The 57406-nt window shown below is 45.8% G+C and carries 58 protein-coding genes and 2 tRNA genes (2 of these 60 cut by a window edge); 27 read left to right on the top strand and 33 right to left on the bottom strand.

Annotated elements, in window-relative coordinates; all coding sequences use genetic code 11:
• The 3 genes in view from ABQ275_RS22070 to ABQ275_RS22060 are tightly spaced (at most 15 nt apart) and all read left to right on the top strand, a layout consistent with a single transcriptional unit that may run on beyond the window.
• Positions 1 to 588, top strand: partial view of an aldo/keto reductase gene (locus ABQ275_RS22070; RefSeq protein ID WP_349315306.1) — the 3' portion only. 369 nt of this gene lie to the left of the window's left edge; 588 of the gene's 957 nt are visible here — the last part of the coding sequence; its start codon lies off the left edge, out of view; its stop codon occupies positions 586 to 588.
• 15 nt (positions 589 to 603) lie between these two features.
• The gene (locus ABQ275_RS22065; protein ID WP_349315305.1) at positions 604 to 1527 is read left to right on the top strand and encodes a Gfo/Idh/MocA family oxidoreductase; all 924 of its coding nucleotides are present in this window, start codon (positions 604 to 606) and stop codon (positions 1525 to 1527) included.
• Positions 1528 to 1529: 2 nt separating this feature from the next.
• Positions 1530 to 2306, top strand: coding sequence for an SDR family oxidoreductase (locus ABQ275_RS22060; protein WP_349315304.1), 777 nt, complete (start codon positions 1530 to 1532; stop codon positions 2304 to 2306).
• Positions 2307 to 2336: 30 nt separating this feature from the next.
• On the opposite strand, the gene ABQ275_RS22055 is transcribed toward ABQ275_RS22060, so the two are convergent.
• The 4 genes from ABQ275_RS22055 to ABQ275_RS22040 all read right to left on the bottom strand — a co-directional run bounded on the left by ABQ275_RS22055 (position 2337) and on the right by ABQ275_RS22040 (position 6819).
• Positions 2337 to 3203, bottom strand: coding sequence for an AraC family transcriptional regulator (locus tag ABQ275_RS22055; protein WP_349315303.1), 867 nt, complete (start codon positions 3201 to 3203; stop codon positions 2337 to 2339).
• 261 nt (positions 3204 to 3464) lie between these two features.
• The gene (locus ABQ275_RS22050) at positions 3465 to 4865 is read right to left on the bottom strand and encodes a hypothetical protein (RefSeq protein WP_349315302.1); all 1401 of its coding nucleotides are present in this window, start codon (positions 4863 to 4865) and stop codon (positions 3465 to 3467) included.
• Between the two features lie 52 nt (positions 4866 to 4917).
• Positions 4918 to 6330, bottom strand: a complete 1413-nt coding sequence (locus ABQ275_RS22045; RefSeq protein ID WP_349315301.1) for a hypothetical protein — start codon at positions 6328 to 6330, stop codon at positions 4918 to 4920.
• A gap of 159 nt (positions 6331 to 6489) precedes the next feature.
• On the bottom strand, positions 6490 to 6819 hold the full coding sequence (locus ABQ275_RS22040) for a hypothetical protein (RefSeq protein WP_349315300.1): 330 nt from the start codon (positions 6817 to 6819) through the stop codon (positions 6490 to 6492).
• Between the two features lie 428 nt (positions 6820 to 7247).
• Between ABQ275_RS22040 and ABQ275_RS22035 the strand changes: the two genes are divergently transcribed.
• From ABQ275_RS22035 to ABQ275_RS22010, 6 genes are all read left to right on the top strand, one after another.
• Complete coding sequence (locus ABQ275_RS22035) at positions 7248 to 7964, top strand: hypothetical protein (RefSeq protein ID WP_349315299.1); 717 nt, start codon at positions 7248 to 7250, stop codon at positions 7962 to 7964.
• Positions 7965 to 8484: 520 nt separating this feature from the next.
• The gene (locus ABQ275_RS22030; RefSeq protein ID WP_349315298.1) at positions 8485 to 9075 is read left to right on the top strand and encodes a tail fiber protein; all 591 of its coding nucleotides are present in this window, start codon (positions 8485 to 8487) and stop codon (positions 9073 to 9075) included.
• Between the two features lie 34 nt (positions 9076 to 9109).
• Entirely contained in the window at positions 9110 to 10279 is a 1170-nt protein-coding gene (locus ABQ275_RS22025) for an ABC transporter substrate-binding protein (RefSeq protein ID WP_349315297.1), read from the top strand.
• Between the two features lie 9 nt (positions 10280 to 10288).
• Complete coding sequence (locus ABQ275_RS22020; RefSeq protein WP_349315296.1) at positions 10289 to 11932, top strand: hypothetical protein; 1644 nt, start codon at positions 10289 to 10291, stop codon at positions 11930 to 11932.
• A complete protein-coding gene (locus ABQ275_RS22015; protein ID WP_349315295.1) occupies positions 11911 to 15420 on the top strand; it encodes an Ig-like domain-containing protein in 3510 nt (1169 codons plus the stop codon). The genes ABQ275_RS22020 and ABQ275_RS22015 overlap by 22 nt, the downstream gene beginning before the upstream one ends.
• Before the next feature lie 24 nt (positions 15421 to 15444).
• A complete protein-coding gene (locus ABQ275_RS22010; protein WP_349315294.1) occupies positions 15445 to 16386 on the top strand; it encodes a PorP/SprF family type IX secretion system membrane protein in 942 nt (313 codons plus the stop codon).
• 70 nt (positions 16387 to 16456) lie between these two features.
• Here ABQ275_RS22010 and ABQ275_RS22005 read toward each other — a convergent pair.
• The 14 genes from ABQ275_RS22005 to ABQ275_RS21940 all read right to left on the bottom strand — a co-directional run bounded on the left by ABQ275_RS22005 (position 16457) and on the right by ABQ275_RS21940 (position 28221).
• Positions 16457 to 16531, bottom strand: a tRNA-Arg gene (locus ABQ275_RS22005).
• 47 nt (positions 16532 to 16578) lie between these two features.
• Complete coding sequence (locus ABQ275_RS22000) at positions 16579 to 17145, bottom strand: MarC family protein (RefSeq protein WP_349315293.1); 567 nt, start codon at positions 17143 to 17145, stop codon at positions 16579 to 16581.
• A 200-nt stretch (positions 17146 to 17345) separates the two neighbouring features.
• Positions 17346 to 17561, bottom strand: coding sequence for a twin-arginine translocase TatA/TatE family subunit (locus tag ABQ275_RS21995; RefSeq protein WP_349315292.1), 216 nt, complete (start codon positions 17559 to 17561; stop codon positions 17346 to 17348).
• Between the two features lie 130 nt (positions 17562 to 17691).
• Positions 17692 to 18249, bottom strand: a complete 558-nt coding sequence (cobC, locus tag ABQ275_RS21990) for an alpha-ribazole phosphatase (protein ID WP_349315291.1) — start codon at positions 18247 to 18249, stop codon at positions 17692 to 17694.
• Positions 18234 to 19010, bottom strand: a complete 777-nt coding sequence (locus ABQ275_RS21985) for an adenosylcobinamide-GDP ribazoletransferase (RefSeq protein WP_349315290.1) — start codon at positions 19008 to 19010, stop codon at positions 18234 to 18236. The genes cobC and ABQ275_RS21985 overlap by 16 nt, the downstream gene beginning before the upstream one ends.
• Entirely contained in the window at positions 19007 to 20062 is a 1056-nt protein-coding gene (gene cobT, locus ABQ275_RS21980) for a nicotinate-nucleotide--dimethylbenzimidazole phosphoribosyltransferase (RefSeq protein ID WP_349315289.1), read from the bottom strand. The genes ABQ275_RS21985 and cobT overlap by 4 nt, the downstream gene beginning before the upstream one ends.
• On the bottom strand, positions 20059 to 20571 hold the full coding sequence (gene cobU / locus ABQ275_RS21975) for a bifunctional adenosylcobinamide kinase/adenosylcobinamide-phosphate guanylyltransferase (RefSeq protein WP_349315288.1): 513 nt from the start codon (positions 20569 to 20571) through the stop codon (positions 20059 to 20061). The genes cobT and cobU overlap by 4 nt, the downstream gene beginning before the upstream one ends.
• A gap of 18 nt (positions 20572 to 20589) precedes the next feature.
• The gene (locus tag ABQ275_RS21970) at positions 20590 to 21918 is read right to left on the bottom strand and encodes a DUF5074 domain-containing protein (RefSeq protein ID WP_349315287.1); all 1329 of its coding nucleotides are present in this window, start codon (positions 21916 to 21918) and stop codon (positions 20590 to 20592) included.
• A gap of 142 nt (positions 21919 to 22060) precedes the next feature.
• A complete protein-coding gene (locus ABQ275_RS21965; protein WP_349315286.1) occupies positions 22061 to 22654 on the bottom strand; it encodes a DUF6580 family putative transport protein in 594 nt (197 codons plus the stop codon).
• A gap of 17 nt (positions 22655 to 22671) precedes the next feature.
• Complete coding sequence (locus ABQ275_RS21960) at positions 22672 to 24615, bottom strand: TonB-dependent receptor domain-containing protein (protein ID WP_349315285.1); 1944 nt, start codon at positions 24613 to 24615, stop codon at positions 22672 to 22674.
• A gap of 12 nt (positions 24616 to 24627) precedes the next feature.
• A complete protein-coding gene (locus ABQ275_RS21955; protein WP_349315284.1) occupies positions 24628 to 25278 on the bottom strand; it encodes a hypothetical protein in 651 nt (216 codons plus the stop codon).
• 83 nt (positions 25279 to 25361) lie between these two features.
• Positions 25362 to 26246: a DMT family transporter gene (locus ABQ275_RS21950; RefSeq protein ID WP_349315283.1), complete on the bottom strand. Its 885-nt coding sequence runs from the start codon at positions 26244 to 26246 to the stop codon at positions 25362 to 25364.
• 6 nt (positions 26247 to 26252) lie between these two features.
• Positions 26253 to 27482, bottom strand: a complete 1230-nt coding sequence (locus ABQ275_RS21945; RefSeq protein ID WP_349315282.1) for an MFS transporter — start codon at positions 27480 to 27482, stop codon at positions 26253 to 26255.
• Positions 27483 to 27528: 46 nt separating this feature from the next.
• Positions 27529 to 28221: a FadR/GntR family transcriptional regulator gene (locus tag ABQ275_RS21940; protein ID WP_349315281.1), complete on the bottom strand. Its 693-nt coding sequence runs from the start codon at positions 28219 to 28221 to the stop codon at positions 27529 to 27531.
• 195 nt (positions 28222 to 28416) lie between these two features.
• Here ABQ275_RS21940 and ABQ275_RS21935 point away from each other — a divergent pair, with 195 nt between their 5' ends.
• The 6 genes from ABQ275_RS21935 to ABQ275_RS21910 all read left to right on the top strand — a co-directional run bounded on the left by ABQ275_RS21935 (position 28417) and on the right by ABQ275_RS21910 (position 34531).
• Positions 28417 to 29250 carry an AraC family transcriptional regulator gene (locus ABQ275_RS21935; RefSeq protein ID WP_349315280.1) on the top strand — a complete coding sequence of 278 codons (834 nt, stop codon included), beginning with the start codon at positions 28417 to 28419 and terminating at the stop codon, positions 29248 to 29250.
• A gap of 30 nt (positions 29251 to 29280) precedes the next feature.
• Complete coding sequence (locus tag ABQ275_RS21930; protein WP_349315279.1) at positions 29281 to 29742, top strand: DUF983 domain-containing protein; 462 nt, start codon at positions 29281 to 29283, stop codon at positions 29740 to 29742.
• Between the two features lie 289 nt (positions 29743 to 30031).
• Positions 30032 to 31309: a TolC family protein gene (locus ABQ275_RS21925; RefSeq protein WP_349315278.1), complete on the top strand. Its 1278-nt coding sequence runs from the start codon at positions 30032 to 30034 to the stop codon at positions 31307 to 31309.
• A gap of 12 nt (positions 31310 to 31321) precedes the next feature.
• Positions 31322 to 32551, top strand: a complete 1230-nt coding sequence (locus ABQ275_RS21920; RefSeq protein WP_349315277.1) for an efflux RND transporter periplasmic adaptor subunit — start codon at positions 31322 to 31324, stop codon at positions 32549 to 32551.
• Positions 32548 to 33297, top strand: coding sequence for an ABC transporter ATP-binding protein (locus ABQ275_RS21915; RefSeq protein ID WP_349315276.1), 750 nt, complete (start codon positions 32548 to 32550; stop codon positions 33295 to 33297). Before ABQ275_RS21920 ends, ABQ275_RS21915 begins: the two co-directional genes overlap by 4 nt.
• A 13-nt stretch (positions 33298 to 33310) precedes the next feature.
• Complete coding sequence (locus tag ABQ275_RS21910; protein ID WP_349315275.1) at positions 33311 to 34531, top strand: ABC transporter permease; 1221 nt, start codon at positions 33311 to 33313, stop codon at positions 34529 to 34531.
• Between the two features lie 66 nt (positions 34532 to 34597).
• Here ABQ275_RS21910 and ABQ275_RS21905 read toward each other — a convergent pair whose 3' ends face one another.
• Positions 34598 to 34900 carry a hypothetical protein gene (locus ABQ275_RS21905; RefSeq protein WP_349315274.1) on the bottom strand — a complete coding sequence of 101 codons (303 nt, stop codon included), beginning with the start codon at positions 34898 to 34900 and terminating at the stop codon, positions 34598 to 34600.
• A 207-nt stretch (positions 34901 to 35107) separates the two neighbouring features.
• On the opposite strand from ABQ275_RS21905, the gene ABQ275_RS21900 reads away from it, so the two are divergent.
• From ABQ275_RS21900 to ABQ275_RS21890, 3 genes are all read left to right on the top strand, one after another.
• A complete protein-coding gene (locus ABQ275_RS21900) occupies positions 35108 to 35683 on the top strand; it encodes a hypothetical protein (protein ID WP_349315273.1) in 576 nt (191 codons plus the stop codon).
• Positions 35684 to 35755: 72 nt separating this feature from the next.
• Positions 35756 to 36151: an AraC family transcriptional regulator ligand-binding domain-containing protein gene (locus ABQ275_RS21895; RefSeq protein ID WP_349315272.1), complete on the top strand. Its 396-nt coding sequence runs from the start codon at positions 35756 to 35758 to the stop codon at positions 36149 to 36151.
• Positions 36117 to 36296 carry an AraC family transcriptional regulator gene (locus ABQ275_RS21890; protein ID WP_349315271.1) on the top strand — a complete coding sequence of 60 codons (180 nt, stop codon included), beginning with the start codon at positions 36117 to 36119 and terminating at the stop codon, positions 36294 to 36296. The genes ABQ275_RS21895 and ABQ275_RS21890 overlap by 35 nt, the downstream gene beginning before the upstream one ends.
• Here the strand turns inward: ABQ275_RS21890 and ABQ275_RS21885 are convergent.
• Positions 36284 to 36871, bottom strand: coding sequence for an SMI1/KNR4 family protein (locus tag ABQ275_RS21885; RefSeq protein WP_349315270.1), 588 nt, complete (start codon positions 36869 to 36871; stop codon positions 36284 to 36286). The two genes, ABQ275_RS21890 and ABQ275_RS21885, sit on opposite strands and share 13 nt — an antisense overlap.
• 233 nt (positions 36872 to 37104) lie before the next feature.
• On the opposite strand from ABQ275_RS21885, the gene ABQ275_RS21880 reads away from it, so the two are divergent.
• Entirely contained in the window at positions 37105 to 37392 is a 288-nt protein-coding gene (locus ABQ275_RS21880; RefSeq protein WP_349315269.1) for a hypothetical protein, read from the top strand.
• A 120-nt stretch (positions 37393 to 37512) separates the two neighbouring features.
• Here the strand turns inward: ABQ275_RS21880 and ABQ275_RS21875 are convergent, their stop codons facing one another.
• Positions 37513 to 39120, bottom strand: a complete 1608-nt coding sequence (locus ABQ275_RS21875) for a Na+/H+ antiporter (RefSeq protein WP_349315268.1) — start codon at positions 39118 to 39120, stop codon at positions 37513 to 37515.
• Positions 39121 to 39199: 79 nt separating this feature from the next.
• On the bottom strand, positions 39200 to 40042 hold the full coding sequence (locus ABQ275_RS21870; protein ID WP_349315267.1) for a DeoR/GlpR family DNA-binding transcription regulator: 843 nt from the start codon (positions 40040 to 40042) through the stop codon (positions 39200 to 39202).
• A gap of 185 nt (positions 40043 to 40227) precedes the next feature.
• On the opposite strand from ABQ275_RS21870, the gene ABQ275_RS21865 reads away from it, so the two are divergent.
• The 6 genes from ABQ275_RS21865 to ABQ275_RS21840 are packed head-to-tail and all read left to right on the top strand — an operon-like array spanning position 40228 to position 47032.
• Positions 40228 to 41508, top strand: coding sequence for an MFS transporter (locus ABQ275_RS21865; RefSeq protein WP_349315266.1), 1281 nt, complete (start codon positions 40228 to 40230; stop codon positions 41506 to 41508).
• Positions 41509 to 41556: 48 nt separating this feature from the next.
• A complete protein-coding gene (locus ABQ275_RS21860; protein WP_349315265.1) occupies positions 41557 to 42561 on the top strand; it encodes an NAD(P)-dependent oxidoreductase in 1005 nt (334 codons plus the stop codon).
• A gap of 3 nt (positions 42562 to 42564) precedes the next feature.
• Positions 42565 to 44010, top strand: a complete 1446-nt coding sequence (locus ABQ275_RS21855; protein WP_349315264.1) for an FGGY family carbohydrate kinase — start codon at positions 42565 to 42567, stop codon at positions 44008 to 44010.
• A 9-nt stretch (positions 44011 to 44019) separates the two neighbouring features.
• Positions 44020 to 45459: an FGGY-family carbohydrate kinase gene (locus tag ABQ275_RS21850; RefSeq protein ID WP_349315263.1), complete on the top strand. Its 1440-nt coding sequence runs from the start codon at positions 44020 to 44022 to the stop codon at positions 45457 to 45459.
• Position 45460: 1 nt separating this feature from the next.
• Complete coding sequence (locus ABQ275_RS21845) at positions 45461 to 46057, top strand: histidine phosphatase family protein (RefSeq protein WP_349315262.1); 597 nt, start codon at positions 45461 to 45463, stop codon at positions 46055 to 46057.
• 30 nt (positions 46058 to 46087) lie between these two features.
• Positions 46088 to 47032, top strand: a complete 945-nt coding sequence (locus tag ABQ275_RS21840; protein WP_349315261.1) for a glycerophosphodiester phosphodiesterase family protein — start codon at positions 46088 to 46090, stop codon at positions 47030 to 47032.
• 66 nt (positions 47033 to 47098) lie between these two features.
• On the opposite strand, the gene ABQ275_RS21835 is transcribed toward ABQ275_RS21840, so the two are convergent.
• Complete coding sequence (locus ABQ275_RS21835; RefSeq protein WP_349315260.1) at positions 47099 to 47497, bottom strand: hypothetical protein; 399 nt, start codon at positions 47495 to 47497, stop codon at positions 47099 to 47101.
• Positions 47498 to 47606: 109 nt separating this feature from the next.
• Here ABQ275_RS21835 and ABQ275_RS21830 point away from each other — a divergent pair, with 109 nt between their 5' ends.
• A complete protein-coding gene (locus tag ABQ275_RS21830; protein WP_349315259.1) occupies positions 47607 to 48278 on the top strand; it encodes an RNA polymerase sigma factor in 672 nt (223 codons plus the stop codon).
• A 103-nt stretch (positions 48279 to 48381) separates the two neighbouring features.
• Here the strand turns inward: ABQ275_RS21830 and ABQ275_RS21825 are convergent, their stop codons facing one another.
• Complete coding sequence (locus ABQ275_RS21825) at positions 48382 to 48924, bottom strand: hypothetical protein (protein WP_349315258.1); 543 nt, start codon at positions 48922 to 48924, stop codon at positions 48382 to 48384.
• A 170-nt stretch (positions 48925 to 49094) separates the two neighbouring features.
• Here ABQ275_RS21825 and ABQ275_RS21820 point away from each other — a divergent pair, with 170 nt between their 5' ends.
• Entirely contained in the window at positions 49095 to 49478 is a 384-nt protein-coding gene (locus tag ABQ275_RS21820; protein WP_349315257.1) for a VOC family protein, read from the top strand.
• Between the two features lie 25 nt (positions 49479 to 49503).
• Here the strand turns inward: ABQ275_RS21820 and ABQ275_RS21815 are convergent, their stop codons facing one another.
• From ABQ275_RS21815 to ABQ275_RS21775, 9 genes are all read right to left on the bottom strand, one after another.
• A complete protein-coding gene (locus ABQ275_RS21815) occupies positions 49504 to 50076 on the bottom strand; it encodes a 2'-5' RNA ligase family protein (RefSeq protein WP_349315256.1) in 573 nt (190 codons plus the stop codon).
• A gap of 108 nt (positions 50077 to 50184) precedes the next feature.
• Positions 50185 to 50943 (bottom strand): hypothetical protein, encoded by a 759-nt coding sequence (locus ABQ275_RS21810; protein WP_349315255.1) that lies wholly within the window; start codon positions 50941 to 50943, stop codon positions 50185 to 50187.
• Between the two features lie 124 nt (positions 50944 to 51067).
• Positions 51068 to 51139, bottom strand: a tRNA-Arg gene (locus ABQ275_RS21805).
• Between the two features lie 59 nt (positions 51140 to 51198).
• Complete coding sequence (locus tag ABQ275_RS21800; RefSeq protein ID WP_349315254.1) at positions 51199 to 53016, bottom strand: long-chain fatty acid--CoA ligase; 1818 nt, start codon at positions 53014 to 53016, stop codon at positions 51199 to 51201.
• 23 nt (positions 53017 to 53039) lie between these two features.
• Complete coding sequence (locus ABQ275_RS21795) at positions 53040 to 53327, bottom strand: 2TM domain-containing protein (RefSeq protein ID WP_349315253.1); 288 nt, start codon at positions 53325 to 53327, stop codon at positions 53040 to 53042.
• A gap of 84 nt (positions 53328 to 53411) precedes the next feature.
• Complete coding sequence (locus tag ABQ275_RS21790; RefSeq protein ID WP_349315252.1) at positions 53412 to 54077, bottom strand: YceI family protein; 666 nt, start codon at positions 54075 to 54077, stop codon at positions 53412 to 53414.
• Between the two features lie 64 nt (positions 54078 to 54141).
• Positions 54142 to 55797 carry a phenylacetic acid degradation protein PaaN gene (gene paaN, locus ABQ275_RS21785; protein ID WP_349315251.1) on the bottom strand — a complete coding sequence of 552 codons (1656 nt, stop codon included), beginning with the start codon at positions 55795 to 55797 and terminating at the stop codon, positions 54142 to 54144.
• 18 nt (positions 55798 to 55815) lie between these two features.
• Entirely contained in the window at positions 55816 to 56898 is a 1083-nt protein-coding gene (locus ABQ275_RS21780; protein WP_349315250.1) for a tetratricopeptide repeat protein, read from the bottom strand.
• A gap of 101 nt (positions 56899 to 56999) precedes the next feature.
• Positions 57000 to 57406, bottom strand: the 3' portion of a protein-coding gene (locus ABQ275_RS21775) for a type II CAAX endopeptidase family protein (protein WP_349315249.1). It continues 457 nt past the right edge of the window; 407 of the gene's 864 nt are visible here — the last part of the coding sequence; its start codon lies beyond the right edge, outside the window; the stop codon is at positions 57000 to 57002.

Here is a 57406-nt window from a genome sequence, read left to right as displayed (position 1 = left end):
GTAGATGTGTTCATGTTACATCAGGCTGATGAAGAAATCCTGGAAAACCAGGCCATTGCAAAAGCATTTACAGACCTGGAGAAAAGAGGTATTACAAGAGCCATCGGCGCTTCCACATACACGACCAATGAAACGGAGAAAGCGATTAGTTCCGGGTTATGGGATGTGCTGCAGGTACCTTACAACCTGATGGATCAAAGGCAATCTGAACTATTTGATGAAGCAAAGCAGCGGGGAATCGGAATTGTGATCAGGTCAGTGTTACTAAAAGGGCTTCTAAGTGATCGTGGAAAAGAGCTGCATCCGGCTTTACAGGATGTGCAGCAGCATATACAACGTTATGACGATCTCCTGGGCGCCGATTTTGCTGATTTGCCGACCCTGGCTATAAAATTTGCATTATCATCTGAACAGGTGGCTGCTGTACTGATTGGCATGGACCGCATGGAATATCTTCGCCAGGCGCTTATCATTGCAGATGGATTATACATGCATCCGGACGGTCTTAAAAGGGCGCAGGGGCTTGCATATCCTGATCCTGCGTTTCTGAATCTACCTCATTGGGATAAAATGGGATGGCTAAAATAAAAACCGCAACTGATTATGATCAAAATCGGAATGATAGGAATGAGTCCGGGAAATGCACACCCTTATTCCTGGTCAGCTATTATCAATGGTTGTTTTAAGGGAGATGAAATTATCCGTGTGGGTTACCCTGCTGTAGCGCATTACCTGGAAGCAAACAAGGATACGATAGGGATTAGCGGTGCAAAAGTGACGCATATCTGGACGCAGGACAAGACTATTTCTCAGAGTATTGCAGCGACTACGCACATTGAAAATATAGTAGATAATCTGGAAGATATGGTGGGTGTGGTGGATGCTGTAATATTATCCAGAGATGATGCACAGCAGCATGTTACCATGAGCAAACCCTTCTTTGAGGCAGGGATTCCTGTTTTTATTGATAAGCCCATAGCCGTTACCAGGGAAGATCTTGCCTGGTTCAGTGATCAACATGAAAAAGAAAAAGTTTTCATGTCCTGTTCATCCATGCGCTATTCAAATGAGTGCAGAATAGTGAAGCAGGAACTGGCTTCTTTGGGGAAGCTGGAATTAGTGACAGCCGTTGGAAAAAAGGACTGGCTGAAATATGGTGTTCATCTGCTGGAAGCAGTGTTTACATTACTCGATGATCCGCAGCCCATTACTGTGCAGCATATTGGTGAAAAGGATAAGGACATTGTTCATGTGAAATTTGAAAACGGTGTGCAGGTTACGTTTCATCTATTCATGAATATATCGTCTACTTTTCAATTATCCGTATTCGGAGAGCTGGGGTGGCGGTTGATAGACATCCGGAATTCTTATTCCATGTTCAGGGATAACATCATAGAATTTGTACGATCTGTGGAAGAAGGACAATCCCGTCTGCCTTTTTCTAAAACGGAATCTATCATCAACACGTTGATAGGTGCCCGTGAAAGTTTTGAAAATGGTGGAGCAATTATTCAATTAAAAAGTTGACGATGCACGTATTGGACCTATTAAGCCTGAAAGGAAAAATTATACTGGTAACAGGTGGCGCCGGAAATTATGGAAAATCTATTACAGAAGGGTTATCTGAAGCAGGGGGAACAGTGATCATTGCTTCGCGTAACCTGGAAGCATTGCAAAAAGTGGCGGAAGACTTCAACAAGGAAGGATTGGATGTTCACGCAATGGACGTTGATCAAGCTGATAGTGATTCGGTGATGAGGCTGAAAGACCAGATCATGGATAGGTTTGGCCGGTTGGATGTATTTGTAAATAACGCAGTATCCCGGCCTATGAAAGGCTACAATGCAGCAATAGAGCAGTTTGCAGCATCTATGGAGGTGAATGCCACAGGTATGATGTTTATTTTACGTGAAATGACGGACCTGATTGTGCAGAGTGGCGGCGGGAGCGTTATTAATATCAGTTCTATGATGGGCATGTTTGGTCCTGATCTATCCAATTACGAAGGAACAACTATGGGAGATCTTCCACCGGATTATTTCTTCCATAATGGAGGGTTGATCAATCTAAACCGTTACATGACTAAAATGTTGACAGGCAAAAATGTAAGGTTTAATTGTATCAGTCCCGGTGGATTATTTAATAATCAATCACCACGTTTTTTAGATAATTATTGTAAGAAAGTACCGCTGGGAAGAATGGCAAACAAAGATGATATTAAGGGGTTGATGGTGCTATTATCCTCTGATGCCGGTGCTTATATTAACGGCGAGAATATACTAATGGATGGTGGCTTAAATGCATAAAGACGCCAGGTTTACAGGTCCCGCTTTTTCTCAGGCGCATATTATTCTTCTGTATTCGGTAGGCGTCATGTTTTTATATTTTTTAAACTGTCTGTTAAAATTTGCCAGGCTATTGAATCCGCATTCATAAGCGACATCCACAATATTTTGATCCTTTTCTGAAAGTTTTCTACAGGCGTATCCGATCCGCAGGGTATTCAGATATTCCACAAAGGTTACCCTGTAGTTCTCTTTAAAAAAGTTACTAAAGGTAGTAACCGCCATATTGGCTAGGGAGGCTACTTTTGACAAAGAAATCTCCTGATCAAAATTCTGTATAAGATATTCTGTTATCTTATTTAACCGGTCCGAACTTTTTACATTGATGGTTTTAACAAAGCCGGGACTCGCCAGTAATTCATACTCAGTAGTGCGGGATAAAATATCGAAGATTAATAAAAGTGATGACAGACGCTGAAGTCCGTTCATACCCGGCATTTTTTCCATTAATGCAGTAATTTCTGCCCTAGCCTCCCCATTAATGACCATGCCCCGGTTAGATAATTGCAGAAAATTTTTAAAGGCATCCATTTCAGGAATTTGAAGGAAATTCTCTCCCAGGAAATTGTCTTTAAAATGAATGACAATAGCTTCAGCCATGTAATCAACCTGTCCGTTAATAAATTTTGGATCGTTTACCCATACGTGAGGTAAGGAAGGCCCCATGCATACAAGGTCTCCTTCATCGAAATTCCCGATATTGTCTCCCACCATCCGGCGGCCGTTACTTTTTAAAACCAGTACTAATTCATATTCCGGGTGATAATGCCAGGGACAGGGGAAAGATTTTCCCACTTCTTTAAATACAGTAAATGATTTGTCAAAATCTTTCGGTAACCGTAATTCAATAGATTTCATCAGTCATTCAGTTTAAAGTTGAGAAATGAAATGCCATATCTAAATATATTGAATTATAACGGATGCTTCAATTTTTCTGAAAAATAGTATAGGAGTTGCGAAAGATAATAGGAGCCTTTGGGGGCTTAACCTATTTTTTGGGGGTGAAGATACCTGGGGACAGGTATCTTCTGGGATATTGATATAATGATTTTTTTAAATTTTAAGGCAAATTTGCCCGGTATTTTTTTATGGATCAAAAGAGGCCACCACGGATAAGCATTAATTTCTCTCTTTCTCCTGCTTTTCTTTCCATTCCTCCAGTGCCGTAATTTTCTTATTCTGCTCAATCAGGTATAAAGTGAGTTCTTCCACTTTCGCCAATAGTTTTTTGTTCATTTCTCCCACATCAATTCCATCCTTATCTACATCTACCGCGGAAGGAATGCCATCCAGGTGTTGATGGGTATTAATGTACGCTTCAACCTCCTGTAAGGAAGGAAGTAGGTAATCCTTGTGGAATACATAATCGGCCCAGCCGGTTTGGGTTACTTTTACCCGTTGGGCTGTGATAGTACCTTTTACGGAGAGTTCGGACTGTGGGGTAGGAGTACCGATACCAACACCAATATTATTTATAGTAACGATGGTCTGGTTGGTGGCGGTTGTTCCCCCGCTCAGAGACAAAGGAATATAGACTCCTGTAGTTCTATTAAAGCCTATTAAGGAAGCCCCCGAAGCAGTTGCTCCTATCTCGGCAGCAGCACCGGTAGCTGCGGTTCCGGTAAGCCATCCTTTAAACCGTCCTTGTCCTTCCCATTGACTATTACCAAGTCCGTCTATTCTGCCTATTTGACTTGTTCCCCCATAAAATTTAAAACCTTGTAAATTTCCATTTGAAGGCACACTAAACCATATATGTGAAGATTCAATACCAGTTGCGTAGTCGCTGGTGGTTGCAGATACAGCAGAATATAAGACAAGTTTAGTACCTATACTCCTTGTATTTATTGTAGGGGCACTAATGCCAACTGAATTAAAATTTACGAGGTTAGACGTTGGGTTAGTTAGGCTTAGCCCATATCCTATTGTCACCAGGCCAGCGACATTAATCCTCATTCTTTCCGGCTGCGCTGTACCTCCGCCACCAATACCCGTATGAAAAGTCATTTCTCCGGGAGTAATAGAATGCCCCCCCGCTCTTAAATCTATTTCAGCACCTCTATAGCTATTGGCAGCATTGGCGCCACCGTGAATACTCAAAACTCCGGTTGAATTATTCGTATTTAACCATGGCGTGCCAATTCCTACTTGGATACTCACTATTCCTGTAGATCTTAGAATCGTAAGGGGGGTGGCAAGGTAGGTGCCATCATCTTTGTAACTCCAGAGCTTAAAATCTGATCCTAAATTGCTGCCTGTTTCTAATGTTTGTAAACCGAAAGACCATCTTAAGTTAGCACCGGCAGGCGTATTGGTGCCGGCAAAAAAATCATGATGACGACTACCGGTGGCGCTGGTGCCGGTAGTCGTCTGAAGATAACTGGAAGCCAATTTTCCACTGATCCACCCACTGGCAGGCTGAGCTACAGTACTCTGATTTTGAATGTAAGCACTATCCTGGGCATAGCCTGCAACTACAGTATATAACAGGGGTAACAAACTGTAAATCTTCTTTTTCATAGATGAAAGTATTATAGGGATTAATAAGAATATTTTTTGATTTCGGTTGAATTTATATCCTCTCAGTTTTTAATGCCGCAAGTTCTTGCTGTTGCTGGGTAATTTCTTTTTGCATTTTAATTAAGTGCAAGGTCAGTTCTTCAATTTTTTGTAATAGCGTTTTATTTATTTCGCCCAGATCTATACCCTCTTTTTGAACTTCTGCTGCTGATGGGATTCCCGGTAAGTGGTTATGTTCAAGTATGAATTTTTCAATATCCTGTAAAGAAGGAAGTGGATAATCCTTGTGAAATACATAATCTGCCCAACCTGTCTGGGTTACTTTTACCCGCTGGGCTGTGATGGTACCCTTTACAGAGAGTTCGGACTGTGGGGTTAAAGTGCCAATTCCAACACCTACATTATTAATTATAACGTTCGTGTTATTAGAACTTGTTGTTCCTCCCGTGAGCAGCAGAGGTATATAACTTGTAGCGCCTGGTGTCCTGTTGTATCCGATGAGTGCGGCACGGTTAGCGGATACCCCTAACTCCGCTGCCATACCTGTTCCATTGGCAGTGTACCATCCTTTAAACCGTCCTTGTCCTTCCCATTGACTATTACCGAGTCCGTCTATTCTGCCTATTTGGCTTGTCCCTCCATAGAATTTAAGGGAATGTGCGTAGGAGTGGCTGGGCATACTGTACCAGGATTCTGTATTATTTACACTTCTCTCCAGTCCAAACGCATAGTCAACATTATTGGCACTGACGGAAGGCAAGAGTGTAATTTTCGTACCCTGGCTTCTCGTTATCAAAGTAGGTGCTCCAAAACCAGCATCCGCGTAAAGTAAATTATTGGACGTGGTATTGGTCAGACTTAATCCATATCCCATTGTTACCAGGCCAGCGACATTAATCCTCATTCTTTCCGGCTGCGCTGTACCTCCGCCACCAATACCCGTATGAAAAGTCATTTCTCCGGGAGTAATAGAATGCCCCCCCGCTCTTAAATCTATTTCAGCACCTCTATAGCTATTGGCAGCATTGGCGCCACCGTGAATACTCAAAACTCCGGTTGAATTATTCGTATTTAACCATGGCGTGCCAATTCCTACTTGGATACTCACCACTCCTGTAGATCTTAGAATCGTAAGGGGGGTGGCAAGGTAGGTGCCATCATCTTTGTAACTCCAGAGCTTAAAATCTGATCCTAAATTGCTGCCTGTTTCTAATGTTTGTAAACCGAAAGACCATCTTAAGTTAGCACCGGCAGGCGTATTGGTGCCGGCGAAAAAATCATGATGACGACTACCCGTGGCGCTGGTGCCGGTAGTGGTCTGAAGATAACTGGAAGCCAATTTCCCGCTGATCCATCCAGTGGCAGGCTGAGCTAAAATACTCTGATTTTGAATGTAAGCATCTTGGGCATAGCCTGTAACTACGGTATATAGAAGGGCCAACAAACTGTAAATCTTCTTTTTCATAGATGAAGTATTATAGAGATTAATAAGAATATCTTTTGATTTAGGTTGAATTTATATCTTTTCAGTTTTTAATACCGCAAGTTCTTGCTTTTCCTGGGTAATTTCTTTTTGCATTTTAATTAAGTGCAAGGTCAGCTCTTCAATTTTTTGTAATAGCTTTTATTTATTTCGTCCAGATCTATGCCCTCTTTTTGAACTACTGCTGCTGATGGGAGTTATACCTATAAATGTTAAATCGGATTCGGTATTATTTCCAACATCAACGCCAGAGAGATAAATGTTCCATCTATTGCTTGTCGTTCTTAAAGTAAAATGTTCTCCTTGACCAGCTGTCGTAATTATATTTTTTAATGTTCCGGTTCCACTAATCCGAAAAGTTGCGGGTTGGAATATGGCAAATTGATCCTGTATATATTGGGTATTCACAACTACGATTGACAAAGAGAAAAAAATGGCTGTCAGGACTGTTTTTAGAGTTGTTTTTTTCATCTACAATTATAAATTTGGGTTAAAGGGATCTCAGTATTAAGGGTAATCGTTTACTGGTTGCCGGAAATTAATACATAGGGAAATAGAAGGATTAGTTTACGGTTAACTTTTAAACGTTAATGTTTTTTGCTACAACTTATTTCAGGTTATTAAGATAGCAAAGGTTTCTTATTTGAATCTCACCTTTTAGTGTTATGAAATGTTATTTCCTTTCCGGGTATCTGATGGGGTTTATAGGGTAGCAAAATGGTGAGGATAAGCTCCTCTTTTGTACTTAAAAAAACTTTCCATTTTCGCTAAGGGATGCACTGACATGTTACCTGAAAACTTAAATTCTTCCGGTTATCGTTTATTGTCTTACCTTTTGATTAATTGTTATCTCCTATCAGAACTCTCCCCCAATTTCTTAAACTTTTAAAAACTCCCCAATGAAAAAGTTTATTCTTTTTGTGATGCTTATTCCTTTGGTGGGAATGGCACAAAAAAACGTGCTCAATGCAACAAGAGTTTTCCCAAAAATTGACAAGGTTTTAGAGTTCGAAAAAGCATTAGCGGCTCATGCGCAGAAATACCACAAAGGCGATTGGACATGGCGGGTATATGATATTCAGTCGGGACCGGATGCCGGAGGTGTCCATATAACGGAGGGGCCAGCCAGCTGGGAGTCTCTTGACTCGCGAGGGAACCTTGGTACTGAGCATACGAATGATTGGAGTAAAGCGGTAGCTGCATACCTTACTGACAGAGGCTCATCTTCCTTTTTTGATTACAATGACTCGCTTAGTACTGTAGGCCTTTCCGATTGGGCTGATAAAATTGTGATTAATCACATGTATCCCAAACCAGGTATGATTGGGAATGTAATGGACCTTGTAAGCAAATTAAAGAAAGTGTGGGTAGAAGGAAATGAAAGTGTTACCGTTTACCAGGCAAATAGTTCTGGTGGGCCGCAGATTATAACTGTAACCAGGCTTAAGAATGGTTTGAAAGAATTAGCCGCCGGGTATAGGAAACCACTTCCTGAAAGGTATAATGCGATCAATGGGGAAGGCTCCTGGGATAGTTTTCTACAGGATTATGCAAAATGTGTTGAAACGCGGTGGAGTGAAATACTTATTTATCGGGCTGACCTGAGTTCAAAATAAAAATTATATAAAATTAAAAAGCCGTAAATGTTTTTCAATAAAACATTTACGGCTTTTTAATTTTTGGTAGCCTTGTCAGGGAGCTATCGAATTTGGATATAGAGGATGTACTGACGGCGGAAGCCTTCATTGAAAGGTATAAAGGCTATTGCCTGGAAGAATATATAAACGACAGTTCACTCTCACTTCGGCACACACCTGATTAGTGTTACCCGGAAGGAAAGAATGTCAGGATGACAAACTAAAAAAAAGAAATTTTTTTAGAGTATAACTAGTTCAATGAAAAAGTATAACTTTATTCCATCCTATTTTCATTTATTCAAATATGTTAGGTATCTGAATAATCTCCCTGACCGCCTGTGAGCCCACGTTGGTAATGCTATAGCTATGATTTTTGATCTGATATGTGTCTCCGTGGAATACCTTGCAGATTTGTGCCCGGCCCTTTCCTGAAATGGAAAATACAAAATTAATTAAAGAAATTTTCTACATATCCTCTAACACTTATATCCGATTTACTATGACACCTTACCTTGCTCTTATCATTTTATTCGGCGGCAATTTTGAGATCCGCGGTTGGGCCTTTTGCTGGGGACAACTCATTTCCGTTGCACAAAACACTGCGCTGTTTTCCCTCTTAGGCACCATTTATGGCGGCAATGGCACTACTACTTTCGCTTTACCTGACCTGAGAGGCAGGATGCCTATTGGTTGGGGTCAGGGCACCGGCCTTAGTAATTACGTTATTGGCCAGCAGGGAGGAGCAGAATCCGTTACTTTGCTGACCACCAATATGCCGGCGCATACACACCCTGTAGATGCCAGCAGCTTGTCTGTAACCCCTTCTGCCAGCACTGCGGCGGGTACCGCGCTCACTCCGGGAAGCACCCTGGTTCCGGCTACTTTGCCTACCATCGGCTCAGGCCCAGGTGGTGTTGCCGTTAATGGCTATGCTGCACAGGACAAAACAGCTACCCTGGCGCCTTCCATCATTGGTGGAAATATTACTGTAGGACCAACAGGCGGCAATCAGCCGACAGCCATTATGAACCCTTACCTGGCGCTTAGTTACCTGATTGCGCTCGAAGGTGTCTTCCCTTCACGCAGCTGATCAACAACCATTTTCTATTCTACGAAACAGATTGATGTCTACATATCCTATCCTTACTATCGGGTTCCTGACCCCTTACTCAGGTATATATCCTTTTTTTTCACAGCACCTGATTACCGGGTGGCTGCTGGGCATGGGACTGGACCCTGCCCGGCAGCGTACCATCCGGTTTATACCGGAGTTTACCAATATGGGTGGTATAAAGGCCAGCGAGGAAGCTGCACGTAAACTACTCTTCTTTAACCGGGTAGATATCTTATCAGGGCTTATCAGCTACAAATCAGTACCAGACCTTATTCCACTCATAGAAAAAGAAAAAAGACCCGCCTTCTTTTTTGATATGGGAGAATATGTTCCTCACTTTTCATATCTCAGTCCGGATGTATTTTACGCATCCCACCAATTATGGCAATCCCAATATGCTTTAGGGCATTGGGCCCAAAGTACGTGGGGCAATGGTGGTCATATGATCATGCCGGTATACGAAGCCGGTTATCATCTGAACAGTACTTTCCAGCAGGGTGTTGCCGCTGCTGGAGGCGGCTCGCTACAACTGACGGTGCTGCCGTTTGATCAACAGGACCCGCACAAAATGGAGCTGGACAATATTTTTGCCGGGTGGAAGAAAGAAAGACCCGCCTATGTGCATGCCATTTTTTGCGGCAGCATGGGGCTCCGGTTCCTGCAGCAATGGGTCCAGAGCGGGTTACATAAAGAAGTTCCCCTGCTGGTGCATGAAGCAATGGTGTACGACAATATTTTGGAAGACCTGAAACAGGTGGACCTGGAGCTTTATACCTCACGATCATGGATAAAGGAAGATGAAAGCAGGGCTAACCAGGTATTTGTAAAACAATTCGAAAAACTGGCACAGCAACCGGCCAATATTTATGCGCTGATGGGCTATGAAGCGGGGTTGGTGTGGAAAGAGCTACTGCCGCATGCACAGAAAAAAGACTGGGACAAAGTAAAGCAACAACTGCGCACAGAAGTAATACAAGGGCCACGTGGAGAGAAAAATTTCTATCCTCTCTCAGGCTTTGCGCTCCCTTCTTCCAATATTCTGAAGATCACTACTAACGGAAATAACATACGCAAAATAATTCTTGACCAGGGAAAAGGAATGCGTTTCGATGCAAAAGAATTTAAAGTGATACACGACGAGTCCGTGTCCGGATGGCAAAATCCTTTCCTCTGTATTTAACAACGTACTATGAAATTTTTTTACAAAGGATTACAAATATTCCTGTTGATTTTAGGAGGCATGCTGGTCTCATTTAGGGGCATTGCGCAGTACACTCCATCGGTAATCGAAACCGGCAACGTCTATACCGCCGTAGCTACCGACAGGCAGAGTAGTGCATATGTAGTGGTTTATAACGCTGGCAGCTCTAAGTATGAGGTGCGCAGATACTCAAACGGCGCGCCACCAGGAGTATTTACCACTGTTTATTCAGATCTGGTAAACGCCGGTGTAGACCATTCCTGGGGACTTGCCGTGAACAGTCTTGGAGATGTGTATGTAACGAACCCGAATACATCAAACAACTGGGAAATCATTAAACTGGCTGCCGGCACTTTTACATCCAGCGTAATACTACAGGGTAAGTTTTACACCGCCATCACAACAGATGCCAACAATAACCTCCTTACCATGGAGTATGATGGTACTGCCAACTACCAGGTAGCAAGATATGATGCCAATGGGGGGAACAGAGTAGTTTTATTTACCGGTATTCCTATAGCTCCGGGCGCAGGCTCTTATCCCTGGGGAATTGTTACGGACAAGCAGAATAATATCTACATCCTCGACCTTCCAAACAGTTCCGCAAATGGTAAACTGATCAAACTGACAGCACCGGGTTACGCGCCCACTACGCTCGCTACCGGTAAAGGTTATTCCGCTCTCGCCATAGATGCTGCCGGTAATCTGTACACCTCGGAACTGGCCAGCGGAAGCACTTATCATGTGATGAAATATGCCGCACCGGCGCTAACGTCGGGTACGGAAATATATACAGGCCTAAGTACCGGCACCCTGGTTTATCCCTGGGGACTGGCGGTAGACGGCCACGGGGATGTTTATGTGAATGATCCCGCGGCTCCCGGCAATGGACAATTCATTAAACTGATTGGCGACCCGGTTTCTGTAGTCAGTGTAGTACGCGCCAGTCCCAATCCCACCGGCGCGGCAACCGTAGATTTTACCGTGACGTTCAGCGGGCCGGTTTCATATGTAAACGCGTCGGCCTTTAGCATCACCACCACCGGTGGTATCTCGGGTAGCCCGCATACTAGCGGCATAACCGGCAGTGGTGCCATTTATACTGTTACGGTAAACACGGGTACCGGCAATGGTACGCTGAAACTGGGCGTAACCGGTATCGGTATCATCAACCATCTTTCCAATATACCATATTCTACCGGGGAAGTATATACGATTGTGCGGACGGCGCCTACCGGCAGCCTTACCATTAATGGCGGGGCGGCTTATACCAATAGCCCCACAGTTAATTTAGCCATTACCAGTGCCAACGCAAATGAGATGCATTTTGCCAATGATGGCGAGCCATACACTGCATATGAACCCATAGCTGCCACCAAAAGCTTTACGTTATCTCCTGGCGACGGGTCCAAAACAGTGCATATGCAACTGAAAAACGCTACCGGCAATGAGGCAGTATTTGACGCCAGCATCACGCTGGATCAAACGCCTCCCGCTACCAGTATTGTAAGCAAACCGCCGCCCTTCACGAACAGCGGCACCGCCACCTTTACCTTTAGCTCAACTGAATCCAACAGCATTTATGAGGCAAGCCGGAGGGAGGAATATATATGCTTGTTACCAACCCGGTAACCTTTTCAGGTAATGGCCCTGGCAGTCATTCACTAAGCGTAAGAGCGGTAGACCAGGCGGGAAACGCTGACCCTACACCGGAAACCTACAACTGGGTAGTAGACCAGGACCCACCTGATATTACTTCAGTAGCAGTGCCTGCCAATGGGTATTATACAAGCGGCAACACGCTTAACTTTACCCTTAATTTCGATGAAAATACAATTGTAAGCACCACCGGAGGCACGCCTTACCTGGATGTCATCATAGGAACCACCACACGCCATGCCACTTACACCAGCGGCAGCGGTACCTCTGCCCTTTCTTTCAGCTATACTGTACAGCCGGGAGATATGGATATGGATGGCATTGGCCTGGGAACCGCACTGGTACTGAATGGCGGCACTATCCGCGATGCCGCTGACAATGATGCAGTGTTAACCCTTCATGCAGTAGGAAGCACCGCCGCAGTGTTTGTAAATACGGGTGCACCGGGCGTTTCCATCTCCACAACAGCCACCTCCCCGGTGAATCAGCCATTTACGGTAATGGCCACCTTCACGGAAGCGGTAACCGGCTTTACCTCAGGTGATATGGTTGTTACCAACGCTACTTTGAGCAACGTGGTAACAACAGACAATATTACTTATACTGCATCAGTAACACCCACCGCAGATGGCCCCGTAAGCATACGGGTGCCTGCCGGCGCAGCGGTAAACATCGGCAACAATGCCAATACGGCTTCCAATACGCTGAACGTTACGTACGACGGCACCGCGCCCGCTGTTACCAGTGTAGACGTACCAGCAAACGGCACCTACAAGAGCGGGAATGTGCTTTCCTTTGCAGTACATTATGCAGAAAATGTTGCCGTAACCGGCACCCCTTCATTAGAGGTAGTGGTTGGCAATCAAACCAAACAGGCAGTATATATCAGTGGCAGTGGCGCCAATACCCTTTCCTTCAGTTATACCGTACAGGATGGAGATGTGGATAAGGATGGTATTACCCTGGGTGCCAATATGGTGTTGAACGGTGGCGGCATAAAAGATAAGGCAGGTAATAACGCCCTGCTTCCGCTCAACAATGTAGCTACTACTACGGGCGTGCTGGTAGATGCAGCAGCGCCTGTTGTTACTGCTGTAAATGTGCCGGCCAATGGCTATTACACCAGCGGAGATGTACTTAGCTTTACCGTCAGCTTCAATGAAAACATTGCTGTAAGCACCACCGGAGGCACACCTTACCTGGATGTCATCATAGGAACCACCACACGTCATGCCACTTACACTGGCGGTACCGATTCCACCGCCCTTTCTTTCAGCTATACTGTACAGCCGGGAGATATGGATATGGATGGCATTGGCCTGGGAACCGTGCTGGTGCTGAATGGCGGCACTATCCGCGATGCTGCCGGCAATGATGCAGTGTTAACGCTTCATTCAGTTGGAAGCACCGCCGCAGTGTTTGTAAATACGGGGATACCCGGCGTTACTATCTCCACAACAGCCACCTCCCCGGTGAATCAGCCATTTACGATAATGGCCACCTTCACTGAAGCAGTAACCGGCTTTACATCGGGTGATATGGTTGTTACCAATGCTACTTTGAGCAACGTGGTAACAACAGACAATATTACTTATACTGCATCAGTAACACCCACCGCAGATGGCCCCGTAAGCATACGGGTGCCTGCCGGTGCAGCAGTAAATATCGGCAACAACGCCAATACAGCCTCCAATACGCTGAACGTTACATACGACGGCACCGCACCCGCTGTTACCAGTGTAGACGTGCCGCTCAACGGTATTTATACTACTGCGGGTGTGCTCTCATTTGCCCTGCATTTTTCTGAAAACGTAACGGTAAGCGGCACACCAAGCCTGGATGTGATAATAGGAACCACCACCAGGCAAGCCACCTACACCGGAGGCAGCAACTCCAACACGTTAACATTCAGTTATACTGTACAAGATGGCGATATGGATATGGACGGTATCGCCCTGGGCGCTGCCGTTAACGGCACTATCCGCGACGCCAGCAGCAATAATGCAACGCCAGCTATCAACCATGCGGGTAGTACCACCAATGTACTGGTGAATACCCAGCATCCTTCCGTTGTATTATCTTCCGGCGCCGCTTCCCGTATAAACATGCCCCTCACTGTCACCATTATTTTCAGTGAAGCAGTTACCGGCTTTACTGCGGCAGATATCAACGCCACTAATGCAACGGCAGGTAATCCGCAAACGGCAGATAATATCACTTACACAGTGGTGATTACGCCGGTGGCAGATGGAGGAACAAGTATCAGCGTGCCAGCGGGCGCCGCAATAAATATTGGCGGCAACGGCAATACCGCCTCCAATACGTTGAGCTTTACTTACGATGGCACAGCGCCGGTGGTCAATGCGCAAACTTTCGATGTAAAAGGCGAAAGCCCCACCGGTACTATAGTTGGAAAACTCAGCGCCACAGATGCAGGAGGTGTCATCCAGAACTGGACCATTGCAACAGACGGTTCCGGCGGCGCCTTTGCCATAGACGGCAGCGGCACTATCACTGTTAAGGATGCAGCCATCCTGAAAAGTAAGGCCGGCACTACAGTTAGTGTAACCGTTACCGTTAGCGATGGACTGAACACTAGTCAGCCTGCACAAATCACCATCAATATCCTTTCCATATTCGTTAACAAGGCACCTACACTGGATGAAATTGCGGATGAAAACAATTGCGCCGGAACAGATGTGCATACGATCCGGTTAACGGGCATGTCGGCGGTAGAACCCGTGCAAACGTACAAGCTCACTGTTGCTGCCGATCAACCTTATTTCGATCAATTAACGGTAAGTGATGCGGGCGTACTCAGTTACCAACTCAAACCTGACATTACTTCCGGCACGGCCAATGTAACCGTTACCATCAAAGATAACGGTGGCACACAGAATGGCGGTGCAGATACGCAGCAACGCAGCTTCCGCATTACCGTAAACAGTTTGCCGGCAGTGAGCATCAGCAGCGACAAAGGCAACAACGTTTCCAAAGGCGATATCATCCGGCTCACTGCCACCGGTGGCGGCAGTTATAGCTGGGCGCCGGCGGATGGTATTATCAGCGGGCAGCAATCGGCTGTATTGCAGGTGAGAACAATGGCCAATACCACTTACGAAGTAACGGTGACCAGTGCCGTCGGATGCAGCAATACCGGCAGTATTAGTATCAGCACGATAGCAGACTTTAAAGTAGAAGCCACCAATATAATATCGCCAAACGGTGATGGCAGAAACGACAAATGGGTGATCCGTAACCTGGACAGTTATCCTGATAACGAGGTGAAGATATTTGATCGCACGGGCCGTATGGTATACCAGCGCAGGAATTACAGCAACGACTGGGATGGCACGATGAATGGCAAACCATTGGCTGAAGGTACTTACTACTACATCCTCACGATCAATGGCAGCTCTAAAACAGCGAAAGGATATATTACTATCATCAGGGCGCAGTAAATGTCCCTACTAAAATGTGATAACATGCGTTTCTCATTCCATACACTATTATATACCAGCTATATGCGCACTTCATTGCTATGTTTATTACTAACAGCAGGTTGCAGCATGCAGGGCATGGCCCAATCTCTCAGCGAGGCGCCGGCCTTGCTGGAGCCATCCGCTACCCAGTATTTCCAGAATCAATACCTGGCAAACCCGGCGATGGCGGGCATTGATTCAGGGCTCCATATCAACGCAGCTTACCGTCACCAGATGAATGGTATTGATGGCGCTCCCATATCGAAATTCTTTACGGCCGACGGCTATATCGGCAACCGTGTAGGCGGGGGGGTTCATGTTTTTAATGACGAAGCGGGACTGTTAAATCGCACCAGGGTAGCACTATCGTACGCATACCATTTGCCGCTGGGCCAGCAGGGGCAAGCCCTCCATTTCGGGCTGTCGCTGGCGCTGAACGTACAGCGACTGGATTATACAAAGATCGTTGGCGACGATTCCGATCCTTCCATCGGAGCGTTTAACCGCCGCGACGATTATTTTGAAGGCGAGTTCGGAATGGCTTATACCAATGAACACTGGACCGTGCAAGGCTCCCTGCCCAATATCAGAAGCGTGTTTACCGGCGACAATAAGGCTGTAGACGGCGGTACACTTTATTTCACCGCCGTATCATACAAATTCCTGCCACAGGGCGTTGTTAGCAGCTTTGAGCCAAAAGTTTGTTACAGGGGCGTAAGAGGGAACGATAATATCCTGGACCTGGGCATGAACGTAGGATTTCTTAACAATGTAGGCAACGTGCTGGCATTATATCATACTTCCGGGAGCTTTACAGGCGGCATCGGTGTAAACATCATGCAAACAGTGATGCTGCAGGCGATGTACACCACACAAACGGGGGGCATTAAATCGTATGTGGATGGCGGTTATGAAATTGGATTAACCATTAACCTGTTCAGGTAATTATATTATAGGTCACAAAATTTAACCAAAAAAAACCTCCGATGGCAAAAATGCACATGGGAGGTTTTTTTGGTAGCCTCGTCAAGAATCGAACTTGAATCTGGAGCTTCGGAAACTCTTATACTATCCATTGTACTACGAGGCCAGGAAGAACGCAAAACTACATTTTCTAAAGTATAATCCCAAATCACATTATAAATTGATATTACTCTTGAAAATTTTAACGGCTATTGCCAGCAGGATGACCCCGAAAAATTTACGCACTACCATCAGTCCGGCTTTACCCAGTAAACGTTCTATGTAATTAAGACAACGCAACACGATGTATACGATCACCAGGTTCAGGAGTATTCCGGCCAGGATATTATATGCGGTGAAGTTGGCTTTTAGCGACATAATGGTGGTCAGGGTACCCGAACCGGCTATCAGCGGGAAGGCGATGGGGACCACGCTACCGGCTTTGGCGTCTTTCTCACTTTTGAAGAATTCGACGCCCAGGATCATTTCCAGTCCGATGACAAAGATCACAATGGAGCCGGCCACAGCAAAAGAGTGTACGTCTACGCTTAAAATCTTCAGGAAGGGTTCTCCTACGAGGAGAAATAATATCATCAGGAAGCCCGATGCCAGCGTGGCTTTGCCCGCATCTATATGACCCAGTTTTTCTTTTAAGGATACCAGCACAGGAATAGATCCCACAATATCAATAACCGCAAATAAGGTAAAGGTAATAGCCAGAATTTGGTCGATACTGAACATGCAACTTCATTTGTGCAAATATAAGCAGAAAGGGTAGGCTTTATGGATATACAGGCAGCAGCGCCTGGTGGAGGCTGGTGTGGGCGTATCTATCAATTAAAATTGCGGATATCAGATTTGTGAGAAGATAGCGCGAAAGTTATTCGCTCTTTACTACCCACAAATCCGTTATCCGCAACTGGTAATCCGTAATGAATTTCTTATGGCTTTGGTGCTTCCGGAGCATCCTTAGCATCTTTCTTTGGATCGTCTTTGGCATCTTTGAATTCACGTATGCCGCTACCCAAACCACGCATTAACTCAGGGATCTTTTTACCGCCGAACAACAGCAAAACAACCAGTGCGATTAACAGTAATTCTTTCACACCTATTTCTTGCAAAAACAAAAGCGGGATATTCAAAAATGATGTTGTCATTATATCAGATTTTTATGATGTTCTTTTATATACGGTTATTCCAAACATAAAGTTAGCACGAAATAACAGTTTTTTTGATTTTTAGGGAGATATTTAGAAATTTTAACATAATGATCAGATTTTAAGATCATTATGAATTATAAAATATCACTTTTATTTGGTCGTCTTCCACATGCAGGTGAGAAATTCTGCCATAGTTTACTTTTATCTCAAATGAGTCCACCAGCGGGGTATTGGTTACATGCGCGAGAACAGACCGGATCACCCCGCCATGGGTAACGAGCACAGCATCATTGCCTTTTTCAATGAGTTCAGCTATCATTTCCATGCTGCGGGTGTAGAGGTCTTCATAGCTTTCACCGCCTGGTACCTTTTCTATCACAAAATCATCCGCCCATTTTTGCAGTTCAGCGCGACCTATAGATTCCCAGGGCTTCATCTCCCAGTCACCGAAGTTCATTTCCTGCAGGCGGTCGTCGCTGATGGCTACTTCTCCGAATAGGGCAGCAGCCAGTTTCCGGCAGCGTTGCAGCGGACTGGTATACACATCAAATGACCCCGCAGGGAGTTTAGTCCTGATCAGTGCCACTTCTTCTTCAAAGGTATCGGCCACATCCACATCAGAGAAGCCATAACAAATACCGCTTTCTATTGCCGGTGCGGTGTGCCGGATCAGATATATTTCCATGCTAGAATACAAAAGCTCAAATATATGACTGTTTCCGAGATCTGCTGAACAGCGCCGAGACAATCACCGGTATATCCGCCGATCCACTTGCGCATGAGCCTTGCCATGTACCAGCGGGCTAATAGCAGGGCAGGAATGATAAGCAGGAGCGTATAATTTTGCAGATAGATCATGACCAGCACGAAAGGAAGCAGGCCAAAACACCCTGCCAGCAGGAGGTCGGGCAAACTAATGCCTTTGGAGACGGGCTTGGATTTGCTGTCTTCATTTTCCCGCACATAGATGTGGGTATAGATAATGGTAACAGCCATAAACCGGCTCAAAGGCTGCGCGGCTATCACTGCCAGCATCACCTTATTGATCGGGAGCGACAACAAGGAAGTGAGTTTCAGGGCCATCAGGAGCAACAGGCCCAGCATGCCGTAAGTGCCGATGCGGCTGTCCTTCATAATGTCCAGGATCCTTTCTTTGGTCCAGCCACCGCCGAAGCCATCACACATGTCTGCGAAGCCATCTTCATGAAAGGCGCCGGTTACCCATACGCTCATAATTATACATAGCAATACACTTACTATCCGCGGGGCGATACCGCCGAAAACATATAGAACGGCTATCATAAAAGCACCCGTTATCCATCCAACAAGTGGGAGATAACGGGTGGCTTTATTGAGCATGTCCGGGCTGTACGGCGTACTAACGGGGACGGGTAAACGTGTATAAAACATGATAGCCGTTAGCAATAGCTGCCATTGTTTCTTCATATGGTACGGTTTGATACTTGTGCACTATTGAAGCTGGCCATTTCGGCCAGGAATGCTACGGCGCTTTGAATAACAGGGATCGCCATTGCGGCACCTGTGCCTTCTCCCAGTCGCATATCCAGCTGTAGCAGTGGTTGTACGCCCAGGAACTGCAACATCGCTTTATGTCCTTTTTCTTCAGAGCAGTGTGCAAATACGCAGTAGTCTTTTACGGCGGGTTGCATGGCTGCTGCTGCCAGCAGGGCAGCGGTAACAATAAACCCATCTATTACCACCAGCATTTGCAGGGCTGCTGCCTGCTGGATAGCGCCGCAGATCATGGCTATCTCAAAGCCGCCAAAGGTGGCCAGCGCCTGTTCCGCTGTTTGTGGTGTAGCATGATGTGCCATCACCTGCTGGAGGATGGCCTTCTTCTGCGCCAGCTGTTGCACGTTGCTACCGGTACCGGCGCCTGCACAATCAGCCACGGGTATGTGGGTAAAGTAACTCATCAGCAGCGCAGCGGCAGATGTATTGCCGATACCCATCTCCCCAAAACCTACAATATTACATCCTCCTGTATGGAGTAATTTTACTTCTTCCGCACCGGCCTGCATAGCCAGCCTGCACTGTTCCAGCGACATCGCCGGACCATGCAGGAAATCCTGTGTGCCCATGGCTATTTTCCGGTCTTTCAGCAAGGGGTGAGGAGCAAATACATGATTTACACCCGCATCCACTACGGTAAGCTGCAACTGGTGCTGCCGGCAAAACACATTGATGGCAGCGCCACCCTGCAGGAAGTTATATACCATCTGCGCGGTAACTGCCTGTGGAAAAGGATTTACCAACCCCTCTGCTGCAATGCCGTGATCTCCTGCAAATACAATGATCGCCGGTTGCTTCAATACAGGCGTCATTGTATGCTGCACCATGCCGGCCTGTAAAGCCAGTTGCTCCAGTTTGCCGAGTGAGCCGGGAGGCTTCGTCTTCTGGTTAATTTTATCCTGCAAGGCTTCTTTCAAATCCTGCGATAGGGGTGTAATCTCCATGATGCCTTGTTGATTTTTCATGCTTCACCTTTTATTACAACCGGAATGCCTGCTACCATTAATACTACGGTGTCGGCCATACGTGCAATGTACTGGTTCACCCAGCCTTGCAGGTCGGTAAACCTGCGCCCGACGGCTGTTTCCGCATGCACACCCATTCCTATTTCATTGGTGACAATAATAAATACACCTGCTTTTTGTTGCAACACCCGGATCTCTTCCTGTATGGCGGATAAAGTTTTATCCATATCATACGCATGCAGTGCAAAAAAATTGGTGAGCCATAAAGTTACACAGTCAATCACCACTGTCTGTCCGTCGAGTGGCAGGCGGCTCACGTACAACTCTTCTTCGTAGTTGATCCAGGCAGCGCCTCTTTCAGCTTTATGCCGTTGGATGCGCTGTGCAAAATCTTCATCCCACACTTTCGCGGTGGCCACATACACAGGTTGCGTGCTCAGTGATAAAGCCTGCTCCTGCGCATACCTGCTTTTGCCGGATCGCGCACCACCCGTAACTAAGTGTAACATAATAGCCGCTGGATATTATTAATTAAATGCCGGCATAGCTGGGAAGAAAAAGCCTGTGTAGGCAATAGTTTTCTTCGTGGCTGCACTGGATGCATCGTATATAAAAAGTGTGTTTTCCTTGTAGTGATCTCCATAACCGGGTTCTATGCCGGTAACAACCAGTGAATTGTTGGCTGGATTATATCTTACACCTGCGCCGATTAACTCTCTGTCTACAGGTAAGGTAATAAAAGGTGTTTGTAAAGAGGCAGCATTACCAGGTTGATATTTATAGATTTCTCTTCCACCGGCGCCCCATGCATTGGTTTTTCCCAGGAATAAGGCGTTTTCAGCAGTCGATGCTGTCAGCATGCCGGCATTCCATGCGCCCCATGCGCCATAGAGATCAAATGGTATGTCAACCGTAGTTACTTCCAATGTTTGCGGATTGATGGCATACAGGAATTTACCGCCCCCGGCCCATATACTGCCATCGGCCGTTCTGGCAAAACCCACATCTGCTTTCACCAGTTTTTGTGCGATGCTGAAATCACCTGTATTCAAGGCAATGATGCCATCCTGCTCAGACATCACCAATATATGGTTGTCTGTTTTGATCATGCCACCTACCTGGCCGGTAATGCCGCTGATTTTAGCGCCCACTGCCAGTGTCTGAAGGTTGATAGGGTAAACACCATCCACGGTCGCAATGAGGCCCCTGTTGGCATCTACACCTACAAAGGAATTGCCATTAGCAGGCAGTTGCGGTACGCGGCCGGTTTCTTTCATAGAAGAAGCATCCGCTACTACAAATGGTCCCTCTTTGGAAATGAGATACAGTTTGCGGTCAAATACAGCGCCGTATTCGGTGGTGGTACCGAGTGTTTTACCCGCATTCTCCCGTTGAAATATATTCAGGTGCAGGGTATCTTCCCCATTACGGTAGAAGTTTACATCGCCGGGCTCATGTCCGAACCAGCCTTCATTAATGAGATAAAAACCGTTATCGTATTTGTCAGTTACTTTGATGCGGTAGTAGTAAGATGTCAGACTGTTGCCGGAACTCACGCTAAAGGAAATGGTGTAGTCGCCGCTTTCCGTTGGCGTGAACGTAAAAGTAGAGTCGGTACCTGCTATCACACCATTCACCAGCCACTGGTAAGTGCCGTTTGTAGAGTTGGCCAGCTGAGGACTTAGTATCCTGGTATCGCCAACAGCAATCGTGTCTTTGCCGTCTTTAAGACCCGGGTCAACAACAGTGGGTATAATGATTTCGGAAACATTATCTTTCTGACAGGCAGCGAAAGTGAATACAGCTGCTACTGCCAGGAAAATGGGAAGTTGGAGTTTGCGTGAAAATATGCGCATGGTCTATTTATTTTATACAGAATATTCAATTTCTCAGAAACATGTAGAGATTTAATCATCTGGTAATCCGATCATTTAAAGGGTCTCTCTAAAATCAGATTTCCAGATAACTAAATCTCCAGACAATTAAATCTCAAATACTTTATTGTGCCAGGCGGAGCCTGCGTTGTACCAGTTGAAAGCTACCAAAGAAAATAGCACCGTAGATCAGGTTTCCGATCAGCGCATATTGCATGAAAGGAATGGCCAGGATATAACATTTGGCCAGGCCGGCGAAATCTCTTGTAAAAGGTAAGCCGGTGGTAATATCTGTAGAACCACTCATCCACACACCGAAGTTGGAAAAAGCAAAATGGATCAATGCCGCTGCAACAGATGCCAGCACCACATTTGAAACACTTATTTTTTTGATCATCAGCTGACCAGCCAATACCATGAATACAAAACTTACATAGTTCCACATCCAGCCTTTATACAAGATACCTGCTGCATATTCCGGGTGAAAGAACTGCATCAGGATGATGTCGCTGATAAACAACGTTAATAAAGGGAATGCGTATGATTTCCATTTTTGTGAAAAAGAGGCGCCGCCAAATAAAGCCATAGCACCTACCGGTGTGAACATGGCTATAGGAGACATGTTTGTATCAGCTCCCAACACTACACGTATGATACCAGCTGCCAGGATAAACAGCAACAGCACTGCAAACCGGGGATTAAGATTTTTTAAAGACATTATGTTGGATTTAATGTTTACAAGTTAAATACGATACCGGTATTAAAGTTAAACCGGCGGGAATTATAACCCAGGATATCAAAATACTGATAATCCGTAATATTTCTAAACCCTGCGAAAATTTTAAGCAAGTTACCAAATTTATACTCACCATAAAGATCCAGCGTGTAATAATCCCCCATAGGTTGGGTACCCTGGTATCGCTGGCCGATATATTTATAAGTGGCGCTGGCATACAGGGCAGGCGTTACCTGGTAGCCCAATGTGGCGTTCATAGCGTGTTTGGGCACGTAGTACAGGTTGTAGAACGTAGTGTCCTTACCACCTGGCAACTGCTGGGTGATCCGGCCGTCTGTATAAGTATAGTTGACCGTGAGCTGTAATGTTCTGCTGATGTTCCAGGCAGCCTCTGCTTCCACACCGGCAGCTACCTGTTTGTTGGCATTGCGGTATTTATAGAAGTTGGCCGGATCGGCATAAAAGAGGTTGTGCGTATTACGGGCAAAGCCGGTCACCCTGAAATTAATCCGGTCGTTGGCTACGGCTGCCTGATAACCGGCTTCGTAACTGGTAGTAGTCTCAGGTTTCAACTCCCTGTTACCATATCCAGGTACATACAACTGATACAGGCTGGGTATTTTGTAGGCAGATGATATATTGATGAATATTTTATGCTGCTGATTGAGCAGGTAAGACGGGTTGAAAGAAAAAGTACCGTTATTACCGTAGATGTTATGATGATTGTACCGTCCGCCGGCTTCCAGGTTAAAACCGCCCATATTGTGCAGTAACAGGGAACCATAGGCGCTTACCTGGTTACTGTGGATGCTATCCTTTCCCAGCTTCGTAATAATCGGCGGTATACCGGGAGCATCCGCGAGCAATAGCCAGTCGTCCTGCTGGTAGTTGGAAACGGCATACACCCCGCCGGCAATGAAACGGACCTTTTCAGACAGGTTCAGGTTTACATAAGATTCTGCCTGATGGGTATTGGAAGAGAAGTCTGTATTGTTGTATTTCGCAAAGCTGTACACTGGAATGTCGGTAGAATCATTCAACAGGTTTTGCTTATTGCGCTGGTAGCTGTACAGGATATGCCAGCTTCCTTTTTTGAACCGGTATTCGCTGCTGAACATATGCAGCATATTACTGTACCTGTTGGCATAATCCTTTTCATCCGTATAGGGACCATTATCCAGGTCATGGTGGTATTTACCATAAGAAAAAAGATATTGGAAACGCAGGCGTGAGCTGGCTTCCAGTCCCAGTTTGGCAAAAACGTTGTTTTGTTTGAAGCCGTCCTTTTCGAAGTTCATGGTGCCGGTAGCGTCATGGGCTTCTGAAAAGCCATCCGTTTTTTCATATTTATAGCCGAGCAGGTAAGAGAATTTGCGCAGGCTGCCGTGTACGTGGGCGCCTCCCTGGAAGTCGTTGTAACTGCCATAGGAAGCACTGGCGCCTATCCCTGCTTTTTTGCCGTCGTTTTTCCGGGTAATAATATTGATAACACCGGCTACAGCATCGGAGCCATAGAGGGTAGACTGGCTACCACGAAGGATTTCAATCTTTTCCACCATATCCGGGGTGATGAAATTCAGGTCAAAAACGCCGTTACTTTTAGCGGCATCATTCACGGGGAGTCCATCAATCAGGATAAGGGTATTGCCGGCAGAAGCGCCTCTCATATATACCTGCTGCTCTGCACCGCGGGTCTGGCCGGAGCCTGCCACGATGATGCCTGCCTGGTCATTGAGGATATTGGCAATAGTTCTGCCACTGTTCTGCTGTAAATATTCATGGGAGAGGATGGTAACCACCTTGCCTGTTTCACCGGCCTTCTGCGGGCCTTTACTGGCGGTTACCGTTATTTCATTCAATTGGCTGATCCGGCTGGTATCCCTGGTTTGCGCAATAACGGCAATAGGGAAACAACCGAGAATAGAAAGTGTAAAGAAGTTCATATTTTCTTTCGCTTATCCAGGCATCCTGGAAATATATTTATCCATTTCTTTGATCTGACTTACAATCTGTTCAGTGGTAGGCTTCTGTGCCTTTGCCCTGCGGAAGAATTCCTTGGCAGATTTGAAGTCGCGGCGGCTCATCGCAATAGAAGCCAGCGTTAAGAGGGCGGCGGCGGTATTTTCTTTGTCAGGAAGGCCCATGCGTATCGCTTTCTTCAGGTTCTGATCGGCCGTTTTAAGGTCGTTCTTCTGATAAGAGATAGTACCCAGCTGGAAATACTGCATACCTTCATATTCCTTCATCGGACTACCAGACTTGATACTCTGACGGATAGTAGCTTCCGCTTTGTCCAGATCGTTGGAGTACATGGCCATGTTGCTTTGCATAAAATAATATACAGAGCGGATAGGTTTGTACAACAGTTTAGGAAACTTCACCTGGTTCATGAGCGCAGTAGCTCTTTCAATGTCACCGGCTTCCACAGCTTCCTGCACAATTCTCATGGGACCAAACAGGATATGTGTTACAATACATACCACTGCCAATACCAGTACAACGGTGGCTTCCCACCATCCTACAGTAAGGCCCAGTGCAATACCACCCAACAATAACACGATCCCAAGCGGGAAACGATATAGAATAAATAAATTAAATGCTTTCATGAAAAAACAGTTCGTAAATCACTTTGATCTAATAGCGGGGGCAAAGATAAATAAAAAAAACGCCTCATGGGTTTTAAATACTCTCAGCCTTCCGGAGTGGACCTGCGTTGCAGATTTGCCACAACAATAGCACTGAGGATAATCACTACACCTGCTATCTGTAGCGGCGTTACTGCCTCCCGGAGAAAGATGGTGGCAGATAGCATCGCCACCGGCAACTCGGCTGCACTGATGATAGCACCCAGCGCCACTCCTGTTTGCGGCATTCCTTTCGCAAACAGGAATGGCGGCAGCACGGTGCCAAAAACCGCCAGCGGTATACCCCATATCCATAGCGAGGTGCCGGTAAACCGACCATTGATGAGATAAAGCGGTGGAAAGAGCAGCGTGATCAGCAGAAACGCACCCGTAACGATCCAGGCGCTTTTGAGCAGCGGCGTTAGAGATTGTGCTACGCGGCCACTCACCACAATAAAGATGGTATAGAAGATGGCAGCCAGTAACCCGAACCCGATGCCTTTCCAGTTCAGGGGTGTTTCACCGTTATTTAAAAGCCCCCCTGCCAGCAAAGTACCACCCAGGATAAAGAATACGGCCACCCACTGAATAGGGGTAGGTCTTTTTTTATAAATGACCCATTCCGCCAACATGCTCATCCAGGTAAACTGCATCAGCAATATAATCGCTACACTCGCAGGAATATATTGCACACTCTGATAGTAGGTAATGCTCACCAGGCCGGTGGAGCTACCCAATATAAAAGAGGTACGTGCATCTTTATTTTTTAGTCCGGACGTTTTGGCGCCGGATAAAAAATGAATGCCCCATAATACCAGCATGCCGAAACCTGCCTGCAGACTGCAAAGTTCACCCAGCGTAAACCCCTGATGATAGCCCAGTTTAACGATCGTCGATAAAATCCCGAAGCTGCATGCGCCTGTCAGCACAAGCAGGATACCTTTCCACATAACTGTTTATTTCTTTGCCTTTTCCAGGTTTGGTAAGAACCCTGTGAGGAGTCCTATTAACGGTAAATACGCACATACCTGGTATACATAAAAGATACTGGTCTGATCTGCCAGTTTACCCAGTAGGGCAGAACCTACGCCGGCCATTCCAAATGCCAGCCCGAAGAACAGTCCTGCAATCATACCCACTTTGCCGGGTACTAACTCCTGCGCATATACGAGGATAGCAGAGAAAGCGGAAGACAATATAACACCGATGAATACACTGAGTATAGCCGTCCAGAACAAAGTGGCGTGTGGCAGCAATAAGGAGAACGGCGCCACGCCCAGAATGGAAATCCAGATCACATATTTACGGCCTATACGGTCGCCCACAGGGCCGCCGATAAAGGTACCCGCAGCTACAGCGAAGAGGAAGACAAACAGGTATACCTGCGCACTTTGTACGGATACGCCAAAACGTTCCATCAGGTAAAAAGTATAATAGCTGGTCATACTGGCCATATAGAAGTATTTGGAGAAGATCAGCATCAGTAATATGCTCAGGGAAAAGATCACCTTACCTCTCGACAGCTTGTGCTGATCCAGTTCAAGTTGCTGTACTGCTTTCTTCGGCTTGATACGGTGCGTGTTGGCACTGTACCATTTTTTGATCCGCAGCATCACCACAATAGCCAGCAGCGCCGCCAGCGAGAACCAGATGATATGAAACTGCCCGAAAGGTACAATCACAGCTGCCGCCAGTAAGGGGCCGAGTGAACTGCCGGCATTGCCGCCTACCTGGAATAAGGATTGCGCCATACCATGTTTACCACCGGATGCCATATATGCCAGCCGCGATGCTTCCGGATGAAACACGGCGGAGCCAATACCCACCAGTCCTACAGAAACAAGCACCATCGGGAAGCTATGCGCAAGCGACAGGCTTACAAGTCCTATCAGGGTAAAACCCATGCCTATTGCCAGCGAGTAGGGTTGGGGTCTGCGGTCGGTAAACAGCCCCACCAGTGGTTGTAGCAGGGAGGCCGACATCTGGAAAGTCAGGGTAATAAGCCCTACCTGTGTGAAGTTTAGTTTCAGGGAATCTTTTACCAATGGATAAATGGCCGGTATCAAAGACTGTAAAGTATCGTTCAGTAAGTGGGTGAAGCTCAGCGCCAATAAGATGGATAAAACCGTTTGCTGGGCTGCCTGTTGCGCGGCTGCTTTGGGTTCTTCCTGCATTGTTGTTGTCATCGTTGTTCTTTTAAGATCAGATCATCTGATGTTTTAGTATAAAAAATTATTTAGGGTGACTGCTTATTTTTGTTGCCCAATGGAGTGCCTTCCTGGCATCTTTGTCTATAATACTTTGCAGCAGGGCATCATGGAGGTATTGCGATTCTGTAAAGGATTCCGTATTTCCGTAACGCAGTAAAAAGGATTTTTTAAGATGATCAGCCACCGTCTTGTAAAGGTCCAGCATAATCTCGTTTTTGGATGCTTCCGCAATGGTTGTGTGGAAGTTGATATCCGCCTGGATACATGCTTCCAGCTGGTTGGCCGCAGCATATTCGTAGCGTTTTTTCAGGAACCCCTTCATCTTTTCAATGTCTTTATTACTGCGGTGCAGTGCGGCCTTTTCTGCGATCTTTACCTCCAGTAAAAAACGTACCTCGTTGAGGTCTTCAAAATCTGCACGTTGCAGCCGTTGCGACAATAGCTCTCCGGTAACTGTTTGTGATGCCACAAAAGTACCGAGTCCTTGTTGTACACGTACCAGTCCCTGGTTGGCGAGTGTTTTCACCGCTTCCCGGATACTGGAACGGCCTACGCCGAACTGAACCATGAGCTCGGGTTCAGTAGGCAGCTTTTCCCCTACGGCATATTTGCCGGAAGTGATCTGTTCCTGGAGCCTGCCTGCTACTTCTTCTGCAAGGCTCCGGCGCTGTAAAGGTGCGTTTGTTTTAGTCGTCATATCATCTGATGACTGCAAAAGTAGAAAATATTTTGGGATTTACGGATGTTGAAATGTGGAAATTTCGCATAATAAATCAATTAAATTTGAGCCAATAGGTAAAAAGTACCATTTTCGCTCCTGATTGCACAACCACAATCCCCCGCTTCATGGTACCTTTGCAATATCATGTCAAAGGCGACTATTCCTACATATGACATCTGTTCCCTGGCTATGGGAAAACAAGCTCCGGAAGATATCCTGGTAGCACGATTTACTGATTATCTCGCTGCACACCACGATATCCGGTTTCCTCACCGGCATTCTTTTTACCATCTGGCCTATTTTACCAAAGGCGGGGGAAGTCATACGATAGACTTTGAGCGTTTTCCGGTAAAAGCGGGACAACTATACTTTATGGTACCCGGACAAGTACACAGCTGGTTCTTTGAAGGAACGATTGAAGGCTATGTCATTAATGTAGCCGGCGGTTTCTTTAACTCCTTTTTACAGGATGCAGAATACATAGAGAAGTTTCCCTTTTTCAGCGGTGCAAGTGCCGAAGATGTGGTACAACTGCCCGGGGAGGCTACCCACACGGTTGTGCAGCTGTTTGAGAAAATGCTGAAAGAGCTAAACGGGGAAGAAGCTTATAGTCATGATATGTTGCGGTTACTGCTGCTGGAGATGTTTGTACAGGTGAGTCGAGCCAACAGGGCAGGACTGGCCACACAGGAGCCGTCGCATAATTATGTACTGCTGCGTAATTTCCGTAAGCTGGTAGAGCAGCATTACATGCAACTGCGCCTGCCTAAAGACTACGCGGCCCTGCTGTATGTGACGCCTAATTATCTCAATGCTTTTTGCCGGCATATGCTGGGCAAATCTGCGGGAGAGATCATCCGCGACCGCATCCTGCTGGAAGCAAAAAGACTGCTCATTAATGCCGATATGAGTATCGCCGCTATTGCTTACCAGCTAAGCTTTACAGACAATTCTTATTTCACGAAGTTCTTCAAGAAATATGTAGGTATTACACCGGAAGAATTCCGTAAAAATATAATCTGATTTATAGTAATAACTGTCAAACTCATTAACATGTGTGCAGATAAAAATCACGAGAAGCCGAATCTGATCAAAAGCCTGGTAGGTAATAAATGCGCCAGGTGCAGACGGGGGGCTATCTTTCAATACAAAAATCCTTATAACATCAAGGACTGTCTGAAAATGCCGGATACCTGTCCGGTTTGCGGACAGCCTATCGAAGTGGAAGTAGGCTTTTACTACGGTACCGGCTATGTGAGTTATGCATTGTCTATCGCTGTATGTGTGGCCAGCCTTGTTGCCTGGTGGGTATTAATAGGCTTCTCCATTTATGATAACAGCATCTTCTGGTGGCTGGGTGTTAATGCCTTCATCCTGCTGGCTATGCAGCCTTTGCTGATGCGCTGGTCCAGAACCATATGGCTGGCCTTCTTTGTAAGATATGATGAACACTGGTACCAGGGGCCACCCGCAGGAAGCGGAAGGGCAAACGCTACGTATAAAGGCGCCATCTGACCAGGATTAATGGATGATAAGATTTAAAAGGATGGGTGTTTTGTTGTTTGATAAAAAACGGGCATGCGATAGCAGCTGCCGGTAATCATCATAAACAACAAAACACCCATCCTTTTAAATCTTATCATCCATTAATCCTGGTATTTTTTCGGTATATTGTATTACTATTTAACCTCCATTCCTATCCGTACATTTTGCTAACATCAATGATGATACGATGGTGTTTATCAGGCGGCCCGGGTTACTATTATTTTTTACACTTTTAGTATTTTTTAATAGCCCTTTGCTGATGGCACAGGATAGCAGTTTAGCTGCACTGCCTGCCACTTGGGGGTTGCAGGATTGCCTGGACTATGCAATGAAGTACAACCTGCAACTGAATAGTTTGCGGTTGAGCCGGATGAGCAGCGAACAGGATATATTGTTATCGCGTGCAGCCAGGCTACCCAACCTCACAGGATCTGCCACACAATCGCTGTCGGGAGGCAAAATTACCACGGTTACCGGCAACACACCTTATGAACTGAACGCTTCCGGCAACTACTCCGTTAACTCTTCAATGGTAATCTTTCAGGGAGGAGCACTCAATTATGATATCAGGCAAAAGAATCTGCTTACACAGGTAGCGGGATTAAACATCGCGCAACAGGTAAATGATATCACCGTCCTGATCACACAAGCCTATCTGAACATCTTGCTGGCAAAAGAAAATATTGTATACGTAAAAGATGTGGTAACTACTTCAGCGGCGCAGGTGAAACAGGGACAGCAGTTTTATGATGTAGGTACTATTGCCCTGAAAGACCTGGCGGAGCTACAATCGCAGCTTGCCAATGACCGGTACCTGCTCGTTACCGCAGAGAATCAGCACCGGCAGAACAAGCTTGTACTGAAACAATTATTACAGCTACCCAGTGGCTACAATTTTGAAATAAATGAACCCGATACACTCCTGGCCAATGCGGAAGTATTACCCTTGCAACAGGTACAGGATACTGCTTATGCCAACCGGCCGGAAATAAAGAGCGGTGAACTGGGTGTAGAAATAGCCTCACTGGACCTGGCAAAAGCTAAAGCGGCTTACTGGCCTACGTTGTCAGCCGGTGGCGCATTAGGAAGCTCCTATGCAAGAGATCCCGGATATACTTACTTCAAACAACTGGATAATAATTTTTATCAGCAGATAGGACTAACGTTATCCGTTCCCATTTTTACGCGGCGGGTGAATAAAACGAATGTAGAAAAATCGAAGATCGCCGTAGATCAGTCCAGGCTTGTATTACAGGATACCAAAACCAATTTGTCGCAGACAGTTGAACAGGCGTATATCAATGTACAAAACGCCCAGGCCCAGTATGACGCAGCAGTGGAGCAGCTGAAATTTACACAGGAAAGTTATCGCATTGCTACAGAACAACTAAAGGTAGGCGTAGCGAATATGGTGGATTTTTTACAGCAGAAAAATTTATATATCCAGGCTTTGCAATCATATATCCAGTCCAAATACAATGCAGCATTGACGATCAGGATCTATGATTTTTACAGGGGCGTACCGGTAAAACTATAAATGCCATGAAGTATGAGAAAGTATAAAGGAATTATCATCGCTGTGGCGATCCTGGTGGTGGCTTTAGCCATCTGGTATTTTTTTATCAGGAAGAAGGAGGTGCCGGTATCATTCGAAACAGAGCAGCCTGTCTACGGACATATTGCTACTTCCGTTACAGCCACTGGTACCATACAACCGGTAGATACCGTGGCCGTTGGTACGCAGGTGTCGGGAACGCTCAAATCCCTGTATGTTGATTTCAATAGCCAGGTAAAAAAAGGACAGCTGCTGGCAGAACTGGATAAATCTTTGTTCCAGGCCCAGGTAGACCAGTTCCGCGCTAATCTCCTTGTGGCGCAAAGCAACTTTGAGTATCAGCAGAATAATTTTAAACGACAGGAATTGTTGTTTAAAACAGGGGCTATCAGCAAGTCGGATTATGATATAGCCACCAATCAGCTCAACCAGAGCAAAGCCACTGTAGCCAGTGTGAATGCGCAGTTGCAATCATCTTTAAAAAATTTCTCTTTTACGGAAATAACATCGCCGATAGATGGCGTAGTACTCAACAGGAATGTGAGCGTAGGACAAACAGTGGCTGCAAGTTTTAATACACCTACGTTATTTGTGATCGCCAAAGATATTACCAAAATGCAGGTAGAATCCAGTGTGGATGAAGCAGACATCGGTAACGTGGCAGACTCGCAGCGTGTAACCTTTACCGTAGATGCTTACCTGGAAGATGTATTTGCCGGCCGTGTACAGGAAATCCGGCTACAGCCCTCCGTTTCATCGAATGTGGTGACTTACAATACAATCATTAATGCACCCAATGAAAATAAAAAACTGAAGCCGGGGATGACGGCCAACGTAACCATCTTTACAGCAGAAAAAGATACAGCTTTGCTGCTGTCGGTAAAGGCCCTCAAATTCCGGCCCGACTCTGTTGCGCTAAAAGATTATGTAATAGCCAGTGCGGTGCGGAGAAATGCAGGCGCTACCCGGAGGGATACAACCGGGAAATTCAAAAGTGTGGAGCGTATCGGTTCTTCCAATTATGTATGGTTGTTGCGGGGAGATTCACTGGTGCAAAAACATATCCGTACGGGATTGAACGATAATACGCATATAGAAGTATTGTCGGGGCTCAGTGAAAATGATGTGGTGGTTCTTTCGCTGAACGGCAGTAGTGGCCCGGTGGCCGCCGCTGGTACCAAAAGTCCGTTTTTACCAAAAATGGGAGGAGGCCGGAGACGATGAACAAGAAAATCCTGGAACTGCAACAGATCAGGCGTGAGTTCGTGATGGGCACGGAAGTGGTGCGCGCGCTAAAGGGCGTTTCTTTCGATGTACATGCAGGCGAGTTTATTACCATTATGGGGAGCAGTGGTTCCGGAAAAACCACGCTACTGAATGTATTGGGTTGCCTGGACAAGCCTACGGATGGGAACTACCTGCTGGATGGGGTGAATGTAAGTGAGTTGTCGCGTAATGAGCTGGCAAGGTTGCGTAACCATAAGATAGGGTTTGTATTTCAGGCTTATAATTTATTACCGCGCACTTCTGCATTGGAAAATGTGGAGTTACCGCTGTTCTATAATCCATCGTTGAGTGCGCAGGAAAGAAGGGAAAAGGCAGTACAGGCGCTGGAGGCAGTGAAATTAGCGGATCGCCTGGGACATACGCCCAGCCAGCTTTCGGGCGGACAGCAACAACGGGTGGCCATCGCCCGTGCGCTGGTCAATCAGCCGGTCATGATCCTGGCAGATGAAGCAACCGGCAACCTGGATACGCGTACTTCCTACGAAATCATGTCGCTGATGCAGGACCTGAACCAGCAGGAAGGTAAAACCATTGTGTTTGTAACGCATGAACCGGATATTGCCGCTTTCAGCAGCAGAACAGTAATGCTGCGCGATGGTAAAGTAGTCAAAGACAGTATGAATGAAACGGTACGTTCGGCAAAGGAAGCATTGGCTTCATTGCCAACGGCAGATGATTATTAATTAACCAGTAAGCATGAGTGCAATTAATCTCATACGAATAGCATTAAGGGCGCTGGAACGCAATAAGCTGCGGGCCTTCCTTACCATGTTGGGCATCATTATCGGTGTGGCGGCTGTTATTGCTATGGTGGCGATAGGAGAAGGCTCCAAGGAGAGTATTCAGTCGCAGCTGAGTAGTATGGGATCTAATATGATCACCATTTTGCCCAGTAGTAATGTATCGGGTGGTGTGAGGGTGGAAGGTGCCAGTTTTCAGTCGCTCACCATAACAGATGTGAAAGCGATCCAGAAAAACGCCGTGTATGTAAGTGCTGTATCGCCGGTAGCATCTACCAAAGGACAGGCTATTTACGGTGCGCTCAACTGGCCTACCAGTTTGCAGGGCGTTGCTCCTTCCTATTTCGATATCCGCAAGCTGACGGTTGACCAGGGTGTCAGTTTTTCGGATGCGGATGTGGCTACCGCTGCCAAGGTGTGTTTGCTGGGACAAACCGTTATCAATAACATCTTTCCCAGTGGGGAGAGTCCTATCGGCAAAGTGATCCGGCTTAATTCCATTCCATTGCAGGTGATAGGTACACTGGCACCCAAGGGACAGAGTTCTTTCGGGCAGGATCAGGATGACATCATTCTTACACCTTATACAACGGTACAAAAACGTATCCTGGCGACCATCTATTTCCAGAGCATCTATGCCTCTGCTATCAGTGAAGGAGAATCTGCCAAGGCAACGGATGAAATAATAGATATCCTGCGGGAAACGCACCGCCTGCGGCCTACGGATGAAAATAATTTCCAGGTGAGAACCATGGAAGAGCTGATCAAGACACTGAGTTCTACCAGCAGCCTGCTTACTATTCTGCTCACGGCCATTGCGGGTATCTCGCTGGTGATTGGCGGGATCGGTATCATGAACATCATGTATGTATCTGTAACGGAGCGTACGCGGGAAATAGGACTGCGCATGTCTATCGGGGCCAGGGGGATAGATATTTTGTTGCAATTCCTGGTAGAGGCAATTATTATCAGTATTACCGGTGGTGTCATAGGGGCGATCCTGGGCGTTACTACTGCCAAAGTGATTACGCTAACATTGGGTTGGCCTACCATGGTAACCGAATCCTCTATTATTTTATCATTTGCAGTATGTGCGTTTACCGGGGTGTTTTTCGGATATTACCCGGCGCAGGCCGCTTCGAGGTTGGACCCTATTGAAGCGTTGCGGTATGAATAGTGTTGTAAAGCATAAAAAAAGCCGGTAGGTTTCCCCGCCGGCTTTTTTACAACTAAAACTTAAAACTTAGTCTTTTTTATCATGTATCTGAGACTTTTTCAGATATACTTTCTTTCCCTTTTCGTCCACTATATATTTTTTATCATTTTTGTTGATATACACGGTTTCTCCATTTGGCCCTTCTTTTCCTTTATATATTTTATCCGTAACGGCCGATGCGCCCTTCACAGCTACGGAGGCTGTTTTGTGACCTATTTTTTTAGCAGTGCTGTCAATACCTTGTGCATATACATGCTGACCTGCCATTGAAACTACTGCACCTAATGCAGCTGCGAACAGAAATGCTGAAATACGTTTTGGAGCTTTCATGATTGATCTTTTTAAATTGAAAATTTTTGATTGCTTTAGCGTTGATAGTATTTCAATTATGATGCCATACCGGCATACGCTTTTTTGTCATTGAAAAACAGGCACTTACAGATATGTTATTTTCGGCTGAAATTGAGATGTACCGGGGATTTCCCCATCCTGCATGTTGATTTATTTTCGTATATTCATAGCCGATAACCTGTACACATGAAATGCACGAAAGGTCTGTACCTATCTATTCCTACACCTTGCGGGGAGAATTGGGATAAAATGACCGATACTGCTGCCGGTAAGCACTGCATTAGTTGTGATAAAACCGTGATCGATTTCTCCTTATTGACGGATGCTGAAATTTTCGCTGTTATCAATAACGGTAAGGGAAATGTATGTGGTCATTTTACGAATGATCAGTTAGGGGGATGTATACCGCCACCGCTACCACAAAGAAATAGCTTTATCCCCGCCATGTTGCTTACTGCCGGAATGGTGGTAAGCATCGCGAATGAAGGCCATGCGGAAACAAGAGGGTTGGAACGCATAGAGATGGATGTTACACTGCTTCCGGCAGACACCGGTAAAAGAGCTGTGACGCAGACTGTCGATCTTCCTGTTGTTGTAGTAACAGGTTATGCAATTTCCAGACAGCAATTTACAACGGGCGCCGTGGTAATCAGCTATACGAAAGTCGTAAATAATAATCCATTAACAGCCCCTGTTCCATGTGTAGCACCCGTGGTAGAAGAACATAAAAAGGATAAAAGAAAACGCTGGTTTTTTAAATAGGACAAACCCCCGGCGTGCCCGTACGCAGAAGGTTTGCCGCTATCTTATTCACCCCAAAAACTGTTCTCCTGTGTGCTGCTGGAAAAGATTGCCCCTGCTGCGGTCCGGTTGCCTTACACGGTACCTGATTTGTCCGAATACGAGCGTGTATTCCGTTGCAAACCTGTAAAGCGCGCCGGAGAATATGTGCTGGTATTCGACGCCCGGTATTGGGAAGAACCGGTGCTAAGTGCTAACTATGAATTGCAAAGTTTGTTGTTGCAGAAAGTAAGCGCCCTTGCAAATGAAAAGACGGTTGCAAAAACATTGCAGACAAGGGTATACAACTATTTGCTGGCCAATTCCTACCTGGGAGTTGCCTCACTGGAACAGATGGCCGCCAATTTCAACCTGAGCCCACGCAGCCTGCAACGCAAGCTGAGAGCAGAGGGGGGTGAAATACCAGGAAGTAGCCGATGCGGTACGTAAGTCGCTGGCCTTACACTACATCTCTTCAGGTAATTATCCGCTGAAAGACATTTCCTATATGCTGGGATATAATGAGTTGAGTGCTTTTACACGCGCCTTTAAGCGATGGACCGGCAATACACCGGTAAGCTATCAGTCGTTATAGTTAAAGCTGGTGTCCCGGTGTACAATACCCCATTTCTTCACAAAGATATAATCCCCTTTTTCAATGGCGGCAATATAGGCGGCCACCCATTCCCGGAAAGAAGGAGCTACCACTGCGCGGTGGCTGTCATCATGCCATAGGGTAATTATTTGTCCATGCTGGCCACCCGGAGCAGGGTCCAGGTCCAGGCACAGGTAATTGCCAAAACCGTCGCTGGTAATGGGTATCCACAGCGGATTCCACCAATTGTTTTTGATGCCCGTGTCTGGCTCAGAGATAATAGGCTCATCATTGTACATGAAAGTGCCGGCATCCAGCAGGTCCTGCCAGTGATGCCACTTTTCTATGATCTCTTCTACCGGCAACAGTTGGTCAGCATCCACCAATCCTGCCCTGGCATGTTGCTGGCCGTTGTGGATGGCATAAAATGCTTTGAAATCAGCGGGCATAGCCGCTCCTATGAGTTTTTCGAGGGACTCTACGGCTTCATAAGTAACGCCGGGATTAAGGATGTTAAGTAGTCTTGGGGCATGCTGTTTCATCCAATTTTCCCATCTGGTCCAGTATTCTTGCATATGGTGTGGGTTTAAAACCGACTATAAAGATGTGAAATTTTGTGAATAAAATTACTTATTTCATGCAAAGCCATCAGGAGAGGACTACACACCAGGTTGTAACCCACTGATCTTTGTGTTCTTTACCCGTTTGGATCATTGTATGAAATAAGTAATTCCTTATTTTTAGGCAATTATCAATAATTTTGTAATTCTGACTTAGCAGATAATAATAAAAACGTAAATAACGCATTATGGCACAGTTACCTAAATTTCTGATCGCAGACGATCCTGTAACAGATCCGGAAAATGAATATATTTTTCATACCGAAAAACCCCGCTTCTTTGCCAAACGTGTGGAAGAAGACGAAGAAACTGCTTACATCGACATCGTTGAAGAAATAGATAACGTAGAAGAATTCTTCAAAAACACCCCGGAGAAAAAACAGGAACTGCTGGAACAACTGGAAGACTGGTACTACTCCTACATGGAATGGCTGGAAGATGATGGGGAAGATGAAGAGGAAGAAGACGAAAAGTAACACGGAAAAGACATTGTTAAAAAGCGCCTGCATCTTGCGGGCGCTTTTTTTATGTAGAACAGTTGGCAGCTATTTTCCGGAAGAAATAATGATTCACATAGATACGTATGTACGTTTACGTTAGTGCTCAGGCTGACTGATCTTCAGTTCATCGAGATCCAGTTGCAGTTCCTGTTTACGGATGGCTTCATCACCGAAAGCCTTGTCCTGCCGGAGTTTGAACAGGGCTTTGCGTTGTACGCCGTATAGATCAAGTAGTATATGATGATACAGATCAACCTCTTCTTTCATCGTATCATCACACACGAGAGAATCGAGCCGCGCCTGGGTAATGGAGATATTATGTTCCAGGTCTTTTTTCAGAAAACCCACCAGCTCATTATCTGTTGTTTCAAAAAGATATTTTTCATGCAGCCTGTCAAGAGACGCTTTCATAAGGTATAGCTGTATCCCTGCGCTCTGCTCATCTTCCGGGGTGATGTCATCTATCTCTTTTATCTTGATTAATTTAATCAGCACCGGTAAAGTAAGCCCTTGAAATACGAGTGTAACCAGGATCACAATAAAAGTGATAAACAAAATGAGGTTGCGATGCGGGAAAGGTTGGCCGTTGATCAGCAGTGGTATAGACAAGGCGGATGCCAGTGAAACCACGCCCCGCATACCTGCCCAGCTTACAATCAAAGGGCCTTTCCAGCCTGGATTGGCCTCCCTGGTACGGATCTTTTTACTCAGCCAACGGGGTATGAAAGTAGCGGGATATACCCATAGCAACCGGATAAGAATGGTGAGCACACTGATGATCAAACCATATTTTATCGCTTCCCCTATGGAGTAATCTCCCAGTCCTTCCACGATGGTAGGCAGTTCCAGCCCTATCAGGATAAAGATGATGCCATTCATAACAAAGATCAGCGTACTCCATACACCGAGCATCTGCATGCGGGTAGCACCATCTTTAAATATTTCGTGTGAACGGTAGGATAAGAATAGACCTCCGCTTACAACCGCCATTACACCGGAAAAATGAAACTGCTCCGCAGCGATGTAAATGAAGTAAGGCGTCATTAAAGTCAATGCGGAATCAATGCTGGGCGTGGTAGGCAGGAAGCGGTGAATGGCATACATGATATGTGCAATGGCCAGTCCGATAACGATGCCCATGCCGGCAGAGAGGAAGAAATCTGTCACCGCCTGGTGCATGACGAACTGCCCCGTTACTACCGCAGCAAGCGCAAAGCGGAATACAATTAAACTGGATGCATCATTCACCAGGCTTTCACCTTCGAGGATCGTCAATGCCCGCTTGGGTACTTTCACATGCTTTAATACAGACGTAGCGGCAACGGCATCGGGCGGAGAAATGATACCGCCCAGCAGGAAGCCCAGAGCCAGTGTAAACCCCGGTATCATGGCATTGGAAATATACGCCACGATCAGTGAGGTGAAAATCACTGCACCAAAAGCCAGTAGTGCTATCGGTCTTTTCCATTTCCAGAAATCATTCCAGGAAGTATACCAGGCTGCTTCGTACAGCAGTGGCGGCAAAAAGATCAGGAATATCAGTTCCGGATCTATTTCTATGCGGGGCATGCCTGGTATAAAACCAATGGCAAGACCAGCCAGCACCAGAAAAATAGGATATGATATTTTTAGTTTCTGCCCTGCCATTACTAACATGAAAACGGCAAACAGCAGGGTAAGAATCAGGAGCAATGAATGATGCATATACGCAGCTGGATTTGAATGTTAATTTAATGAATTAACAGACAAATGCAGTGAGGCCCGCGGATAATTTACTTGTTCATTAATCTGCAATAATTACCTGTACGCCTTTTTCTTCCATTTGACTGATCAGATCTTTAGGAGCATGCTTATCAGTAATGATATAATGTATCAGGTCGAGGTTGCCGATGCGGCCAATGCCCCGGCGGCCAAACTTGCTGCTGTCTGCAAGGATCACTACTTTTTGCGCAATATGGATCATCTTTTTATTCAGGCTTGCTTCGGCAAGATTGGTAATAGAAAGACCGAAGTCAGGATCTATGCCGTCTACACCCAGGAAAAGGATGCCGCATGAAATTTCGTCCAGTAGTTTTTCTGCAAACGAGCCGGCGGCAGAAGAGGAGTTCTGATGAATGAGGCCACCCATTTGCAGTACTTCTATATGTTGACGGTTACAAAGTTCCAGGGCTATTTTCAGAGCTGGTGTAATAACGGTAAGGTGCCTGGAAGGATGAAGGATACGCGCCAGTTCAAAAACAGTGGTACCTGAGCCGATGATGATAGAATCCGTTTGATCAATAAACGGTAATGCTGCCTTTGCAATTTTTTTCTTCTCCTCAGCATGAATAAGCTCCTTTTCATTCAGGGGCTTTTCGTTGGCATATGGATTCTGAATAGAGCCGCCGCCTTTTGTACGGAACAGCAGTTTTTTCTCTTCCAGTAATTTGAGATCCTTTCTGATGGTAACACCTGATACCTGTAAGGAGTCGCTAAGTTCAATGATATCTACCCTGCCGCTTTCCTGGAGCTTTTGTAGAATCGCCTGATGTCTCTCTGTAATATTCATATCCGCTGTAATGGTGGTTTTTTTCGGGGATGCTGCCTGCTCGATGTGTTTAATAGTATTAAAAATACTTTTTTTCAAGCTGCTGGCAAATTTAATATGAAGATTCGAGACAGCTGGCCCCTATTATTTCCTTAAAACCCAATAGCTTGATGTTTAAAATTATTGTTTTAGATTTATATTTTATTTAATTATGTTTAATTTTATTTAAATCTATTATATTTGATTTACGCTAAAAGCAGTCACTCATAATTCTACGTGCCACTATGAATAACATGGATACTACAACTTCCGCGCAGGTAACCCGATCTGGTATTCCCAAACCCCTGTTATGGGGTTATATCGGTATTATTATTTTTATGATGGGCGATGGCGTGGAGCAGGGTTGGCTCAGTCCATACCTGTTACAGCATGGAATGACCATGCAGCAATCAGCTTTACTCTTTACCGTATATGGTATTACCATCGCTATTTCATCCTGGTTTTCAGGGGTGCTGGCCGAAAGTTACGGCCCCCGCAAAGCGATGACGATGGGATTACTGCTATATATCATCGGGACTATTGGTTTTGTCGGCTTAGGCATGGCAAAGCTCAACTACCCCGTGATGTTGGCTACGTATGCCATTCGTGGTTTTGGGTATCCCCTCTTCGCGTATTCATTCCTGGTATGGATCACCTATCGCACGCCGCAACAGATGCTGGGCCGCGCCGTAGGCTGGTTCTGGTTTGTATTTACAGGCGGCTTGAATGTAATGGGCGCTTATTATTCCAGTTGGGCTATTGATAGTATCGGTTATCAGAATACCTTATGGAGTTCCATTTTTTGGGTACTGCTGGGCGCCTTCTTTGCACTGGTGCTTAACAGGGATAAATTTACGCCGCCCGGCAACAGCATGGGCAGATCAAAAACGCAGGAGCTGTTAAAAGGATTCACAATTGTGAAAGAGGAACCCAAAGTACTGCTGGGATGTATTGTGCGCATCATCAATACCACAGCACAATTTGCCTTCCCTGTATTCCTGCCTACCTATATGGCGGCACATGGATTTTCCACCATCGAATGGCTGCAGATCTGGGGCACCATTTTCACCAGTAACATAGCCTTCAATCTTATTTTCGGATTTGTAGGCGATCGTTTCGGATGGCGCAATACCGTGATGTGGTTTGGTGGCGTAGGCTGTGGTATCACCACGCTGCTGCTGTATTATGCACCACAGTTTTCCACCGGAAACTTCTGGCTGGTAACAGCTGCAGGCGTATTGTGGGGTGCATGTCTTGCTGGTTATGTACCATTAACAGCACTGATCCCTTCTCTCGTAAAAAAAGATAAAGGCGCAGCCATTTCCATGTTGAACCTGGGTGCTGGCCTGCCTGTATTCGTGGGGCCCGCCATTGTTGGTATTTTCATCAGCCTGGTAGGTAGTGAAGGTATCGTGTGGCTCCTCGCCCTGCTTTATTTCATCAGCGCAGTGATTACCCGGTATATCACCCTTCCCGACAACGCGAAAACCACGCATCATATGGAACGTACAGCAGTGGAGATATAAACACAAGATGATCTTTTAATAATAGTCGATACACATAAATTACGAAATATGAGAATTCTGGTTACGGCGCCATATAATGAAGCAGGTCTTAATGAACTGGAGAAGAATTTTGGAAGTATTGTTTACAGACCCTGGAAGCCGCATGGCCGCGCTTACAATGAAGAGGAACTGTTGGTACTGCTGCGTGAAACGGAAGCCACGGCATTGATCACGGAACATGATCTGGTTACTGAAAAAGTGATCCGCGCTTTCCCCGATCTTAAATTTATAGGCGTGTGCCGGGGAACACCGTCCAATGTTTCCCTGACTACTGCTACACTTTATGGTATTCCTGTTTTCTATACGCCTGCACGTAATGCGCAGGCTGTAGCAGAAATGTTTATCGCCAATGTAATTACATTCATGCGGCATACCATAGCAGGCATCAACTGGTTGAAAGGACAGCACTGGGGGGTAGGCGCGCATACTTCTTATCTTCAGTTCAAAGGAAAGGAAATGGCCGGGAAAACCATTGGTATGGTTGGTTTTGGTGCCGTAGGACAGCGCATCGCCAATATAGCGAAGTCCTTACCCTGTAAGATCCAGTTCTACGATCCGTATCTTACAGCTTATGATGACAGCTATACGTCCACTTCCATTGAAAACGTTTTTGCTACCAGCGACATTGTATCTGTTCATCTTCCTGTAACAGCCGACACAAAAGAACTGATCGGAAAATCGCTGCTGTCGCTGATGAAACCGGATGCTATTTTTGTCAACACGGCCAGGGCGGTAGTGGTGAACAGGAAAGACCTGTTGGAGGTACTGGAAGCCGGTCAGATCGGTGGCGCTATCCTGGATGTATTCGATCATGAACCGCCTGATGAGCTGGACTACCGGATCATCAACCATCCGAAAGTGATGGCCACCCCGCATATTGCAGGCGCCACTTTTGAAGTGGAAGACCACCACGTGGCTATCCTGAACAATGCATTAGTGAAGTGGTTTTCGCTGGAAAAGCATGACCCGGCGCTACTGGCTAATAAAGAACTCCTGAACGTTAAGACACAATAAGACATGGCAAAACAGGACGCATATATTGTTATAGATATCGGAACCGGAAATATACGTGTAGCCGTTACCGGTACAACAGGTCAGGTACTTGGCATAGCCAGGGATGATATTCATTACACAAAAGATGAACTTTATCCGGAAGCCTTGTATTTTGATCCGGGAGAAGTATGGCAACAGGTGACAGCATTGGCGGAAGCAGCTTTGCAACAGGCTGCGGATGTAGAGATAAAAGCATTTACCGCCACCAGCCAACGGGAAGGAATTGTGCTGATAGGAAAGAACGGGGAATCCCTGATAGGCTTACCCAATATTGATCACAGGGGTAGGGAATGGGAGCCGCTTTTAAAAGATAAGGACCATGTTTACCGGCTTACAGGGCGCTATCCTACTTCTCTTTTTTCTGCATTCAAACTGATAGGTATAAGGGAGAAGCGACCCGATCTGTGGAACACCTGTTCTTCTTTTCTGAGTATCAGTGATTGGGTAGAATTTATGCTTTGTGGCATACAGAAGTATGAACACTCGCAGGCATCGGAAACCCTGCTTTATGATGTAGACCGTATGCAATGGTCGGATGAACTCTGTGCTGCTTTTAATATCGATAGTGGCATGTTGCCTCCGGTCATGAGTGCCGGTACGGTGATCGGCCGGTTGCAGCCAGGGGTGGCTGCCGCGCTATCTGTTGCTACGGAAGCGGTAGTCATCGCCGGTGGCGGCGACACGCAGCTGGCTGTTAAAAGTACCGGTCCGCTGGTAGAAGATATGGTGATCGTATCCGGTACCACCACGCCGATTGTAAAAATCGTTGACTCGTATACGTTAGATAGTGCGCAACGCACCTGGACGAGCCGCGATGTAGCCGCCGGACGGTTTGTGTTTGAAGCCAATGCAGGTGTGACCGGTCTGAATTACCAGCGGCTGAAAGAAATATTTTATCCAAATGAAGGATATGATGTGATTGAAGCCGAACTGAAAGAAAGACAACCGGCATATTGCACGGCCTCCCTGGGTTCCCTGGTAGCCGGTGAGAAAAAACCTTTGGTAAGGGGCGGTTTTATTTTTCCTGCACCAGTTTCCCATCAGTTATCACGCGCTTGTTTTGTATGGGCTACTATGGTAGACATAGCCTGCTCCATTGCAGAGAACTACAGGATCCTGGCAGAAGTGGCAGGACATGAACCTGATTATGTATGGGCCTGTGGCGGCGGCTTACAGAGCCGCATGCTCCGGCAGTTGATTGCCAGCCTGATAAATAAAAAGATCCGTGTAAGAGCGGGTTTTGAACATGCCTCGGTGATGGGCGCGGCGCTGATCTGTAATGAAGCCCTGAAAACAGGGCAACAGTTTGAGCACGCCATCGACGTGGTAAGCCCCCGGGATCAGGAAGAAGCTGCCCGTTTTTATGAAGAATGGAAAAAAACACGTACTTATTTTAGTAAGCTATGCTAATCGCAACACATGAACGAGCCATGTTTTTTAGGAATTGATATCGGTACGCAGGGCGTGCGTGCTGTATTGCTGGATGTCAAAGGGAATCAATCAGGCAGTGCGGAGAAAACATTTCCGCTGAATGACCGTTCGCGTGAAGAGCAATCACCGCAGGAATGGTGGACGGCCTGCCAGGAATGTTTACAGGGGTTGCTGACCGGTGCGCAACAACGCATGGCTGTACAAGCCATATCCGTTACCTCTACATCCGGTACGATAATACCGCTGGATACAGAGAATGAACCGCTGCATCCCGCTATTATGTACAGCGACAGCCGTTCTGCTGCAGAAGCGGTATTGTGCAGCGAGGCCGCCCGGGAAGCGCAAACAACGGGGTATGCCGCCTTTAATGCATCCTGTGGTCTTCCTAAAATGTACTGGTTCCTCAACAGGTATCCGGAGAAAGCAGCAAAGATCTCCCGGTTTATACATGCAACGGATTTTATCATCGGGAAATTAAGTGGAAACTATACCATAACGGATTATACGAATGCACTTAAATCAGGTTACGATGTACGGAATGATAACTGGCCCGGCTATATTTTTGAGCAGCTACCCTTTAAAAAGAAATGGTTTCCACAGGTGGTTCCATCAGGTACTGTGATTGGAAATATCACGGCTGAAATGGCCACGCTACTGGGGTTACCGGCATCTGTACAGGTAGTGGCAGGCATGACCGATGGCTGTGCTGCGCAGATGGCATCGGGTGCTGTAAAGGTGGGCGACTGGAACACCACCATTGGTACTACGCTGGTGGTGAAAGGCGTTACAAAGAAAGAGATCAATGATCCCGAAGGGAGATTGTATTGCCATCGTCATCCCGAAGGTTACTGGATGCCCGGTGGCGCCAGCAATACGGGCGGCGATTGGGTAACCCGTGAATTTGGTACGGACTTATCTGCATTAAACAGGGAGGCAGCAAACTATATTCCTACCCGGCACTTTTTTTATCCGTTGCAACAAAATGGAGAACGGTTTCCGTTTATAGCGCCACAGGCCAGGGGATTCAGACCAGAAAATATTTCCGGCGCGGCCCTCTTTGCCGCAGGTATGGAGGGTGTTGCTTATGTGGAACGTTGTGCCTATGAACTGATCAAACAATTATCAGGAGAAGCCGTTACGGCTGTTTACACGGCAGGCGGTGGTAGTAACAGCGATATATGGTTAAAAATCAGGAGCAGCGTACTTAACCTGCCTGTTTACAAAATGAAGTATGTTACCGGTGCAGTGGGCGCCGCCATACTCGCGGCTGCGGGCACGCATTTCGGATCCGTATCAGCGGCGGCAACCGCGCTTACACAAATTGAAAAAGAAGTACATCCCGATAAAGAATGGGCCGCTATCTATGAACAGGATTATGGAAAATTTATAGATATATTGGCACAGAAAGGATATATAAAGCAGCAATAGTATGATCAATGTATTTTTACTCAGACATGGTGAAACAGCCTGGAATGCGGATAATAACCGCTATTGCGGAAGAACGGATATTCCGCTCACGCCTAAAGGCATCAGTCAGGCGGAAGCGGTAAGGGAACAGTTAAAACAGGTGCAGATAGATGGCGTATATGCGTCACCGTTACAACGGGCATGGACCACCGCACAAATTGCAACCGGGAAAGAAGTGATCAAAGATGACCGCCTCATAGAAGCAGACTTCGGCAACTGGGAACACAAAACCCGGGAAGAATTCATCGCAGAAAATGAAAAACTGTGGCTCGATTGGAAGCGGGACCCGGCAGTAGCAAGGGCCGGTGGAACCGGTGAAAATGCAACAGAGATCATTACAAGGGTAGATGATTTTTTTATGGGGCTGGTGCGGAAACATCAGTCGGGCACCTTCCTGGTGGCGGCGCATAATGGGGTGAACCGTTTTTACCTGGCGCATAAACTCGGCATGCCACTGAAGAATTATCAGCAGCTAACACAGGACAATTCTTCTATAACCCTTTTTACACTGGATGAAACGGGTGGATTTGTGCTGAAACAGTTGAATTCAAAAATGTAAAATATCATCACAATTTTTAAATACGATACTATGCTCCATGTTTTTATCCGGAAGCAATTCCTTGTTATGGCAGGTATGCTTTGTTGCTGTGCAACGGTTTTCGGGCAGCAGGTCAAGCTGCATGTCATCAATGTAAAAACACCGGCAGAACTGCACCGCTTTTTTGCTTATACCGGAAAAGATATACCGCTGGTGAGTGGCCATCGTGGCGGGATCATACCCGGTTACCCGGAGAATTCCATTGCCACATTTGAAAACACTTTAAAGTATACACCTTCTTTCTTTGAAATAGACCCGAGGCTGACCAAAGACAGTATTATTGTGTTGATGCATGATGCCACACTTGATCGCACTACCACCGGCAAAGGAAAAGTGAGCGATTATACCTGGGAAGAATTGAAGCAGTTCAAGTTGAAAGACCCGGAAGGTAATGTTACCGCATATGGTATCCCTACACTCGGGGAGGTAATAGAATGGGCGAGGGGCAAAACAATCCTGAACCTCGACAAAAAAGATGTACCGATGGAAATGACGGCTGCCATCATCCGCAAACACAAAGCGGATGCCTTTGTGATGCTCACGGTACACACGGGAGAACAGGCGGCTTTCTACCTGAAAGACAACAAGGATCGTATGTTCTCTGCTTTTGTGAAAACTCCCCGGGCATTGAAGGAGTATGAAGCTGCCGGTATCCCGTGGTCACAGGTGATGGCTTATATAGGACCTGACAACAAACCGGAGAATAAGGAAATGTACGATCTGCTGCACAGCCGCGGCGTAAAGTGTATGTTATCATCTGCTCCTACTTACGATAAATTACCGGATCCTTCGGCCCGCGCCAAAGCTTATTACGCGGTTATAAAAGATGGTGCTGATGTACTGGAATCGGATCTGCCTATAGAAGCTGCGGCGGCTATTGCACCATTGATCCCGGCTAAAAGCGCGAAACAACGATTTTTTTCCAGGAAGAAATAAGCAGGATTGAAAGATAGGTAGATCGGGCCCCGGCACAGGTAACTGTAACGCGCGCCCGGTCTATATTTATTTTGTAGCCACGGCCCTGTTTATAACCGTGAGCTTTGCTAATACATAAGCGGTGATAGCCATTACGAGATCGCGTACTGCCACATCAAAATGATCACCGGAAATGATCAGGCTCAGTGTAATTACTACCAGCCATAACGAAACAATATATGCCCCGATCTCTGTTCTGGTAAGTACAAGAATACCGGCAATTATTTCAATAACACCTACGATCATCATAAATACATGACCGCTGAAAGGAAGCATGTTAAGTATCCCGGGACCTAAATAAGCATCCCACTGCGTAAGCAGGTTTAGAAATTTGTCTGCCCCGGCAACAATAGGTACCAACCCGAAAACGTATTTAAGAATGAGCCAAAGCTTCTGGATTTCAGGTTGTTGGGTCAATGTCGTCATAGTTTAATTTTTTAAGTGATGCCCATTTGACGCGAAAAGCATTATTTGGTTACAAAAAACTGTAACTTTCTCCCCCAATCTGTATCTAATCACCAAAACAGATACTAAAATGGAAGCTTTGAGAGCAATAGGCGACGAGTCATCCAGAATGCCGGATAATATGGTTGTTAAGCGGATACTAAGTGGAGAGAAAGAACTATTTGAAATTTTACTTCGCCGTTATAACCAGACTTTATACAGGGTCATCAGAAGTTATTTAAAAGAGGAGGATGACGTGAGTGATGCCATGCAGGAAACCTACTTAAAGGCGTATGAAAAACTGCAACAATACCATGGCACTGCGGCCTTCTCCACCTGGCTGATCAGAATAGGGATCAACGAAGCACTGCAACGGATACGAAGCGTTAAAAAACACCCAACCGTTTGTATTGACGATGGCGGTGATGACTCCGGGAAAATTTTTCAACTATCAGACAATCATCAAATGAATCCTGAAAAGCAAGCCATTCAACAGGAAACGCGCCGCTTAATTGAAGAATCGATCGACCAGCTATCGGATAAATACCGTATTATTTATATGCTGAAAGAAGTAGAAGGCATGGGTAACAGTGATATTGCTGCTTGTTTGGGAATCAGCGACAGCAACGTGAAAGTGCGTCTTCACCGCGCAAAGAGCTTACTGAAGGAAGCATTGTACAAACAATCATCCGGTAAAGATATTTTTGAGTTTGGCAATATCCGGTGTGACAGGATAGTAGATTATGTGATGAAACGAATCTGAAAAGTAGTTGTATAGCTGTTTGAGAATACCAGCCACCATTAAAATGTAAACCGGAACTGCTGATATCATTTTCAGTAATTCCGGTTTAATAATACTTTAGTTATTATTGATTGTTACCATGCCCATGGCTGTTACCACGCCCGTTACCATGGCCACCCTTGTTGTGATCATTTTTATGCCCACGGCCCTGGTTAGATCCATATCCCCGGTTATCTTTATTTCCATGTCCGTTATTTCTTCCCTGAAAATATCTTTCATCATGACTATCCCTGATCACTGTTTGCCGGCCATACCATCCTTTATAACGTCCGTATTTACCTCTGTATACATCTGCGTGCAGGTATGGTCTGGGATCATTAATGACCACCTTGTATCCGCGGTAAAGATCATAGCGGTACCGGCTCGGTAATGAAGAGGCGAAGATCCATCGGTTACCATTCAGGTATATAAACTGGCGGTTGGGTATATAATAATAGACATCTATGTCGGGCATATAATAGTATTGCGCATTGTCGTATCCAACAGGCCCCCACAAAGGCTGACTACCTATGTTTACATTTACATCCACCCGAACCTGTGCATTCGCACGCCATCCATAAAAACAACTGATGGCAATTAAGCAGGTTATAAACGCTTTTACTTTCATAAAAAAGGTTTTATACCTGTTAAAAGTCAAATAGGATGCCAGGGAATAAATAGATCTTTTTCTACTGGTTTGAACTTGTTGGTTAATTTGTTAAATTGATAGTAAATAAGAAGAATCCTTTATTTAGTTAACAAAAACTTTCCTTTTTTAACACTAAAACCTGTAAAGAAATGGAAAATAATAAGCCCCCCACTTATGCCAACGGCAAAATATGTTACATCGAAATTCCCGCAATTGATGTAAGTAGCTCCGCATCTTTTTACAAAGACATTTTCGGCTGGCATATCCGGCAACGCGGAGATGGCCACACCGCCTTCGATGATACCATCGGCGAAGTGAGTGGTACCTGGGTAACCGGCAGAAGTGCGTCAACACCTGGCCTGTTGATTTACATCATGGTAGACAGTGTTGTGCAAACCATCGACCTGATTGTCGCCAGGGGCGGTAAGATTGTGCAACCCCTGGGAATGGATGCACCGGAGATAACTGCAAGGTTCAGTGATCCGGCGGGAAATATATTTGGTCTCTATCAGCAACCGCACGAAGCGGAATAGGATGGCATGGGAACAAAACAAATCTTTATACTTCTTTCAAAAATATTTCGGCAAGGGAGATATAACTGCCACCCGCTATAGGCTTTTTCAGAATGGTAATCCGGTCGCATAAAAATTCATCATAGTAATCAAATTCCGACACGGTTATTTTATCAAACGCTTCATTCAAAACCGATCTTGCAATGGTGATATGTGGATCTATTTTTTTGCGTTTATTAAACTCCCTGCTGATGAGTTGCTGTAAAACCTTGACAGGATAAGGATTTCCCAGTTTCAAGATCAACGTTTTGGTAACATTTCCGTGCCGGTACATACCTGCACCATTTAACTTTACCATAAACGGATGTTGCTGCGTCACAGCCCTGGTAACCCTGTTTATTACAGACAGGTCATCATCCTTGTAAATAAATTTAAACAGCGAGATATGTGCAACAGATCTCCTATTTGTCTGCGACAACCGGATCTTTTCGTGCAATATTTTTTTTAGTTGTTTAACTTTCTCAATGATGAATTTTCCCGGTGAGATAAGAATAAAATATTCCTGCCGGATATCTTCATAATCGAATAACGTCAATTGTATATGATTCCCCCTCTGCATGAGTTGCTTACATTTTACATGACAATAAACCGGGATTGACTGGAGGGCGTTGGGTTGGGATGCGTACTCAAATATAAATGATTAGTGGGGAATATAAGTGAAAAACAGCTATCGCTTGCCTTTTAAAGTTTCATACGGGACTATGGAATCCAGGTATTTTATTGTGTAGGTCATTTCGCAGTTAACCGGCATATTGTCAATCTTTGCTGGATACCAATCCCCGCTTGTTTTCCCGATCTGTTTTATAAACTCATTGTCAAATTCAGGTGAAATGCCATTTACTATTTCGACGCGATCAATTCTACCCTGAGTAGTAACGATGAACCTGGCGAGAAAAGTAATTTTATGGTTCACACTATAAGCCTTTTCCAGCAGGGACCCGATGGTAGTTTGAAGTGATTTTTCTTTTTTATACCTGGGTGTCAGATAATTACTGGCAACATACACAACCTGGTCATGGAAGGGACGTGTAGTAGCTGGTTTAGTTCGCTTACTATATAATGTTTCAGAAACAAACCTTGTTCTCCGGAAATTTTCTTTATAGAAAACGAGGGTGCTATCAGTTAGTTCTTCAAGCAAATAAGTTTCAATGCCTATTGTTAAGGAGTGGTTAGTTAATGACCAGAGGAACGAAAAATCGGACCAGGCAGGGTAAAAGCTGATGTGGACATCCTTATTGCCAAAAGTATAACGTGCATAATTAGTATCGGGAGCCTGAGCAGCAGGAGATAGGTCTACCGATTCAATTCTGATCCATGCTTTTTGTATTTTTTTATTGAAAGATTGTGATTGGGCAGTAAGGGAGCAGCAGAACAGCCATACAGATACAAGAATAGCCACTTTACGCAACTGGATGTAAGGGGACATAGGGATATGTTTTCAATGAAAATTTAAGCACATATTTCAAAAAGCATATGTCAATATTCAGGTAGTAATGGCTTTATATGAAAAATCCTTACAATTTATCAGACTGCAAGGATTTACATTTTTGTGGTCCCGACAGGGATCGAACCTGTATCTAAAGTTTAGGAAACTTCTATTCTATCCATTGAACTACGGGACCAGCAATCCAACTCCCAAATCTGGGATTGGGTGGCAAAAGTAAGGGTTTTAAATTAATATTTAAAGACTTTCTATATCTACTTTCCCTCCGGTGGGGGCATAGATCCCGGCTATTTCATTTTTATACTTTTCCAGGATAACCTTGCGTTTCGCTTTCAGCGTGGGCGTAAGTTCTCCGGCATCAACGGTCCATTCGCGCGGGATGAGCACAAATTTTTTGATCTGTTCTATGTGGTTAAAGAACTGATTGTATTTGTCTACGGCCTGTTTGTAGAGGTCCAGTACCGCTGGATTTTTTAGTACTTCTTCATTGGAGCTGTAGGTGATACCATGTTTCTGGCACCAGTTACGCAAATTGCCGAATGAGGGCACAATCAGTGCTGCCGTGAATTTGCGGTCTTCACCCACGACCATGATCTGTTCTATATAGGGCGATTCTTTAAACTTGTTTTCGATAGGTTGTGGCGCGACAAACTTGCCACCGGAGGTTTTAAACAGCTCTTTTTTGCGGTCGGTGATCTTCAGGAATTTGTTGTCTATCATTACGCCGATATCGCCGGTATGGAACCATCCGTCTTTAATGGCGTCTGCAGTGAGGTCGGGGCGTTTGTAGTAGCCAATGGTTACATTGGGGCCTTTACAGAGGATTTCTCCGTCTTCTGCGAGCTTTACCTGTATACCGCTGATGATGGGTCCTACGGTGCCGAACATACGATCTTCCACATTGTAGCGGTTTACGCTGATCACCGGGGATGTTTCTGTGAGGCCATAGCCTTCCATGATGGGGATACCGCCGGCAGTGAATATTTTAAGAAGCCTTACCTGGCAGGCAGCGGCGCCGTTTACAACAGCCTGGATGTTACCGCCAAGGGCTGCACGCCATTTGCTGAAGATCAGTTTGTTTGCCAGTTTAAGTTGTATGTTATACCAGAAGCCCTGGTTTTGATTGATCTCATATCTTTTGCCTAGATCTACTGCCCAAAAGAATAATGCCCGTTTGATTCCTTTTAGCTCCAGGCCGGTGGCCATGATCTTCTCATATACTTTTTCCAGCAGCCGTGGCACGGTTGTAAAGATGGTAGGCTTTACCTCTTTCAGGTTATCGCCGATGCTATCCATGCTTTCAGCATAGTAGATAGGCACGCCGGTGGCGAGATAGAGATAGGTGACCATCCTTTCAAAGATGTGATTCAGTGGCAGGAAGCTAAGTGCTTTGGCATCCTTGTTTACAGGCAGATACGGGGCACTTGCCAACACGTTGCTCATAATATTATGATGCGTGAGCATAACGCCTTTTGGTGTGCCGGTAGTACCGGATGTATAGATGATGGTAACCAGTTCTTCCGGAGAGATATTTTTGCGGATTTCTTTGATCCTGCTATCGTCTTCATCCTTGCCCAGTTCCACTACTTCCGTCCAGTGGCGGGCGCCTTCGACTTTATTAAATGTAAATATTTCGCGGATAGTGGGAAATTTATCCCGCATCTCCAATACTTTATCAAGCAGTTCTTTATCATTTACAAACAGGATGCGTGCTTCCGCATCATTGAGTACGTATTCCAGTTCGCTGTGGCTTATGGTAGGATAGATGGGCGTGAGTACGGCGCCCAGCTGCTGACAGGCCAGATCGGTGATAATCCACTCCGGCCTGTTGGGCGAGATAATGGCGATCTTGTCTTTTTCTTCGTTTTGCGTAATACCTGCCCTTATCCCCAGCTTTAGCAAGCCGGCACTGAATTTAAGGGAGATGTCTGCTACTTCCTGTGTACTGTACTTTTTCCATTGTCCGTTTTCCTTGCCAGCCAGCATATCTTCTTTGGGAAAGTTATCCAGTTGGTAGGCAATTACGTCAAATAGTCGCTGCGGTTGGTCTGTCATACTGCTGTGATTTTGTTTTAGGCTCAAATACGGGTATGTTCTTCCTCTTTTAACTTCTCATATTCTTTCAGTGTGTCGCCGAAAGGATCTTTATGGAAGGCATTAAAGTATTGAAAGGCGAGTCCGATGCCCCAGCCTAACGCAGGCCATACCGGCCATGGGGTGCCATTCGACATATTTCTGTTTGTAAGGAACCATATCGCCCATAAACCTGCGTTGACAACCAGGTATATGATAAGATGCGATTTAAAACCGGCTCTGGCTTTTGCAATGCGCCAAAGACGTTCATCTCTTTGCTGAGTAGTTTCCATTGGAATCAGTTTTACGTGATAGAGGCTTTACCCAATTTAAAATATTTTATTGGCTTAATATAGAAAAATAAACAAAAAAGCAGCTTACCTGGATGCGCTGATATCGAAGCTGATATTAACTTGGGAATTGATGAGCTTGTCTTGTAACGATTTATCTGCCCGGTAGCTGATACCCCAAAGGGTCCGGTCGATGTTAAAATTCGCTACAGCATGGAGCTTGCTGTCATCGAGGGTAATCCTGGCGGGGAAGGAGATGTTTTTGGTGACCATTTTTATCGTCAGGTTACCCAAAATAGTATGTGTGGCCCCCTTGAATTCCAGTTCTTCCCCCACGGCAGGGCGGTAGGGCGTTACACCGGTTATTTGAAAAGTAATGCTGGGGTATTGTTTTACATCAAAAAACAAACTGCTTTTCAACTCGTTTTCAAGTTTGTTTTTCATGGCAGTATCAGCTGCCAGGTCATCGTTGTGGAGAGAATGCATGTTGATGACCAGCTGGCCGCCTGTAATGCTGCTATCCTGTATGTAGATCACACCTCCCGACAGTTTCAGCGTACCATGGTGTTTGCCGGTAGGCTTGGTACCTACCCATACCACCTGGCTGGCAGTGGTATCAGCAAGATAAGCGTTGCCGGTACCCGGCGCCACGGTGCGGGGTTCCGTGACCTTGGCTTTATCGGCTTTAGGCGCCTGTTCACAGGCTGTGATACAGCAGATTGTAACCAGTAAGATGTGTAAAAATGTGCGCATAATTATCTCCCTGCTTTTTATAGACAAGCGTTCCGGCAATGACCGGACGCCCACAGTTATTTAATTATTCCACCAGTTCCCTGTTGCCTACCCATACAAATCGTTTTATAATAAATTCCTGGTTGGTAAAACTGGCATTGCCAGCCGGATTACCACCTGTTACATGAAAGTCGGAAAATGCCGCATGCTGGTTTACCCATATGAAACCGGTGAGGTTAAAGGAAACCGGGGTAAACACGCTGTTCATCTCTTCTGCTATCAGTTCTTTTATGGCTGCATCGGTTGTATAAGCACCGCAGGTAATCGCACCATGTTTCAGCGCCATCTGTTTGGCGAGCTGGATGCTATGTTGGGTATCTTTTGTTTTGATAAACAGTATTACCGGCCCGAACAACTCCTGTTCGTAGATATTGTTATCGGCGCTGCTCACTTCCAGTATGGTGGGAGCGCATATCCTTGCGTTGCTGAATTCTTCATTCGTTACCGGCGTGTCTGCCAGGATAACTTTCCCGCCCAGCTGCTGCGCTTCCCGGGCGCGTATCAGCGTGCTTTCATTTTGTACTGCACCCAATGTGCCGGCGCCCATTTTAGGGTTGCTGACCAATGCCAGGATCGCATCTTTAAATTTCTGTACTACCTCATTAAAGCTCACCTGGCCATTGCTGGTGGTGATGCCCTGTCCGGGAATAAAGAAGTTTTGTGGCGCGGTACACATCTGTCCGGAATAGAGGCTGACAGAAAACGCCAGGTTCTGGATAACGGCATCCAGGTCTTTCACACTGTCGAGTAATACGGAGTTGACGCCTGCTTTTTCTGTGAATACGGTTTTACCCGGCAGGGACTCTATATAATTGCCAAATGCGCTGCCGCCGGTATAGTCTATCAGTCGTATCGCCGGGTCATTGCAGAGTTCTTTCGCGATGAGGTTGCCGGAGCTGTCTGCTGCCAACTGGCACAGGTTGGGATCGTATCCGTTTTCCTGTAATACCTGTTGTATGACACTAACGGCGATGGCTATAGGAAGTATGGCCCTGGGATGCGGTTTTACAATCACGGGGTTGCCGGTGATCAGGTCTGCATACATACCGGGCAGGGTGTTCCATACGGGAAAGGTGGAACAACCGATCACTACGCCGGTCCCTTTTGGAATAGCGCGGAATGTTTTCTCCAGCCGGATGCTGGATTTGCCCATTGGCTTTTCCCATAGCAGGTGGTCGGGGTAGCGGTGCAACTCATGATAACCGGTGGCAATGGCTTCCAGCGCACGGTCGCTTGCGTGCGGTCCGGAGGCCTGGAAGCTCATCATAAAGCTTTGGCCGGTGGTATGCATGGTGGCATTGGCAATATCAAAAAAGTAGTCTTTAATTCGTTCAAGCGTTTCCGTTAGTACGGCTGCGCGTTCATTAACGGGTGTTTTTCCCCAGGACAGGCCGGCAGTGGCGGCCTTTTTAACCAGGTCTGCTATGGCGAAGGAAGGATAGGTAACACCCAGTACTTCCTGCGTATAGGGAGATACTTCTTCTCCTGTCCAGCCGGTTTCACCTGTTTGCAGCAATTGTTTGAATGGCTTGTTCAGCATTTGCTGATAGCTTTGCAGCCCTTTGGCATGCGCCTCTTCTCCATAAGCCTTGGGGTGCTCAGGGTATTGCGAATAGAAAGTTCTTTCGTGATTCGCTTTTACTGCATTGTCAATTGTGTTTTGGTGTTTCTTAACAAGCATATCGGAATTTTGAAAATTTTAATATCCCGCATTCACGAGGGTAAATTTCCCATCGTTATAATATTCATCTGGCCTGGGTTTTAATGGATGATTACGTTGAAATTGCTGGAATGCATCGTAATCCTGTTTATGAAGCGTTATCCATCCTGTGTAATTAGCCTGGTTGATAGCAGGGCCAAACAACCATTGATTATAAGACTCAAACATTCCTTCCCGCAACATTCTGCGTTGAAGATCGAACAGGGCATAAGGAAACTTAGCACCCTGGAAATTGTACCAGTCAAGAATAAAACGGGTACGCACCATGATCAGGGCATCAAGATCCACACCGCCGGTAATAACACTCATCTGTTTGCCGATGGATTGTTTAAAGGCCTGTACAAAATCGCTGCTGCTTTTGTTACCCTTTCTTCCTTTTTTACCTTCTTCTTCCGGTACCATGCTATCGAAGAGGGAAGGGTCGTTAAACAGTTTTTTATATGACTCCAGTAAGATGTTCCTGATTTCCGCGGTGCGGGTAGTGAAACTTTCCATATTCATAAAAGTTTCGCCATATAAGATGCACCACAGCGGATCATTACTGTAATAGTACGTTTTGGTAGCGTTGTAGTAGTTGCCCGGAAAAGCAGGATCCTGTTCTATTCCTTTGATCCAGCTGCGCAGGGCGCCGTCATACATTTTAAAGTTCATGAGCAGCGTGCCGTTATCGTTGTACAGCTCGCCGCTGTTGGGGAATTTCCGGATGGCTTTCTCATACATCCGTTGTGCTGTTTTCCACTCATCCCGTCCCTGGTAGATGTTGCCGGCAATCTGGAATACCTGGACATCCGCCTCTTTTTTGCCCAGTAATGGCTCTATTACATTTTTGGCTTTGTTGAGATCTCCCTTCAGATAAAAAGTAAAACCCAGTTGCTTCCTGAATTCAAAATTATCCGGCTCCAGTTGTAAAGCCTGATTTAATACCAGCACAGCATTGGAATAATCCCCGCTGCGCATGAAGTTGGTGGCTGTATTATACAGTTCCTTTGCATCCTGCGCTACTACTGCTTGTGAAAATAAAACTCCCGCAATTAAAACTGTTTTCAATAAAGAAGACCTCATATGCATTCCTGTCTGTCGTTTGTTGTAAAAGTAAGGAAAATGAGGTAATGTCCCACAGATCAATCTATGAGTATAGGAAGAGAGGAAAAAAGTGTTTTATATTATATTATATTTTTATTTATTGAGATGAGTATGCGATGCAGCAGAAACAGGCTGATGCCGAGAACCAGGAGTGAAACTGCCACTATAACCGGATCGCCGCCCGCCAGGAGTTCTTCCAGTGAGCCACCTGGGTCTTTCCGGTCGGTGGCCCCCACCACCAATATGGGAAACAGGTTGAAAAGCATACGGGTATAGATATTCAGGCTGATATTGTGTGTTTTGTAATACATCCATCCGTGCAGCAATGAGCCCAGGAATCCAACGATCATGAGCGTAGGGTCCAGACAAAGGACGCCTATGAACAGGGCATTGTTCAGTATGGCTTTTCGGGGGGAATAGCTTTTTAATAGCCCATCGAGAATAATACCTCTGTATAAGATCTCTTCCATAACAGGAAAGATCAACA

This window comes from Chitinophaga sp. MM2321 (assembly GCF_964033635.1).
Taxonomy (GTDB): Bacteria; Bacteroidota; Bacteroidia; order Chitinophagales; family Chitinophagaceae; genus Chitinophaga.
Note: the sequence above shows the minus strand (reverse complement) of the source record. Positions and strands in the feature narration are given on the sequence as shown.

What these genes read in the sequence shown, in the direction of transcription:
- ABQ275_RS22065 (WP_349315305.1), top strand. Translation starts at nt 604, where the DNA reads ATGATCAAAATCGGAATGATAGGAATGAGTCCGGGAAATGCACACCCT.
- ABQ275_RS22060 (WP_349315304.1), top strand. Translation starts at nt 1,530, where the DNA reads ATGCACGTATTGGACCTATTAAGCCTGAAAGGAAAAATTATACTGGTA.
- ABQ275_RS22055 (WP_349315303.1), bottom strand. Translation starts at nt 3,203, where the DNA reads ATGAAATCTATTGAATTACGGTTACCGAAAGATTTTGACAAATCATTT.
- ABQ275_RS22050 (WP_349315302.1), bottom strand. Translation starts at nt 4,865, where the DNA reads ATGAAAAAGAAGATTTACAGTTTGTTACCCCTGTTATATACTGTAGTT.
- ABQ275_RS22045 (WP_349315301.1), bottom strand. Translation starts at nt 6,330, where the DNA reads ATGAAAAAGAAGATTTACAGTTTGTTGGCCCTTCTATATACCGTAGTT.
- ABQ275_RS22040 (WP_349315300.1), bottom strand. Translation starts at nt 6,819, where the DNA reads ATGAAAAAAACAACTCTAAAAACAGTCCTGACAGCCATTTTTTTCTCT.
- ABQ275_RS22035 (WP_349315299.1), top strand. Translation starts at nt 7,248, where the DNA reads ATGAAAAAGTTTATTCTTTTTGTGATGCTTATTCCTTTGGTGGGAATG.
- ABQ275_RS22030 (WP_349315298.1), top strand. Translation starts at nt 8,485, where the DNA reads ATGACACCTTACCTTGCTCTTATCATTTTATTCGGCGGCAATTTTGAG.
- ABQ275_RS22025 (WP_349315297.1), top strand. Translation starts at nt 9,110, where the DNA reads ATGTCTACATATCCTATCCTTACTATCGGGTTCCTGACCCCTTACTCA.
- ABQ275_RS22020 (WP_349315296.1), top strand. Translation starts at nt 10,289, where the DNA reads ATGAAATTTTTTTACAAAGGATTACAAATATTCCTGTTGATTTTAGGA.
- ABQ275_RS22015 (WP_349315295.1), top strand. Translation starts at nt 11,911, where the DNA reads ATGCTTGTTACCAACCCGGTAACCTTTTCAGGTAATGGCCCTGGCAGT.
- ABQ275_RS22010 (WP_349315294.1), top strand. Translation starts at nt 15,445, where the DNA reads ATGCGTTTCTCATTCCATACACTATTATATACCAGCTATATGCGCACT.
- ABQ275_RS22000 (WP_349315293.1), bottom strand. Translation starts at nt 17,145, where the DNA reads ATGTTCAGTATCGACCAAATTCTGGCTATTACCTTTACCTTATTTGCG.
- ABQ275_RS21995 (WP_349315292.1), bottom strand. Translation starts at nt 17,561, where the DNA reads ATGACAACATCATTTTTGAATATCCCGCTTTTGTTTTTGCAAGAAATA.
- cobC (WP_349315291.1), bottom strand. Translation starts at nt 18,249, where the DNA reads ATGGAAATATATCTGATCCGGCACACCGCACCGGCAATAGAAAGCGGT.
- ABQ275_RS21985 (WP_349315290.1), bottom strand. Translation starts at nt 19,010, where the DNA reads ATGAAGAAACAATGGCAGCTATTGCTAACGGCTATCATGTTTTATACA.
- cobT (WP_349315289.1), bottom strand. Translation starts at nt 20,062, where the DNA reads ATGAAAAATCAACAAGGCATCATGGAGATTACACCCCTATCGCAGGAT.
- cobU (WP_349315288.1), bottom strand. Translation starts at nt 20,571, where the DNA reads ATGTTACACTTAGTTACGGGTGGTGCGCGATCCGGCAAAAGCAGGTAT.
- ABQ275_RS21970 (WP_349315287.1), bottom strand. Translation starts at nt 21,918, where the DNA reads ATGCGCATATTTTCACGCAAACTCCAACTTCCCATTTTCCTGGCAGTA.
- ABQ275_RS21965 (WP_349315286.1), bottom strand. Translation starts at nt 22,654, where the DNA reads ATGTCTTTAAAAAATCTTAATCCCCGGTTTGCAGTGCTGTTGCTGTTT.
- ABQ275_RS21960 (WP_349315285.1), bottom strand. Translation starts at nt 24,615, where the DNA reads ATGAACTTCTTTACACTTTCTATTCTCGGTTGTTTCCCTATTGCCGTT.
- ABQ275_RS21955 (WP_349315284.1), bottom strand. Translation starts at nt 25,278, where the DNA reads ATGAAAGCATTTAATTTATTTATTCTATATCGTTTCCCGCTTGGGATC.
- ABQ275_RS21950 (WP_349315283.1), bottom strand. Translation starts at nt 26,246, where the DNA reads ATGTGGAAAGGTATCCTGCTTGTGCTGACAGGCGCATGCAGCTTCGGG.
- ABQ275_RS21945 (WP_349315282.1), bottom strand. Translation starts at nt 27,482, where the DNA reads ATGACAACAACAATGCAGGAAGAACCCAAAGCAGCCGCGCAACAGGCA.
- ABQ275_RS21935 (WP_349315280.1), top strand. Translation starts at nt 28,417, where the DNA reads ATGGGAAAACAAGCTCCGGAAGATATCCTGGTAGCACGATTTACTGAT.
- ABQ275_RS21930 (WP_349315279.1), top strand. Translation starts at nt 29,281, where the DNA reads ATGTGTGCAGATAAAAATCACGAGAAGCCGAATCTGATCAAAAGCCTG.
- ABQ275_RS21925 (WP_349315278.1), top strand. Translation starts at nt 30,032, where the DNA reads ATGGCACAGGATAGCAGTTTAGCTGCACTGCCTGCCACTTGGGGGTTG.
- ABQ275_RS21920 (WP_349315277.1), top strand. Translation starts at nt 31,322, where the DNA reads ATGAGAAAGTATAAAGGAATTATCATCGCTGTGGCGATCCTGGTGGTG.
- ABQ275_RS21915 (WP_349315276.1), top strand. Translation starts at nt 32,548, where the DNA reads ATGAACAAGAAAATCCTGGAACTGCAACAGATCAGGCGTGAGTTCGTG.
- ABQ275_RS21910 (WP_349315275.1), top strand. Translation starts at nt 33,311, where the DNA reads ATGAGTGCAATTAATCTCATACGAATAGCATTAAGGGCGCTGGAACGC.
- ABQ275_RS21905 (WP_349315274.1), bottom strand. Translation starts at nt 34,900, where the DNA reads ATGAAAGCTCCAAAACGTATTTCAGCATTTCTGTTCGCAGCTGCATTA.
- ABQ275_RS21900 (WP_349315273.1), top strand. Translation starts at nt 35,108, where the DNA reads ATGAAATGCACGAAAGGTCTGTACCTATCTATTCCTACACCTTGCGGG.
- ABQ275_RS21885 (WP_349315270.1), bottom strand. Translation starts at nt 36,871, where the DNA reads ATGCAAGAATACTGGACCAGATGGGAAAATTGGATGAAACAGCATGCC.
- ABQ275_RS21880 (WP_349315269.1), top strand. Translation starts at nt 37,105, where the DNA reads ATGGCACAGTTACCTAAATTTCTGATCGCAGACGATCCTGTAACAGAT.
- ABQ275_RS21875 (WP_349315268.1), bottom strand. Translation starts at nt 39,120, where the DNA reads ATGCATCATTCATTGCTCCTGATTCTTACCCTGCTGTTTGCCGTTTTC.
- ABQ275_RS21865 (WP_349315266.1), top strand. Translation starts at nt 40,228, where the DNA reads ATGAATAACATGGATACTACAACTTCCGCGCAGGTAACCCGATCTGGT.
- ABQ275_RS21860 (WP_349315265.1), top strand. Translation starts at nt 41,557, where the DNA reads ATGAGAATTCTGGTTACGGCGCCATATAATGAAGCAGGTCTTAATGAA.
- ABQ275_RS21855 (WP_349315264.1), top strand. Translation starts at nt 42,565, where the DNA reads ATGGCAAAACAGGACGCATATATTGTTATAGATATCGGAACCGGAAAT.
- ABQ275_RS21850 (WP_349315263.1), top strand. Translation starts at nt 44,020, where the DNA reads ATGAACGAGCCATGTTTTTTAGGAATTGATATCGGTACGCAGGGCGTG.
- ABQ275_RS21845 (WP_349315262.1), top strand. Translation starts at nt 45,461, where the DNA reads ATGATCAATGTATTTTTACTCAGACATGGTGAAACAGCCTGGAATGCG.
- ABQ275_RS21840 (WP_349315261.1), top strand. Translation starts at nt 46,088, where the DNA reads ATGCTCCATGTTTTTATCCGGAAGCAATTCCTTGTTATGGCAGGTATG.
- ABQ275_RS21835 (WP_349315260.1), bottom strand. Translation starts at nt 47,497, where the DNA reads ATGACGACATTGACCCAACAACCTGAAATCCAGAAGCTTTGGCTCATT.
- ABQ275_RS21830 (WP_349315259.1), top strand. Translation starts at nt 47,607, where the DNA reads ATGGAAGCTTTGAGAGCAATAGGCGACGAGTCATCCAGAATGCCGGAT.
- ABQ275_RS21825 (WP_349315258.1), bottom strand. Translation starts at nt 48,924, where the DNA reads ATGAAAGTAAAAGCGTTTATAACCTGCTTAATTGCCATCAGTTGTTTT.
- ABQ275_RS21820 (WP_349315257.1), top strand. Translation starts at nt 49,095, where the DNA reads ATGGAAAATAATAAGCCCCCCACTTATGCCAACGGCAAAATATGTTAC.
- ABQ275_RS21815 (WP_349315256.1), bottom strand. Translation starts at nt 50,076, where the DNA reads ATGCAGAGGGGGAATCATATACAATTGACGTTATTCGATTATGAAGAT.
- ABQ275_RS21810 (WP_349315255.1), bottom strand. Translation starts at nt 50,943, where the DNA reads ATGTCCCCTTACATCCAGTTGCGTAAAGTGGCTATTCTTGTATCTGTA.
- ABQ275_RS21800 (WP_349315254.1), bottom strand. Translation starts at nt 53,016, where the DNA reads ATGACAGACCAACCGCAGCGACTATTTGACGTAATTGCCTACCAACTG.
- ABQ275_RS21795 (WP_349315253.1), bottom strand. Translation starts at nt 53,327, where the DNA reads ATGGAAACTACTCAGCAAAGAGATGAACGTCTTTGGCGCATTGCAAAA.
- ABQ275_RS21790 (WP_349315252.1), bottom strand. Translation starts at nt 54,077, where the DNA reads ATGCGCACATTTTTACACATCTTACTGGTTACAATCTGCTGTATCACA.
- paaN (WP_349315251.1), bottom strand. Translation starts at nt 55,797, where the DNA reads ATGCTTGTTAAGAAACACCAAAACACAATTGACAATGCAGTAAAAGCG.
- ABQ275_RS21780 (WP_349315250.1), bottom strand. Translation starts at nt 56,898, where the DNA reads ATGAGGTCTTCTTTATTGAAAACAGTTTTAATTGCGGGAGTTTTATTT.